Annotated in this window: 55 protein-coding genes, 1 tRNA gene and 1 riboswitch (2 of these 57 cut by a window edge); of the genes, 31 read left to right on the forward strand and 25 right to left on the reverse strand. The window is 46.4% G+C overall.

Annotated elements, in window-relative coordinates; translation table 11 throughout:
- Positions 1-511, reverse strand: the 5' portion of a protein-coding gene (gene hisC, locus DBY97_RS02145) for a histidinol-phosphate transaminase (RefSeq protein WP_107857273.1). Its footprint begins 575 nt before the window's first position; only the first 511 of its 1,086 coding nucleotides appear in the window; the start codon lies at positions 509-511; the stop codon falls past the left edge of the window.
- A 215-nt stretch (positions 512-726) separates the two neighbouring features.
- Between hisC and DBY97_RS02150 the strand changes: the two genes are divergently transcribed.
- The 9 genes from DBY97_RS02150 to rplS all read left to right on the forward strand — a co-directional run bounded on the left by DBY97_RS02150 (position 727) and on the right by rplS (position 9,633).
- Positions 727-1,083: a DUF2069 domain-containing protein gene (locus tag DBY97_RS02150; RefSeq protein WP_107857274.1), complete on the forward strand. Its 357-nt coding sequence runs from the start codon at positions 727-729 to the stop codon at positions 1,081-1,083.
- A complete protein-coding gene (locus tag DBY97_RS02155) occupies positions 1,080-2,912 on the forward strand; it encodes a PglL family O-oligosaccharyltransferase (RefSeq protein WP_107857275.1) in 1,833 nt (610 codons plus the stop codon). Before DBY97_RS02150 ends, DBY97_RS02155 begins: the two co-directional genes overlap by 4 nt.
- A gap of 206 nt (positions 2,913-3,118) precedes the next feature.
- Positions 3,119-3,796 (forward strand): two-component system response regulator MisR, encoded by a 678-nt coding sequence (gene misR, locus DBY97_RS02160; RefSeq protein WP_070632537.1) that lies wholly within the window; start codon positions 3,119-3,121, stop codon positions 3,794-3,796.
- Positions 3,797-3,811: 15 nt separating this feature from the next.
- Positions 3,812-5,209 (forward strand): HAMP domain-containing sensor histidine kinase, encoded by a 1,398-nt coding sequence (locus DBY97_RS02165; RefSeq protein WP_070850102.1) that lies wholly within the window; start codon positions 3,812-3,814, stop codon positions 5,207-5,209.
- Positions 5,210-5,264: 55 nt separating this feature from the next.
- A complete protein-coding gene (locus DBY97_RS02170) occupies positions 5,265-7,655 on the forward strand; it encodes a bifunctional acetate--CoA ligase family protein/GNAT family N-acetyltransferase (protein WP_107857276.1) in 2,391 nt (796 codons plus the stop codon).
- Positions 7,656-7,730: 75 nt separating this feature from the next.
- Complete coding sequence (gene rpsP / locus DBY97_RS02175) at positions 7,731-7,979, forward strand: 30S ribosomal protein S16 (protein ID WP_003684452.1); 249 nt, start codon at positions 7,731-7,733, stop codon at positions 7,977-7,979.
- A 15-nt stretch (positions 7,980-7,994) separates the two neighbouring features.
- Positions 7,995-8,504, forward strand: coding sequence for a ribosome maturation factor RimM (gene rimM, locus DBY97_RS02180; protein WP_049329569.1), 510 nt, complete (start codon positions 7,995-7,997; stop codon positions 8,502-8,504).
- Positions 8,504-9,253 (forward strand): tRNA (guanosine(37)-N1)-methyltransferase TrmD, encoded by a 750-nt coding sequence (gene trmD / locus DBY97_RS02185; protein ID WP_107857277.1) that lies wholly within the window; start codon positions 8,504-8,506, stop codon positions 9,251-9,253. Before rimM ends, trmD begins: the two co-directional genes overlap by 1 nt.
- A gap of 14 nt (positions 9,254-9,267) precedes the next feature.
- Positions 9,268-9,633 carry a 50S ribosomal protein L19 gene (gene rplS, locus DBY97_RS02190; RefSeq protein ID WP_003679470.1) on the forward strand — a complete coding sequence of 122 codons (366 nt, stop codon included), beginning with the start codon at positions 9,268-9,270 and terminating at the stop codon, positions 9,631-9,633.
- A gap of 211 nt (positions 9,634-9,844) precedes the next feature.
- Here rplS and DBY97_RS02195 read toward each other — a convergent pair whose 3' ends face one another.
- Entirely contained in the window at positions 9,845-11,254 is a 1,410-nt protein-coding gene (locus DBY97_RS02195; RefSeq protein ID WP_107857278.1) for a PepSY-associated TM helix domain-containing protein, read from the reverse strand.
- Positions 11,255-11,598: 344 nt separating this feature from the next.
- On the opposite strand from DBY97_RS02195, the gene greA reads away from it, so the two are divergent.
- Both greA and DBY97_RS02205 read left to right on the forward strand, forming a co-directional pair.
- Positions 11,599-12,075 carry a transcription elongation factor GreA gene (gene greA / locus DBY97_RS02200; RefSeq protein ID WP_003684304.1) on the forward strand — a complete coding sequence of 159 codons (477 nt, stop codon included), beginning with the start codon at positions 11,599-11,601 and terminating at the stop codon, positions 12,073-12,075.
- Positions 12,076-12,173: 98 nt separating this feature from the next.
- Positions 12,174-12,602, forward strand: coding sequence for a DUF4149 domain-containing protein (locus tag DBY97_RS02205; RefSeq protein ID WP_107857279.1), 429 nt, complete (start codon positions 12,174-12,176; stop codon positions 12,600-12,602).
- Positions 12,603-12,737: 135 nt separating this feature from the next.
- On the opposite strand, the gene DBY97_RS02210 is transcribed toward DBY97_RS02205, so the two are convergent.
- Positions 12,738-13,499, reverse strand: coding sequence for an OmpA family protein (locus DBY97_RS02210; protein WP_107857280.1), 762 nt, complete (start codon positions 13,497-13,499; stop codon positions 12,738-12,740).
- 442 nt (positions 13,500-13,941) lie between these two features.
- On the opposite strand from DBY97_RS02210, the gene DBY97_RS02220 reads away from it, so the two are divergent.
- Positions 13,942-14,892 (forward strand): CysB family HTH-type transcriptional regulator, encoded by a 951-nt coding sequence (locus DBY97_RS02220; RefSeq protein ID WP_070607370.1) that lies wholly within the window; start codon positions 13,942-13,944, stop codon positions 14,890-14,892.
- Positions 14,893-14,978: 86 nt separating this feature from the next.
- Here DBY97_RS02220 and fnr read toward each other — a convergent pair whose 3' ends face one another.
- Positions 14,979-15,713, reverse strand: a complete 735-nt coding sequence (fnr, locus tag DBY97_RS02225) for a fumarate/nitrate reduction transcriptional regulator Fnr (protein WP_039862092.1) — start codon at positions 15,711-15,713, stop codon at positions 14,979-14,981.
- 162 nt (positions 15,714-15,875) lie between these two features.
- Here fnr and hemN point away from each other — a divergent pair, with 162 nt between their 5' ends.
- The 4 genes from hemN (at position 15,876) to DBY97_RS02245 (ending at position 19,394) form a co-directional block, all read left to right on the forward strand.
- The gene (hemN, locus tag DBY97_RS02230) at positions 15,876-17,297 is read left to right on the forward strand and encodes an oxygen-independent coproporphyrinogen III oxidase (protein ID WP_107857281.1); all 1,422 of its coding nucleotides are present in this window, start codon (positions 15,876-15,878) and stop codon (positions 17,295-17,297) included.
- A 131-nt stretch (positions 17,298-17,428) separates the two neighbouring features.
- Positions 17,429-17,761: a hypothetical protein gene (locus tag DBY97_RS02235; protein WP_049331146.1), complete on the forward strand. Its 333-nt coding sequence runs from the start codon at positions 17,429-17,431 to the stop codon at positions 17,759-17,761.
- Between the two features lie 362 nt (positions 17,762-18,123).
- Positions 18,124-18,369: a DUF1289 domain-containing protein gene (locus DBY97_RS02240; protein WP_107857282.1), complete on the forward strand. Its 246-nt coding sequence runs from the start codon at positions 18,124-18,126 to the stop codon at positions 18,367-18,369.
- 38 nt (positions 18,370-18,407) lie between these two features.
- Positions 18,408-19,394, forward strand: a complete 987-nt coding sequence (locus DBY97_RS02245; RefSeq protein ID WP_107857283.1) for a TraB/GumN family protein — start codon at positions 18,408-18,410, stop codon at positions 19,392-19,394.
- 98 nt (positions 19,395-19,492) lie between these two features.
- Here DBY97_RS02245 and argF read toward each other — a convergent pair whose 3' ends face one another.
- The 8 genes from argF to DBY97_RS02285 form a co-directional block, all read right to left on the reverse strand.
- Positions 19,493-20,488, reverse strand: a complete 996-nt coding sequence (argF, locus tag DBY97_RS02250; RefSeq protein WP_107857284.1) for an ornithine carbamoyltransferase — start codon at positions 20,486-20,488, stop codon at positions 19,493-19,495.
- A gap of 146 nt (positions 20,489-20,634) precedes the next feature.
- On the reverse strand, positions 20,635-21,390 hold the full coding sequence (locus tag DBY97_RS02255; RefSeq protein WP_107857462.1) for a methylated-DNA--[protein]-cysteine S-methyltransferase: 756 nt from the start codon (positions 21,388-21,390) through the stop codon (positions 20,635-20,637).
- A gap of 169 nt (positions 21,391-21,559) precedes the next feature.
- Positions 21,560-22,045: a hypothetical protein gene (locus DBY97_RS02260; protein WP_107857285.1), complete on the reverse strand. Its 486-nt coding sequence runs from the start codon at positions 22,043-22,045 to the stop codon at positions 21,560-21,562.
- A gap of 93 nt (positions 22,046-22,138) precedes the next feature.
- The gene (gene dapE, locus DBY97_RS02265; protein WP_107857286.1) at positions 22,139-23,284 is read right to left on the reverse strand and encodes a succinyl-diaminopimelate desuccinylase; all 1,146 of its coding nucleotides are present in this window, start codon (positions 23,282-23,284) and stop codon (positions 22,139-22,141) included.
- Positions 23,285-23,396: 112 nt separating this feature from the next.
- Positions 23,397-24,017 carry an HI_0552 family protein gene (locus tag DBY97_RS02270; RefSeq protein WP_107857287.1) on the reverse strand — a complete coding sequence of 207 codons (621 nt, stop codon included), beginning with the start codon at positions 24,015-24,017 and terminating at the stop codon, positions 23,397-23,399.
- Positions 24,018-24,051: 34 nt separating this feature from the next.
- Positions 24,052-24,561, reverse strand: coding sequence for a hemerythrin domain-containing protein (locus DBY97_RS02275; protein ID WP_036493113.1), 510 nt, complete (start codon positions 24,559-24,561; stop codon positions 24,052-24,054).
- Between the two features lie 92 nt (positions 24,562-24,653).
- Positions 24,654-25,232, reverse strand: a complete 579-nt coding sequence (azu, locus tag DBY97_RS02280) for an azurin (RefSeq protein WP_003748712.1) — start codon at positions 25,230-25,232, stop codon at positions 24,654-24,656.
- Positions 25,233-25,523: 291 nt separating this feature from the next.
- Positions 25,524-25,946 (reverse strand): DciA family protein, encoded by a 423-nt coding sequence (locus DBY97_RS02285; protein WP_199900726.1) that lies wholly within the window; start codon positions 25,944-25,946, stop codon positions 25,524-25,526.
- Between the two features lie 154 nt (positions 25,947-26,100).
- Here DBY97_RS02285 and secA point away from each other — a divergent pair, with 154 nt between their 5' ends.
- The 3 genes from secA to DBY97_RS02300 all read left to right on the forward strand — a co-directional run bounded on the left by secA (position 26,101) and on the right by DBY97_RS02300 (position 30,642).
- On the forward strand, positions 26,101-28,854 hold the full coding sequence (gene secA / locus DBY97_RS02290; protein WP_107857289.1) for a preprotein translocase subunit SecA: 2,754 nt from the start codon (positions 26,101-26,103) through the stop codon (positions 28,852-28,854).
- Between the two features lie 132 nt (positions 28,855-28,986).
- Positions 28,987-30,087: a chorismate synthase gene (gene aroC / locus DBY97_RS02295; RefSeq protein WP_107857290.1), complete on the forward strand. Its 1,101-nt coding sequence runs from the start codon at positions 28,987-28,989 to the stop codon at positions 30,085-30,087.
- A 117-nt stretch (positions 30,088-30,204) separates the two neighbouring features.
- On the forward strand, positions 30,205-30,642 hold the full coding sequence (locus tag DBY97_RS02300; protein WP_070825960.1) for a ProQ/FINO family protein: 438 nt from the start codon (positions 30,205-30,207) through the stop codon (positions 30,640-30,642).
- A gap of 225 nt (positions 30,643-30,867) precedes the next feature.
- Here the strand turns inward: DBY97_RS02300 and DBY97_RS02305 are convergent, their stop codons facing one another.
- Positions 30,868-32,442 carry an inorganic phosphate transporter gene (locus DBY97_RS02305; RefSeq protein WP_070584891.1) on the reverse strand — a complete coding sequence of 525 codons (1,575 nt, stop codon included), beginning with the start codon at positions 32,440-32,442 and terminating at the stop codon, positions 30,868-30,870.
- A gap of 153 nt (positions 32,443-32,595) precedes the next feature.
- On the opposite strand from DBY97_RS02305, the gene DBY97_RS02310 reads away from it, so the two are divergent.
- A complete protein-coding gene (locus DBY97_RS02310) occupies positions 32,596-33,699 on the forward strand; it encodes an anhydro-N-acetylmuramic acid kinase (RefSeq protein WP_107857291.1) in 1,104 nt (367 codons plus the stop codon).
- Positions 33,700-33,763: 64 nt separating this feature from the next.
- Here the strand turns inward: DBY97_RS02310 and DBY97_RS02315 are convergent, their stop codons facing one another.
- The 9 genes from DBY97_RS02315 to rlmD all read right to left on the reverse strand — a co-directional run bounded on the left by DBY97_RS02315 (position 33,764) and on the right by rlmD (position 42,387).
- Positions 33,764-35,323: a TerC family protein gene (locus DBY97_RS02315; protein ID WP_107857292.1), complete on the reverse strand. Its 1,560-nt coding sequence runs from the start codon at positions 35,321-35,323 to the stop codon at positions 33,764-33,766.
- Between the two features lie 260 nt (positions 35,324-35,583).
- Entirely contained in the window at positions 35,584-36,375 is a 792-nt protein-coding gene (locus tag DBY97_RS02320; RefSeq protein WP_107857293.1) for a fimb protein, read from the reverse strand.
- A gap of 198 nt (positions 36,376-36,573) precedes the next feature.
- Positions 36,574-36,649 (reverse strand) — tRNA-Asn (locus DBY97_RS02325).
- A 96-nt stretch (positions 36,650-36,745) separates the two neighbouring features.
- On the reverse strand, positions 36,746-37,105 hold the full coding sequence (locus tag DBY97_RS02330) for a roadblock/LC7 domain-containing protein (RefSeq protein ID WP_070460119.1): 360 nt from the start codon (positions 37,103-37,105) through the stop codon (positions 36,746-36,748).
- A 39-nt stretch (positions 37,106-37,144) separates the two neighbouring features.
- The gene (locus DBY97_RS02335; protein WP_003748732.1) at positions 37,145-37,786 is read right to left on the reverse strand and encodes a hypothetical protein; all 642 of its coding nucleotides are present in this window, start codon (positions 37,784-37,786) and stop codon (positions 37,145-37,147) included.
- A 1-nt stretch (position 37,787) separates the two neighbouring features.
- Positions 37,788-38,324, reverse strand: a complete 537-nt coding sequence (locus DBY97_RS02340) for a GTP-binding protein (protein ID WP_003748733.1) — start codon at positions 38,322-38,324, stop codon at positions 37,788-37,790.
- Between the two features lie 10 nt (positions 38,325-38,334).
- Positions 38,335-39,438, reverse strand: a complete 1,104-nt coding sequence (locus DBY97_RS02345; protein ID WP_049330701.1) for a response regulator transcription factor — start codon at positions 39,436-39,438, stop codon at positions 38,335-38,337.
- A 23-nt stretch (positions 39,439-39,461) separates the two neighbouring features.
- Positions 39,462-40,937, reverse strand: a complete 1,476-nt coding sequence (locus tag DBY97_RS02350; RefSeq protein WP_107857294.1) for a 23S rRNA methyltransferase — start codon at positions 40,935-40,937, stop codon at positions 39,462-39,464.
- Positions 40,938-41,061: 124 nt separating this feature from the next.
- The gene (gene rlmD / locus DBY97_RS02355) at positions 41,062-42,387 is read right to left on the reverse strand and encodes a 23S rRNA (uracil(1939)-C(5))-methyltransferase RlmD (protein WP_107857295.1); all 1,326 of its coding nucleotides are present in this window, start codon (positions 42,385-42,387) and stop codon (positions 41,062-41,064) included.
- 139 nt (positions 42,388-42,526) lie between these two features.
- On the opposite strand from rlmD, the gene DBY97_RS02360 reads away from it, so the two are divergent.
- On the forward strand, positions 42,527-43,588 hold the full coding sequence (locus DBY97_RS02360) for a L,D-transpeptidase (RefSeq protein WP_107857296.1): 1,062 nt from the start codon (positions 42,527-42,529) through the stop codon (positions 43,586-43,588).
- Between the two features lie 95 nt (positions 43,589-43,683).
- Here the strand turns inward: DBY97_RS02360 and queC are convergent, their stop codons facing one another.
- A complete protein-coding gene (gene queC / locus DBY97_RS02365) occupies positions 43,684-44,343 on the reverse strand; it encodes a 7-cyano-7-deazaguanine synthase QueC (protein ID WP_107857297.1) in 660 nt (219 codons plus the stop codon).
- A 3-nt stretch (positions 44,344-44,346) separates the two neighbouring features.
- A riboswitch (PreQ1 riboswitch) is annotated at positions 44,347-44,392 on the reverse strand.
- 71 nt (positions 44,393-44,463) lie between these two features.
- On the opposite strand from queC, the gene DBY97_RS02370 reads away from it, so the two are divergent.
- Positions 44,464-45,063: a CDP-alcohol phosphatidyltransferase family protein gene (locus DBY97_RS02370; protein WP_107857298.1), complete on the forward strand. Its 600-nt coding sequence runs from the start codon at positions 44,464-44,466 to the stop codon at positions 45,061-45,063.
- Positions 45,064-45,204: 141 nt separating this feature from the next.
- On the opposite strand, the gene DBY97_RS02375 is transcribed toward DBY97_RS02370, so the two are convergent.
- Together DBY97_RS02375 and DBY97_RS02380 are read right to left on the reverse strand one after the other, a co-directional pair.
- Entirely contained in the window at positions 45,205-47,007 is a 1,803-nt protein-coding gene (locus tag DBY97_RS02375) for a Pycsar system effector family protein (protein ID WP_432760702.1), read from the reverse strand.
- 196 nt (positions 47,008-47,203) lie between these two features.
- Positions 47,204-47,488: a PepSY domain-containing protein gene (locus tag DBY97_RS02380; RefSeq protein WP_107857300.1), complete on the reverse strand. Its 285-nt coding sequence runs from the start codon at positions 47,486-47,488 to the stop codon at positions 47,204-47,206.
- A 231-nt stretch (positions 47,489-47,719) separates the two neighbouring features.
- Here DBY97_RS02380 and DBY97_RS02385 point away from each other — a divergent pair, with 231 nt between their 5' ends.
- From DBY97_RS02385 to DBY97_RS02425, 9 genes are all read left to right on the forward strand, one after another.
- A complete protein-coding gene (locus DBY97_RS02385) occupies positions 47,720-48,472 on the forward strand; it encodes a PP2C family protein-serine/threonine phosphatase (protein ID WP_107857301.1) in 753 nt (250 codons plus the stop codon).
- Between the two features lie 41 nt (positions 48,473-48,513).
- Entirely contained in the window at positions 48,514-49,872 is a 1,359-nt protein-coding gene (locus DBY97_RS02390; RefSeq protein ID WP_107857302.1) for a DUF262 domain-containing protein, read from the forward strand.
- A complete protein-coding gene (locus DBY97_RS02395; RefSeq protein WP_107857303.1) occupies positions 49,859-51,811 on the forward strand; it encodes a DUF262 domain-containing protein in 1,953 nt (650 codons plus the stop codon). The genes DBY97_RS02390 and DBY97_RS02395 overlap by 14 nt, the downstream gene beginning before the upstream one ends.
- A gap of 113 nt (positions 51,812-51,924) precedes the next feature.
- A complete protein-coding gene (locus DBY97_RS02400; protein WP_107857304.1) occupies positions 51,925-53,667 on the forward strand; it encodes a bifunctional alpha/beta hydrolase/class I SAM-dependent methyltransferase in 1,743 nt (580 codons plus the stop codon).
- A gap of 64 nt (positions 53,668-53,731) precedes the next feature.
- Positions 53,732-55,018 (forward strand): phosphatase PAP2/dual specificity phosphatase family protein, encoded by a 1,287-nt coding sequence (locus tag DBY97_RS02405; RefSeq protein WP_199900727.1) that lies wholly within the window; start codon positions 53,732-53,734, stop codon positions 55,016-55,018.
- Between the two features lie 2 nt (positions 55,019-55,020).
- Entirely contained in the window at positions 55,021-55,395 is a 375-nt protein-coding gene (locus DBY97_RS02410) for a hypothetical protein (protein WP_107857306.1), read from the forward strand.
- A 63-nt stretch (positions 55,396-55,458) separates the two neighbouring features.
- Positions 55,459-56,166 (forward strand): lysophospholipid acyltransferase family protein, encoded by a 708-nt coding sequence (locus DBY97_RS02415; protein ID WP_107857307.1) that lies wholly within the window; start codon positions 55,459-55,461, stop codon positions 56,164-56,166.
- Positions 56,163-57,152, forward strand: a complete 990-nt coding sequence (locus DBY97_RS02420) for a phosphatidate cytidylyltransferase (RefSeq protein WP_107857308.1) — start codon at positions 56,163-56,165, stop codon at positions 57,150-57,152. The genes DBY97_RS02415 and DBY97_RS02420 overlap by 4 nt, the downstream gene beginning before the upstream one ends.
- A gap of 106 nt (positions 57,153-57,258) precedes the next feature.
- Positions 57,259-57,671, forward strand: partial view of a DUF2238 domain-containing protein gene (locus tag DBY97_RS02425; RefSeq protein WP_107857463.1) — the 5' portion only. It continues 208 nt past the right edge of the window; the window shows 413 of its 621 coding nt (coding positions 1-413); it begins with the start codon at positions 57,259-57,261; its stop codon lies beyond the right edge, outside the window.

Genomic DNA, 57,671 nt, shown 5'->3' on the forward strand with positions numbered 1-57,671 from the left:
ACACGCCGGTAGGATTATTGGGATAGGCAATAAAAATTAATGACGGCTGATGTTGCTCGATGGCGGACAAAACGGCAGGGAGATTTAAAGAAAAATCCGGATTTAAGGGAACGCCGACATATTCCATGCCATAAAGCGCGGCATTATGACGATACATAACAAAACTTGGCTCAATACCCAATACACGCGCATTTGGTTTGGCAACCAGCATAGTCAAAAATTGGATAAGCTCGTCGGAGCCGTTACCCAACGCGATTTCCGCTTTATCGGGAATACCGAAAACTTCCCTTAATTCTTCATAAATCCCGCTCTTGGCAGTATGAGGATACAAATGAATCGGTGCCTGTTTTGCCAAGTCCGCCCATTCTGACAACAAAGATTCATATCCGGCGAAAGGATGATGCGGACACTCCATGGCGTCCAACTTAATAAAACCTTCTGGTAAATCGGCAACCTGATAAGCTGTCATTACTTTAATATCATCACGGATAACATCAGCAACGCGATTCATGGTTTTCTATCCTCCTCAGATAAAGTATTTATAATAGTAGCACAATCTTTATTAGATATATATATTAATAAGACTATAAAACAAGATAAAGTTTCATTAATTTAAAGAAAAACAATAAATTCTTTCTTGAGTATCCTTAGCAATATTCTTAGCTTCTCCTGCATTTTTAGCGGTATAATTTCGAGTTTTCCAGTACGGCTTACGCCCTCAATATTGTGAACAATACACGCTCCCCATTACCTTATCTTGCAACGTCCATAAGCCTTATCCTGCTGATTCTGATTTCCTTATCATGGGAATTATGGATCGCGCCATTGCGCGAAGGCGGCTCATGGTTGGCACTGAAAGCCCTGCCTCTGTGCCTGCCGTTGACCGGTATTTTGAAAAAACGCATCTACACTTATCAATACAGCTCCATGCTGATTCTAATTTACTTTGCCGAAGCCTGTATGCGCCTGGCTGACACAGCCGTCGCCAGCCGGATTTGCGCCGCCGTTTCCGTATTATTGTGCATTGCCTTTTTCCTCAGCTGCCTTGCATTTATCAAACAACAAAAACACACATCAAAATGACCTACCACACACTTTCAGACGGCCTGACTGAATCTTCAGTGAAAACCTTTTGGCCTTTATGGCTCAGTTTTCTTTGGGTTTGCGCCGTCCCTTTTCTTTCACTCTACCGAGTCGGTCCACTGCCCAGCTTTTATTTAGAAGCCATCTCACTGAGCGGCTCATTGGTACTGACATTGATTAGCGCACACAAAGGCCTGCTGAACATCCGCCTTCCCGCACTCAGTATCGGCCTGTTTGCCATGGCTGCATTTTGGTCGCTCCAAGCGCGCCTCATGCATTCGACCTACCCCGGCATGAGCGATATTACTGCCTGGACCTTTGTCATTTTGGCACTGGGCGCATGGTCGGTTCGCGGCTGGGTAACGGCCTACGGGCAAGAACGCATCGTCAGCATCTTTGCTTGGTCTTTATTGATAGGGGCAACCATACAGGCCGTCATCGTCTGGCTGCAATTTAAAGGCTGGTCCAACGTAGAGTGGTTGAACGGCATCATTGCCCGAAGCAGCGGCACCGTAAACGGTCAACTCGGCCAGCGCAATCATTTGGGACATTATTTAATGTGGGGTATTTTGGCGGCATCCTATTTATGGACGACGCGCAAAATGTCGAATGCAGCAGGTTTTCTGTTCGTATTGGCTTTGACTGCGACCCTCGGCCTTGTCAACTCGCGCACCATCTTAGGCTACATTGCCGCCCTATTCCTGATTACGCCGTTATGGTTTTGGCGTACCCATTTCCAACACAAACGCGCACTGTGCATTTTCCTTCTGACCGCAATCCTGGCCGCCGCTTTCCAATTCGGCATGGGCAGCCTGTTGGATTTGTTTGGCAACATCAAATACGAAACTGCTGTCGAACGCGCAGGCACCAGCGGTTTTGAAGGCTCCATGCGCCAAATCGAATGGAGCAAGGCATGGATTGCCTTTCAATCCGCACCTTGGTTCGGCCATGGCTGGAACAGCTTTGCCCAGCAAACCTTCCTGATTAATGCACAACAACAATACTTCCCCAACAATATCCTCGGCGTACTGTTTACCCATTCGCACAATATCGTCATGCAGTTATTGTCCGAAATGGGCATTACCGGCACTTTGCTCGCAACCTTAACCCTGCTTGCAGCCGTATGGCGGCTATCGGGACGCAACCAAACGCCAGCCTCCCTGTTTTTACTGACTACCGCCGCCGTCAGCCTTTGCCACAGCATGCTTGAATATCCACTTTGGTATATCTACTTCCTCACCGTATTTAGCCTGATTCTGTCGTTGACACCCTCTTATCCGAAAGATGTTTCAGACGGCCTTTTATCTACCCGAATCAGACAATGGGCAGGCGGTATAGCTGCTTTATCGATTTTAATCGGCATGGCAAACCTCAGCTGGGAATATCAAAATCTGACCCAATATAGCCGTGTAGGGAAAACCGATGATCAGCAAACGGTTCAAAACAAAATCGACGGCTTGCAACGACTTTCCAAAGAAAGCCCCATGCTTGCCTATTACGCCGATTTGAGCTTGAGCAAACGTGCCGACCCGACCGATGCCTACATCCGTCCGTGGGCGGAAGAAGCCGCACTCAAAGCCCTGACCTACCGCCCCTACTCCAGCGCCTACCAAGTCGGCCTTTACCTCTACCGACAAGGCAAAAAAGAAGAAGGTGCGCAATGGATGCAGGCAGTGCAATATTATTACCCGTATATGATGTATTTCTACGCCGACAAAATACGCAGCCATCCGGTATTCGCCCCACTACTACCCAAACTTTTGTCCGATTGCAAAGATTTCATCAACGCACCGAAACACCAAACTGCCCAATCATGCGACAAACCCTGAACAAAACACGCTCAATTGTCAGTTTGTCCTTACAGGCCGTCTGAAAATGTAAAGAGCAGCGAGTTTCTATGCAAAAAAGCGCAAAAGCACAGAAAATTACGCTATCAACAAAAGCAGATTGCATGTTAAGATTGAATACAACTCTATTTTAAGCGCCGTACTGCCATTTAGTACCGCGGCGCATACAATCACGAAAAGGAAATTCCATGAGTCGCGTATTACTCGTAGATGACGATGCCCTCTTGACCGAATTGCTGACCGAATACCTGACTGCCGAAGGCCTCAACGTCCACAGCGTTCCTGACGGCGAAGCCGGCGTTCAAGAAATTCTGACCGGACAATACGATGTCATCGTATTAGACTCCATGATGCCTAAAATGAACGGTTTGGACGTACTGAAAAACGTACGTACCCAAAGCACTGTACCCATCATCATGCTGACCGCAAAAGGTGACGACATCGACCGCATTATCGGTTTGGAAATGGGTGCGGACGATTATGTACCGAAACCATGCACACCGCGCGAACTCTTGGCGCGTATCAACGCCATCTTGCGCCGTGCGCAACACAGCAACGAACAAAACAACGCGCCTAACAGCATTTCTGTCAGCGACGTCGTTTTGTACCCGGCCAAACGCCAAGCCAGCATCAAAGACACTCCGCTCGAGTTGACCAGCACCGAATTCAACCTGCTCGAAGTTTTGATGCGCCACGCCGGACAAGTCGTCAGCAAAGAGACCTTGTCTATCGAGGCACTCGACCGCAAACTGGCTAAATTTGACCGCAGCATCGACGTACACATCTCCAGCATCCGCCACAAATTGGGCGATGCCTCCTTGATTCAAACCGTACGCGGCTTAGGCTACCTGTTTGTTAAAAACTAAAGATTAAACAGATCAATGAAACTGTTTCAACGCATCTTCGCTACATTTTGCGCAGTCATCGTCTGCGCAATCTTTGTGGCGAGTTTTTCATTTTGGCTGGTACAAAACACCCTCGCCGAAAACCAATTCAACCAACGCCGCACCATCGAAACCACATTGATGAGCAGCATCATCTCCGCGTTTAACTCGCGCGGAGACAGCGGTGCGCGCGAAATTCTTTCGGAATGGAAAAACAATCCGGTTTCCAATGCCGTTTATGTGATTACCGGCGACGATAAAAAAGATATTTTAGGCCGCAACATCGACAGCCTGTCCATCGAACGCGCCCGCATCTTTGCCATCAACAACCCCGAATCCGATTTAGCCCACATCGAATACGACCGTTTCGGCGAAGAATACCTCTTCTTCATTAAAGGCTGGGACAACCATCAAGCCCAACGCCTGCCCAGCCCGCTTTTCATTCCCGGCCTGCCGCTCTCGCCGATTTGGCACGAATTTATCATTCTGTCTTTCATCATCATCGTCGGCCTCTTGATGGCATATATCCTTGCCAACAACATTACCAAGCCCATTAAAATTCTTGGCGGCGGCATGGACAGAGTAGCCAACGGTGAACTTGAAACCCGTATTTCCCAACAAGTTGACGACCGTGACGACGAATTGTCCCATCTTGCCGTGCAGTTCGACAAAATGGCCGAGAAACTTGAAAAACTTGTTGCCAAAGAGCGCCACCTGCTTCACCACGTTTCTCATGAAATGCGTTCGCCGCTGGCACGTATGCAAGCGATTGTCGGCCTGATTCAATCTCAGCCGCAAAAACAAGAGCAATACCTCAAGCGGCTTGAAGGCGAATTGGTGCGCATGGATACTTTGGTAGGTGAATTATTGACCCTCTCCCGCCTAGAGACTTCCAATATTCCTTTGGAAAAAGAAAACCTCAAACTCGTTCCGTTCCTAACCAACTTGATTGAGGACAACCAAAGTATTGCCCACCAAAACAATCAAAGCGTTACCCTGAGCATTGACCCTAAAATCCCTGAAAATGCCGTAATCAGCGCCAACGAAGGCTATCTATACCGCGCCTTCGACAACGTTATCCGCAACGCCATCAACTACAGTCCGGAAGGCAGCACCATTCAAGCCCATATCGGACAAGACGGCAAACACTGGATTATCGATGTTACCGACAACGGGCCTGGCGTGGACGAAATGCAGCTTCCGCACATTTTCACTGCCTTTTATCGCGCCGACTCCAGCGCGCACAAACCCGGTACAGGTTTAGGACTTGCCTTGACGCAGCACATTATGGAACAGCACTGCGGTAAAATCATTGCTGAAAATGTCAAACCCAACGGCCTGAGGATGCGTTTTATCCTTCCCAAAAAGAAAGCCGGAGACAAAAAAGAAGTCTAAAAATAAGGCCGTCTGAAACTTTTCAGACGGCCCAAAACACAAATAAGGAACCATCATGAGTGCAACCGTCCAAACCAGCTACTTCTTCATGCCTGAACACATCATCCTCGTCGGCGCCAGCGAACGTCCGCACAGCCTTGGCGAACGCATTTTCAGCCACCTGCTCGGTTCCTCATATCAAGGCAAAATCACCCCCGTCAATCTTCGACACAGCAGTGTCGCAGGCATTCCCTCCTACTCCAGCCTGAGCAAAATTCCGGGCCAAGCCGATTTGGTTGTTGCCGTTATCCCGCCCGACCATTACGACTCGCTGTTCAAAGCCTGCCGTAAAAAAGACCTGCGCCACATTATCCTGATTCAAGATTGGGAAAACCTACCGCCCGAATCCTGCAAAAATGCCCATTCCATCATTCAAAAACATCACGGCGACGAATTGAACATTACCGTGTGCAACAGCGCAGGCATCCAACTCCCCTCGCTCAACCTCAATATCGGCACCCAAACCGACTATCCCGCCGGCCATATCGCGTTACTGACCGGCCACAGCACCGTCAGCCGCAACATCAACCACCTGCTGAACACACTGCACCAAGGCGTATCGCGCCACATCAGCCTCAACTATGATCTAAGCCCTACTACATCGGCCGACTGGCTCAACCGCTTCGGCCACAACCGCCATACCAAAGTTGCCGTTATCCACTACAATCCGGCCGAAAACCAACGCGAGCTGTTCAGTGCCATCCGCCACTTCACACGCCATACCCCACTTATCCTGTTGTCCACACACCATACCGACGACACAGACAAAGCCATCCTGCGCAGCCTCAGCCGCCATTGCAATTTCCAACCGGTATTCAATACCGCCGAACTAGAAGCAGCCCTAAAAGCCCACCTTTCCGGCATTCCCGTCATTACCCATCCCACCATTCTGTCCGACACGCCGATAGAATGGCTGCGCACTACCGCCAATGCCTGCGAATTGACCCTCGACCTCCCAACCGATATACCATCCATCCGACAAGGCTGCATCGGCAGCAACCCCACGCCTGCACGCATCCACCGTCTGGCGCTCGAACAATTACAAAATCCGCATACTCAAGCCCTGCTCGGCATTATTTCGCCAGATACGCCGGATGCGTACAGCATTCATCAAACTCTGGATAATTTGGCACAAAAAACCAGCAAGCCCATTCTCGTCAGCTATCGTTTTTCAGACGGCCTGACTCGGTTTAACACACCGGAAGAAGCCTTACTGACACTTTATTTCCGCAATCAAACAGCCTATTTGCAACAAGTACAAAATACCCCTGCCCCTGCCAAAACAGACCGTCTGAAAACACCTAAAAGCAAAAGTATCGATAAAGCCATTGCATCCGGCCAAACCGAACTGATGGCGGAAGCCCTATACTTGCCTCCGTGCCAAACCCAAAAACACAATGCCGTCCAATTCCGGTTCAGCCGCCATGCCATTTACGGCAACATCCTTACCGCCCATTACAACGGCAAAACCGAAGCCACATTACCTCCCTTTACCACGCTCGATATCCAGCATTTAAGCCAATTTGCAGAACTCGACAACACGTCCGTTCTCAATCAATTCCTGCATTCCCTAAACACGCTTATCCACAACAACCAGCATATCGGCGACATTATCCTCAACTACAACGGCAGCCAATACAGCAGCACCATCATTCCCGAAATCGTGGAAAAACCTGTTGCACCAACAACCAAAATCCCAAAAAAAGCCGTCCAAACCTTGGAACAGGCCGCCGCCAAAATGCAAAGCGCCGCCGCCTATCTCCAACAAAAAAATCCGGCAGCGGCCGAATTCCTACGCAACACCGGCGAAGCTGCATCCGAACTGCTGTACCCTAAAACCGAAACGCCCGAGATACAAGACGTACTTGCACCCTATCCGAGCCAAACCGATACCTTTACCCTGCCCGACGGCAACACACTGCACATCCGCGCACTAGAGCCTGAAGATGCCGAAGCCAAACAAAAATTTGTCCGCCAATTACCCGCGGCCGACCGCTATACGCGCTTCATGACCCATACCAACGAGTTGCCGCTGCCCACACTCGCACGGCTGACCCGTCCCGATTTCCATACCGAATGCGCGTGGGCAGCCTTCACTTCAGACGGCCGTATCGTCGCAGTCAGCCGTTACAGCCGCATCAATCGTAATGAGTGCGAGTTCGGCATTACTTTGGCACCTGAAACACGCAAAACCGGCTTGGCCGGCAAAATGATGAGCCTGATTATCCAAACTGCCACACAGCAAGGTTACCAAACCATGAATGCGGAAATCCTCAAAGAAAACACACCGATGCTCAAACTCGCTGAAAAATCAGGATTTACCGTTACCCCATCGGAGATCGACCGCGGCCTGTATCAAGCAAGCCTCGATTTGCACGAATGGCAAAACAGCAACAAAAACAAATAAAAACTTGCATAACCCGTGTGAAATATCCTAAAATTAGCGGTTTCTATATATCCGCATTTTTCAAAAGGACTCAAAATGGTAGTTATCCGTTTGGCTCGCGGCGGCTCAAAACACCGCCCTTTCTTCAACGTAGTCGTAACTGACTCTCGCAACCGTCGTGACGGCCGCTTCATCGAGCGCGTAGGTTTCTACAACCCCGTTGCCAACGAAAAACAAGAACGCGTACGTTTTGACGCAGACCGCATCAACCACTGGGTTGCTCAAGGCGCGAAAGTTAGCGACGCAGTTGCCAAACTGATTAAAGAGCAAAAAATCGCTGCTTAATCAGCTAAAACGACCATGACAGACACTCAAAAACGGGTAGCCATGGGCTACATCAAAGGCGTATTCGGCATTAAAGGCTGGCTTAAAATTGCCGCCAATACCGAATATACCGACAGCCTGCTGGACTACCCCGAGTGGCAGTTGTGCAAGGATGGCAAAACCCTGAATGTTGTGCTTGAGGCAGGTAAAATTGTCAATGGCGAACTTCAGGTCAAATTTGAAGGCATAGACGATCGCGATCAAGCATTTGCCTTGCGCGGCTATACCATCGAAATTCCCAGAGAGTCATTCGCCCCTACTGAGGAAGACGAATACTACTGGGCAGATTTAGTCGGGATGACCGTCATCAACAAAGAAAACATCGTTCTTGGCAAAGTCAGCAACCTGATGGAAACTGGTGCAAATGATGTTTTGATGATTAAAGGCGAACACGGACAAATCCTGATTCCCTTTGTCTCCAACTATATCGAATCTGTCGATACCGACAGCAAAACCATTATCGCCGACTGGGGTTTGGACTACTGATGCTGATTCAAGCCATCACCATTTTCCCGGAGATGTTCGACAGCATTGTCGAATATGGCGTTACAGGCAGAGCAAGAAAACAAAATCTTTGGCAGTTTCAAACCATCAATCCCCGAAAATTTGCCGACAACAAACTTGGCTATATTGATGATCGCCCCTTCGGAGGTGGTCCGGGAATGATTATGATGGCGCCGCCGCTTCAAGCAGCAATTGAAGAAGCCAAAGCAAACTCGCAAAAACCTGCCAAAGTAATTTATCTCAGTCCGCAAGGTCAGCCGCTTACGCATAAAAAGGCCGCAGAACTTGCCAAACTGCCCCATCTTATTCTTCTATGCGGACGCTATGAAGGCATAGATGAAAGACTGCTGCAAAGCAGTATAGACGAAGAAATCAGCATTGGCGACTTTGTCGTCTCGGGTGGCGAATTACCCGCCATGATGTTGATGGATGCCGTCTTAAGATTGGTTCCGGGCGTATTAGGCGATATACAGTCAGCCGAACAAGACTCATTTTCAAACGGCCTTTTAGACTGTCCTCATTACACCAAACCCGTAGAATTCCAAGGCATGATGGTTCCTGATGTCTTACGCTCAGGAAATCATGGCTTGATTGCCGAGTGGCGATTGAAACAATCGCTGCAACGCACTTTAGAGCGCCGACCTGATTTATTGGAAAAGCGCAGTTTAATCCCAAAGGAATCCCGCCTCTTAAAAGAAATCTTGCAAGAGCAACAGGAAATCCAATCATAACTTAGGAAAAACAAATGAACTTGATTCAACAATTAGAGCAAGAAGAAATCGCTCGCTTGAACAAAGAAATCCCTGAATTCGCTCCAGGCGACACCGTTGTCGTATCTGTACGCGTGGTTGAGGGTTCTCGCAGCCGTCTGCAAGCATACGAAGGTGTTGTTATCGCTCGCCGCAACCGTGGCCTGAACAGCAACTTCATCGTTCGCAAAATCTCTAGCGGCGAAGGTGTAGAACGTACTTTCCAACTGTACTCTCCTACCGTAGAAAAAATTGAAGTTAAACGCCGTGGTGACGTACGTCGCGCCAAACTGTACTACTTGCGTGGCCTGACCGGTAAAGCAGCTCGCATTAAAGAAAAATTGCCTGCTCGCAAAGGTTAATAGCCTTCATCAAAAACCCACTTCAATGAAGTGGGTTTTTTGTTTTTATACAAAAACTCCTTGTCTTTCTTACACAATCCTGCAAGCTAATTACAATACACATCTCACGTACAAACTTAAACAGAATCGTAACTTCCCTACCTCTTTTAACCTTTATACAAAAGGCCGTCTGAAACAAAAGATTCAGACGGCCTTTAATCACATCGGACGGTTATTTAAACCATCTTGCCAATGCCGGGATACGCGACAACAACAATGTATCCAAAATCCAAATAACAGCAATTGCGGCAATGGCTGTTGGGAAAATCACGGCCAAAATCAGAAGTGGCGCAGCCATTGCCCACCATACCGGCAATTTGATTTTCTGTGCAGGAGGAACCAAACCACGTGCTTCCGAAGGACGGCGTTTCCACCACATTACACAGCCGCTGACACAGATAAAAATAATTGCTAGACAGAACAAGACATTTGCCAATACGCTCCACCAGCCCAGTGTACCCATATGCAAAGCAATGCTTGCCGCCATGAATTTACCAAACCAGTTGTAATCATCGAAATGAATATCAGCCAGGATTTTGCCACTGTATTGATCAATGTGTACCGTACGATCCGCAGTCGGACTAATCATATCGTAGCTCATTGAGTCTTGCGACAGCGTCCATACACCGGTTTCACCCTTAGGCAAATTAAGCTGATAGCGACCTTTAAAGCCAATTTCGCGTGCAAAGCGGTCAACCGTCTCCAACGTCATCGGTTCGCTTGGATTAATACCATTTTCGCCCATTGTCGTACCAGAAACCGGCATAGGCGTCAGCTCCAAAATCCACGGCACTTCTTTGGATTTACCGTCGTTCAGCACATCACCATGGGTTGGTACGGAAGATACCGGATTAGGCTCCATGCCCCATTTACCCGCAGGAAATTGGCTCCACGCCTGAACCACTTTACCACCCCAAATACCTGCCCAAGCAATACCTGACAGACAGAACAGCAATAAAATCAAAGAAACCCAAGAGCCGAATGCGCCGTGCATGCTACGCCACCATGTACGTCCTTTGCCTGCTTTCGGCACAAGCATGGATTTCAGGCTGCGCTGTTTCGCCCACCACAAATAAATACCGGTCACAATCATGATGATGGTTAGCGATGCAGCGGTTTCCAACAGGTAGTCACCTGTCGCCCCCATCATAATATCGCCGTGGATTTCATCCATCGTGTGATACCAGCCTTGACCGCGCGGCATCGTGTTCACGACTTTTGCTGTATAGGGATCAACAGCAACCATAGTGGCTTTATCGTCATTGTTTACGCGGAATACGGCAACCATATCATCTGCGCGCGGAGCAATATATTGCACCACAGAGGCAGTTTCCGGATTCACAAACTGTCTGGCAGCTTCTGCCTGAGCCGACAAAGGCTGAACCACTGCCTGCAGCGTAACATGTATGCGTTCGCCTTCTTTACCGGTGCTATTGGCAAATAGCAGCATTCCCAACCCTGTAACAGCCAGCAAGGTTAAAAACGGCGCAACCAAAAGTCCGACATAAAAATGCCATCGCCAAACAGTCAAATAACGGCGGTTAGCCTGTTGTTCATTTTGGGGAGTTGGTTTTGTTTCCATATATTCTCTTCATATAGTTAAAGCAGACTAATTATTACGAATTAGCATCGGACATTTTAATCAAAAACATTCATTTAAGAAACCGTTTTTCCCATGCAGCTTTGAAATACTTCAATATTTAGTTTTCAGGCCGTCTGAAAAAACAAAATAGACAGAAAACAACACTTTACTGAAAATCCGTTTTAATCATTGCGGTTTCGGCAGAATTTGGTAGAATACAGGCATTACTTATTTATTCATCAAGCCGCCAAGCTTTGGCGGCTTGTATTTTTATTTCCAATCCGGCTACCGCGCGTGGCCGGATAAAATTTTAAAAGCATCATCATGTTTTCATGGAGAACCCAATGCAAAAAATCCCTTTGACCGTCCGTGGTGCAGAATTGTTGAAACAAGAGCTTCAACACCTCAAAAGCGTAGCACGTCCAGAAGTCATTGAAGCCATCGCCGAAGCACGTTCGCACGGCGACTTGTCTGAAAACGCAGAATACGAAGCCGCCAAAGAGCGTCAAGGCTTTATCGAAGGCCGCATCGCCGAGTTGGAACACAAACTCTCTATGGCGCACATCATCAACCCTGCCGAAATCCATGCAGAAGGCAAAATCGTGTTCGGCACAACTGTGACACTGGAAGATTTGGAAACCGAAGAACAAGTTACCTACCAAATCGTCGGTGAAGATGAAGCAGACATCAAAGAACGCAAAATCTACGTTGGCTCCCCCATTGCCCGAGCCCTGATCGGCAAAGAAGAAGGCGACGTTGCAGAAGTTCAGGCACCCGGTGGCGTGCGTGAATATGACATTATTGCCGTACAATATATCTAAATAAGTTCAAGGCCGTCTGAAAACATTTTCAGACGGCCTTTTGTTATACCTAAAAACACCATAATCAAAGAAAACGAAATCTTCCCAGGAGAAGCATAATGAATCTACTATACAAAATTATCCAAACCGCTGCCGCCATGTGGCTTGGTATGCAGCTGACAGCAGGCTATGTTACTGCCCCTATCCTGTTCCGCATCCTGCCCAAAATGCTGGCAGGAGAAATCGCCGGCATTTTATTTGCCATCACAGCAATATGCGGCTTAGCCATTTTTGGCGCAGCCTATGCCTTTTTCAGACGGCAACTTGTCTCCCTCTCTTGGTGGGTTTTGGTACTTTGGCTACTCTTAGCCTGTAATCATCTTTTGGTTACGCCGGTTATCGAGGCACACAAGTACGGGCTGGATAACTGGCTGCTGTCCCTAGTAGGTGGAACATTCGGCGTTTGGCACGGCTTATCCAGTATCATCTTTTTGATTTGTACAATACTCGCCGCTGTTTGCGTATGGAAATGGCCCAAGTCAAACTAATCTGTCTTAATAAAAGGCCGTCTGAAAATAAGTCTTTCAGACGGCCTTTTATTTTGAATCATGAATTCCCCGACTCTTCAAATATAAACCATAAAAAAATGCCCTGCAATATGCAGGGCATTTTTCAAAAACCGATTAAGGTTTAGCGTAACCGTGAACGCCATTGTAAGGAGCTGGGATCCAACCTTCATCAGTAGCAGGCAATTCGCCTTGACCTTCGATAGTTTGACCTGGAGCAACTTGACGAGTAACAACGCTGCGGATTTTAACATCAACGCGACGGTCAGGTTCGATACAAGCGATAAGAGCAGCACGTTTCTTAGCTTTAGAAACTTTTTTGCCCAGTTTAGCAACTTCAGCTTCACAAGTAGCAGTCATGCGAGCTTGAGATTCGCCCAGACCTACTGCAGAGATTTTGCTAGAAGCAACGCCACGACCTACCAAGTAGTTAGCAACCACGTTAGCACGACGCTCAGACAGAGCTTGGTTGTATTGCTCAGAACCCATGAAGTCAGTGTGACCTTCAACACGTACAGTTTGTACGCTTTCATTGCTCAGACGTTGAGCCAAAGAGTTCAGGTTTTCTTGAGCTTCAGGACGTAGGTTGTCTTTGTCGAAGCCGAACAGAGTTTTAGTAGACAGGGAAACAGTTTCATCAACATACTCAGGAGCTTGTTGTACAGGAGCAACTGCTTCGCGGTCACCACATTCAACACGGCCTTGGGTAGCTTTGTCGAAGTAGCTGTTTTTCCAGCATTCGCCGTAGTTGTTACGGACGATTTCTTGAGATTGGCTGCTTACGGTGTAACCGTGTTTGGTATGCGCTTCGCTGGCCATTGCGGTGCCAGAGGCAACCAAGGCAACGAACAATGCGCTTAATTTCAGCTGTTTGGTCATTTTATTCCCTCATCAAATTGTTATGCGGCGGACTAGGAAAGCAACCGCTGCAAAGTACCAATATACAGGCCGCAGTATCAAAACAGCGGCAAATCGGATATATCAGGTTGCACTATAAAGAAGCGCAAGGCAAACTGTCAATACTCGATGCCTTCAAACAATCATGAAGTGCCTGCTTCCTAGTAGTTAATCATGCCGAAAAATCAATCTTGTGTCATTAATTTAGGGTAAAATCAGACAATTCACCTACCTAAAGTTGTACAAAAACAACAAAACCCCTTTCCCTCTTCTTTCCTGAATTTCCTGTTTTCATATCATTAAAAGATATTTTCATTAAAAACAACCATTTTCAAAACTCGGGGCAAAACTGGACAAAATATGTTAAATTACATGCCGTTTGTCGCACAAAATCCACAATAACAACGTATTCGGTACTGCTACCATGAAACTGCAACAATTACGTTACGCCCTTGAAGTTTACCGGCACAATCTGAATGTCTCCGAGGCTGCCGATGCGCTTTTTACATCCCAGCCCGGCATTTCCAAACAAATCCGCCTGCTTGAAGAAGAATTGGGTATCCAAATTTTTATCCGCAGCGGCAAGCGTGTGGTTTCCGTTTCACAACCGGGCAAAGCCGTGTTAGAGATTTCGGAACGAATTTTGCGTGATGTACAAAACATTAAAAATATCGGCAGCGAGTTTACCGATCACGACAGCGGCTCGCTGACCATCGCGACAACGCATACCCAAGCGCGTTATGCATTACCTAAAATCGTTGCGGAATTTGTGAAAAACTACCCCAAGGTCAATTTGACCATCAAACAAGGCAGCCCTTCTGCCATTGCGCAAATGGTCAGCAGCGGCGAAGCGGATTTAGCAATTATTACTGAACGCATTGACGATCATCCTGAGTTGGGCAAACTGCCCTGCTATGAATGGAACCATGCCGTCATTGTTCCGCACGACCACCCTCTTTTGGACTGCCGCAATCCTTTAAGCCTTGAAGATTTAGCTTCTTTTCCGCTGGTTACTTACGAATTTGCTTTTAATTCCGGCAGCAGCATTGCACGTACATTTAATAAAGCGCATATTGAGCAACCTGATGTTGCCTTATCGGCTGCCGATACGGATGTATTGAAAACGTATGTACGCTTAGGCTTAGGCGTAGGTTTGATGGCCAAAATGGCGTACGATCCCGCGGTCGATCAAGATTTACAGCTTATTGATGCGGCACACTTATTTGAACCGTCGCCCACTTGGATAGCCTTACGCTCGGATACCTACCTGCGCGGTTACGCGTATGACTTTATCCAGATGTTTGCACCGAAACTGACCAGAGAAGTAGTCGACCGCATTCTGTACACGCCGGTTGTGGAAGATTTTTCAATTTAATATCTGACTATCACTTGCGTAACTTAACAATTATTCTTTAATTCTTGTTAAAAAGGCCGTCTGAAATATTTCAGACGGCCTAAGATTCAGATAGCGTGCGAACAACCGGAAACCATTTTCTTCAAGGTTGTCGCATCTAAGATTTTGATATGCTTGTGTTCAACCGAAATCAAGCCTTCATGATGGAATTTAGACAAGGTGCGGCTGACTGTTTCCAGCTTTAGCCCCAAATAGCTGCCGATTTCCTCACGTGACATCCTCAAGATAAAATCATTGGCGGCGAAGCCTCGTGAATAGAGTCGCTGAGACAGGTTGAGCAAGAATGCTGCCAATCGCTCTTCAGCGCGCATATTGCCCAAAAGCAGCATAACGCCCTGATCTCGAACAATTTCGCGACTCATTAAGCGGAAAAAGTGAGAACGAAGACTGGGAATATCCTGTCCAAGTTCTTCAATATGTGTAAACGGAAGCTCGCATACCTCGCTGTCTTCCAAAGCCACAGCATCACAGCTGTGAATATGGGAACAAATCCCATCCATACCGATCAGCTCGCCCGACATAAAAAAGCCGGTTACCTGATCTCGTCCATCTTGGCTGGCGACTGTTGTCTTAAAGAAGCCCGCACGGATGGCAAACAAAGAGGTAAACGGCTCGCCGGCACGGAACAGGTATTCACCTTTTTTCAGACGGCGGCTTTGACGAATAACCGCGTCTAATTGTGAAAATTCGTTAGGCATCAGTCCGACAGGCAAACACAGCTCGCGTAAAGAACATGTGGAACACAAGGTTTTCATTTGATGTGTTGCATTGTGTGTAGCCATAACGCACCTTTAATTTGCTTAATTCTCTCAACCCCTGATTAAGCCGAATAACTATTGACCCATGTCAAAGTCGGCATATCATTATGAGGCATTCTACCAAACTATCGAAATTTTGACTAAAATTTTCCCTAATTTCCTCACTTTATACTACAAGCCCCGACCATGAAAATCATCCCCATCTCCAATAACACCAACACAAACAATGAATTACCGGAATTTGACCGTGAATTGATTGCCAGTTTGCCATCAAGCGGTCCTCGTTATACCTCCTATCCGACTGCCGACCGCTTCCATGAAAGCTTTAAAGAAGCCGAATATATCCAAGCTTTAAGCCTGCGCAACATGGGCGCGCTCAACAAACCCCTTTCGCTCTATATTCACATTCCTTTCTGCAATACCATCTGCTACTACTGCGGCTGCAACAAAATCATTACCAAAGACAAAAGCCGTGCCGATGCCTATATCCAGTATCTGGAAAAAGAAATGGAATTGCTGGCACCGCATTTGGGAGGAAGATACCAGCTCGCGCAGCTCCACTTCGGTGGCGGCACGCCCACATTCCTGAGCGATGACCAACTCGAACGCGTCTTCGACATGATTCGTAAATACTTTCAGCTGATTCCAAACGGCGAATACTCCATCGAAATCGACCCGCGCAAAGTCAGCCGCGAAACCGTCCTCAAACTGGGCAAACTCGGTTTCAACCGCATGAGTGTCGGCATTCAAGACTTTGACCCTAAAGTACAGGAAGCCGTCAACCGCATTCAAAGTTATGAAGAAACCAAAGAAGTGATTGATGCCGCGCATGAAGCCGGGTTTAAATCGGTCAGCGTCGATTTGATTTACGGCTTGCCGCACCAAAACACCGAAAGCATCAAAACCACCATCGATACAGTCTTATCCCTCGATCCCGACCGCCTTGCCCTCTACCACTACGCCCACCTGCCGCATATCTTCAAACCGCAACGCCGTATCGACACCAATGTCGTCCCCGGCAGCGAAGAAAAACTCGATATGCTGCAATATTGCGTTCAAACCCTGACCGAGCGTGGCTATGTTTTCATCGGTATGGATCACTTTGCCAAACCTGACGACGAACTCTCCATCGCCCTCAAAGAAGGCTTCCTGCAACGCAACTTCCAAGGCTACTCGACCTATGCCGACTGCGATTTGGTGGCGATCGGCGTATCCTCTATCGGCAAAATCGGCAGCACCTACTCCCAAAACGAGCGCGACATCGATGCCTATTACGCCGCACTCAATGCCGGACATCTACCGATTATGCGCGGCTACCAGCTCAATCAAGACGACATTTTGCGCCGCAACATCATTCAGGATTTGATGTGCCGTTTCTCACTCGATTATCGGATTTACGAAAGCGTGTTCGGCATTCCGTTTAGCCGTTATTTCGCGGTCGAACTGGAGGATATGAAGCAACTGGAAACCCTCGGTCTGATCCGCATCAAACCGCACGGCCTGACCGTTACGCCGAAGGGCCGTTTCTTGATCCGCAACATCGCCATGGTGTTCGACTACCATTTGCGCCATAAAGAAACCAAAGCCAAATACTCGCAAACCGTATAAACAGAAATGGAAAAGGTCGTCTGAAAATTTTCAGACGACCTTTGTTTTTATTTTCAATACTTTCGGGTAACATAAAACCATATTTTCCGCTTTATCAGAATTCAAAGTTAATTTGTATAGGCGCGTATCCTATGGTTACCGAACAGCAAAACGATATCCTCAGCATCAATCAAGTACAGCTTCTCCTTGCTGAAAAACGCACGGCACTTGCTATCATGCGTACAGGTATTGCCGTTTTCGCACTCCCTTTGTCTATTTTCAGTGCGCTGATTGCGACATCGAAATGGTACGAGGCCGTTGATGTTTGGCCTTTGCTCGTACTGGTCAGTCTGATGAACATCAGCTTGATTATTTTCTCGGTCTATCTGATTACCCGCTCGCTCCGTAGAATGCACCAATATGACCGGCTGATTGCCGATATCAAATACAACAATCAGTCTTTGCGTAAACTGATTAAGTCATAAAGTGCAAATAGTTGGAGCTGGGCATAAGGTCGTCTGAAAATCAAAATATAGAGGAACTCTAGATTTGTATTAAAACATGATTCTGCCAAACATATCGTAATTGATCTTGGAGACCTTACTGTACACTTTGCTCCCCCATTTGGAATCGATACGATACCATTGCAGTACAAGATATAATCTGCAATATATTTATGGTTTCTCTTAGGTTTTTATGCCTAGGGTGGCAGATATAAACTTATTGAAATGATCAACTCAATTGGATATTAGGAACCCTGCTGGATACACCGATCGTGTTTAGACAAATACGAGTGCAGTCTACAATTTTGGTTTGTCCGGTCTCTTTTCTCAAACGCTTTTAAAATATGGAACAACCTGATTTTTTCCCCATCCCCAGTCCCTGTATAGGTGTCTGTGAAGCCAATGCCAAAGGTTATTGCAGAGGCTGCCTGCGCAGCCGGGAAGAGCGCTTGTACTGGCTCCAGATGACCGACAGCCAAAAGCATCAAGTCATGCACCTTCTATCCCTCAGGAAAGCCAAAATCCGCAATCGCAAAATGGAAAAACCCGAAACGGGCGAACATCCGGTTCAAAACCTACTCGATTTCTAACTTGCCCTTGCCTACCGCACACCACAATAAGGAAAAACATGAAAAAACTGCTTGCCTGCCTGCTGATACCATTTACCGCCCTTGCCTTGGGCGCCTGCAAACCCGCTGCAACTTTACCCGAAAGCAAACCTGCCGAACTTAACTGGCAGCAGCCTAAACTGACCAGCAATGTCTGGAAAATCAGCAAAGAAGGCCAACCTGATTCCTATCTGCTCGGCACCATTCACATGGGACGAACCAATCAAACCTTGTCTTCCGATGCAGTCAAACTGTTGCAATCCACCGACCAACTGACCACAGAAGTTGACGCATTGCCGGACAGCAGTCCGGAAACAAAAAGAATGTATCAAAAATACTTCAAAGAAGTCATGAGTACCGAACCGCTTAGCCGCAAGCTTGGCAAAACAGATTTCCGTCTTTTACAAGAAATCTATTCAAAAAATGAAGAAAGCCGACCCATTGCCCAAATTGCCGACAAACTCCATCCGTGGGCAGCATTGGTTTTTGCCGGCAGCGCATTTTCCCAAGGATATAGCTCAGAAACCGGTGCAGATATGTTGCTGACCAACGCAGCAGTCAATATCAACAAACCGCGTGGTTCATTAGAAAGCTTGGACGATGTTACCGCGATCTTCAAAGCACAGCCTGAAGAGACCATGCTCAACTTTCTGAAAGCCAGCATTAAAACCAATAAAGAAGAAACCGAAGATATCAAAAAACTCCATCAAGCCTATTCAGACGGCCGCTTTGAAGAACTCATCCCACTTTTGGAAGAAACCGAACAGCGCACCCTCAAACTTGTTGATACCAAATACGCCAAAGCCATGTCCGATTGGCTGAAAAACGACCTCCTGATCCGCCGCAACTTGGCATGGTTGCCTGAAATCCGCAAGCAATCGTCCAAACAAAGCACCCTCTTTGCTGTCGGCATTGCCCATTTACCCAGCGAAAAAGGCCTAATCGAACTATTGCGTCAAGAAGGCTATCAAGTAACACCCGAACCCAAAGTCCTGATTTGGCAATAAACCCAATCAAACAACAAGGCCGTCTGAAAGTCTTTCTTTCAGACGGCCTTTATTTAATCTCTATTAAATGAAGCAGTAAGCAATGTTGAGCGTAACAATCAATCGCCCAATGCCGCTACCATCACCGCTTTAATCGTGTACATCCTGTTTTCAGCCTGATCAAACACAATGCTGGCTTCGCTTTCAAAAACTTCTTCCGTTACTTCCACACCATTCAGGCCGAATGTCTCATAAATCCATTCGCCGACTTTGGTTTCGCGATTATGGAAAGCAGGTAGGCAATGCATAAACTTGACTTGCGGATTTTCCGCCGCAGCCAGCAACTCGGGGGTAACGCGGTAATTTTTCAGCAAATCGATACGTTCCTGCCAAGCCTCTTTAGGTTCGCCCATGCTGACCCACACATCGGTATGGATAAAATCCACGCCTTTTACGGCTTCCTGCACATTCTCCGTCAACAGAATCCGTCCGCCGGTCTCTTTGGCAACAGCCTGCACCGTCTCGATAATGTTTTCAGACGGCCACAAACTTTTCGGCGCACCGATACGCACATCCATGCCCAGTTTCGCAGCCAACACCAGCAACGAATTAGCCATGTTGTAACGCGCATCGCCGACATAGGCAAACGCAATTTGGTTCAAAGGCTTATCGCTATGCTCGCGCATCGTCAGCGCATCAGCAAGCATTTGGGTCGGGTGGAACTCGTTGGTCAAACCATTGAACACAGGCACGCCTGCATACTTGGCCAGCTCTTCCACCACATCCTGTCCAAAACCGCGATATTCGATACCGTCAAACATCCGCCCCAAAACCCGCGCCGTATCCTTAATACTTTCCTTATGCCCGATTTGGCTGGCAGACGGCTCCAGATAAGTTACCCCTGCCCCTTGATCACGCGCAGCCACTTCAAACGCGCAACGGGTGCGGGTCGATGTTTTCTCGAAAATCAGGGCAATGTTTTTCCCCTTCATCCGCTGCACCTCGCGCCCTGCTTTTTTAGCGGCTTTCAATTCGGCGGCAAGATCGAGATAGGCAGTAATTTCTTCCGGCGTGAAATCCAAAAGTTTTAAAAAATGGCGGTTTTTCAGGCTCATGTCTTATTTCTCTTTTTTCTAGCGTGGGCGTTGCCCAACATTTTTCTCCATGCAGATTTCGTCGGGCTTCCACCGACCTTCTGCTGCTCAATTTTTTTAACGTGCGAAGCCTGCCCGAAGCATGGCCCCTTATCCTCTATCAAAACTCAAAACAAGGCCGTCTGAACCTCGCCTCTCTCCAAGGCAAGCAACGATTGTTTGCGGTTCAAACCGCCTGCGTAGCCGGTCAGCTTACCGTCGCTACCGATAACGCGGTGGCAGGGAATCAAGATAGACACCTTGTTCTGCCCGTTTGCAGCGGCAACGGCGCGAATGGCTTTAGGATTGCCCAACTGTTGCGCCTGCTCCTTGTAGCTGCGCGTTTCGCCGTAAGGAATAGTCAGCAGCGCATTCCACACCTGCTGCTGAAAGGCTGTACCTATCGTTTCCAAAGGCGTCGCAAAAACTTTCAGACGGCCTTGAAAGTATAAATCCAATTCTTGGCGCAAAAGTTGCGTTTGCTCATTTTCTTGGAAAATAAACTGCCCGCGCAAAGCTTTTTGGACAGCCATGATTTCCTGTTCCATATGTTTTTGCCCGACAAATTCCAGCAGACACAAACCCTTGCTGCCGAACACCGCCAACATCTCGCCCAACGGCGTGGCAACCGCGGCCGCAGTCAGTTCGTTCGGACTATCAGGATAACGCGTTTCCAACAGTCGGATAGCTCGGCGGATACGGACATATTCTTCAGGCGCACAACCGATACAGTCAATAAAATCCTGCTCAAACTGCTTGGCTTCGTGTTCGGTAAGACGCTCGTGCAGTAAGGCTTCGAGAGTAGCGGGAAAGTCAGTTTCCAACTGCTCTCGGATTTCATTCCACTTTGATGGAAGCTCGTTTAAAGAAGGCAGAGTAATCATCTGCATTTACTCCCGATAATCAACAAACCCCCAAACTATTACCCGACGGATCATAAATTCCACCATCCGGTACGGCGGCTTTAAAACTTATATGTAGGTTGGCTGGAAGTTTCCGCCTACCCTATCAATGAAACTCGCCCAAAAATTTTATAAAATCCCAAAATGGGAATTATAGAATTTTCTTTAAAACAACAAATTCTTTGTCTTTTTCTATCTTAAATTTTCCCAAGACCCACTCGCCACTCTTTTTAAACTCTCCGTTTTCTCCACAATAGCCTCTTTTCTCAACCTTGGTCGCTTGCAGAATCACTTCGTCATCACTTACAAATCGATAAAGACCTTCTGAATGCGGAAAACATTCATTACCGCATTCTGCTGAATAACTGCTGCTAAACCTGCCATCTTTATCAAACTCAATGTGCTTTCCATAAATGTGATTGTCAGAGCCGGCTGGTTCTACCCGACTGAGAGAATATGCGTTTTGGGGCGCATCCATGGGTAACTCGTCAATATGCCACAATCCCACCAGTACATTTTTTTCTAAAATTTTTCCTTGATTGATTGAAACTGCTTGAGGCTTTGGCTCGGATTCAAGACAACCTGTCAAAGATAATGACAATCCGAATACAACAAGGGCTGAGATAAATTTCTGCATAGGAAACCTTTAGTGAAGAAATCGATTAATGACAGTCAAAGCATTGCCACAATATATGCCAGTTTTGATGGGGCAATACCCTTTCTGTCGTTTTCAGACGGCCTTTTCAGCCAACAATCGCGTCAACATACCCTCATACACTGCCGACAGCTTCGGAATATCTTCCAAACGTACGTTTTCGTTGATTTGGTGGATGGTCGCGTTGGACGGGCCTAATTCGATGAGTTCTTTGGCAATGGCCTTGATGAAGCGTCCGTCCGAAGTGCCGCCGGTGGTGGACAATTCGGCCTCAACACCACAAATCTCGGTAATGGCTTCGCGCGCCACATCGGTCAGTTTGCCCGCGTGGGTTAGGAAAGGTTGGCCTGAACAAGACCACTGCAAATCGTATTGCACACCGTGTTTGTCCAAAATGGCGTGAACGCGTTGTTTCAGCCCATCTTCGGTGGACTCGGTAGAGAAACGGAAATTGAATTTGACGTTCAGCTCACCAGGAATAACGTTGGTCGCGCCTGTACCACCGTTGATATTGGAAATTTGGAAACTGGTCGGCGGAAAGTATTCGTTGCCCTCGTCCCAGGCTTCCTGTATCAACTCCAGCAAGACCGGGGCAAAAGTGTGGACGGGATTGATTGCCAAATGCGGATAGGCAATATGGCCTTGCTTGCCTTTGACGGTCAGATTACCCGACAACGAGCCGCGCCGGCCGTTTTTCAACATATCGCCTAATTTATCCACGGCAGTCGGTTCACCGACGATACAGTAATCAATCAACTCCCCGCGCGCTTTCAACACATCGACAACTTTGGTCGTACCGTCCAACGCATCACCCTCTTCGTCCGAAGTAATCAGGAGCGCGATACTGCCTTGATGATTAGGATTTTCGGCAACAAAACGCTCACAGGCGGTAACGAAGCAGGCAATGCTGGTTTTCATGTCCGCCGCGCCGCGACCATACAGACGGCCTTCACGCTCGGTCGGTTCAAACGGAGGCGAATCCCATTTTTCAACAGGGCCTGTCGACACAACGTCGGTATGTCCGGCAAAGCAGAACACCGGAGCCTGCGTACCGCGGCGCAACCAAATGTTTTTGGTGTCGCCGAAATGAAGCTCTTCTACGGCAAAACCGATTTTTTGCAGGCGTTCGGCCAGCAGTTGTTGGCAGTTTTGGTCATCCGGCGTAATAGACGGGCGGGAAATCAGCTCTTTGGCAAGCTCTAGGGATTGAGTTTCGGTCATATTTGTTCACTTTGAGAAACAGGCCGTCTGAAACATTCTGAATATGATTTTCAGACGGCCTTGAGTTTATTTGAAGATACTGAATGGGCAGTTTCCCTTTCGGTATTCTGAGTTATTTTCCATGACAAGCTTCATACAGCGGCAGTAAATCTTCCACTGTTTCCGCTATCCATTTCACGACATCCTGCTTGCCTAAATCATCGCGTTCGATGTGTTTCCCGATACAGAAGAAATCTTTGTCGTCTCGAAGCTTTCTATCGCCGTCGCTTTGTTGGGCGACGGTACGATAATCGTCATATTCGCTTTCCGCACCATGCCACATATCGAAGGAAGCGTATTTTTCAGTATCAAAATTATCCAGCCAGCGGTTGTAATCAGGCAGCGCAATAGGGGAAATATCGGCTTTATAGCAATGCCAGTCCAAGCTGACGCTCAAACGGCGGCGGTTGAGCAAAATCGATAAAATCGCTGCGGAATTTTTATATTGTTCGTATTTGAAATACGCAAAGAAATGAGCGCGAACCTGCCAGCCGTTACACCAGCGTTCGATATGCGGCGGCGCAAACGGTGCACCCAATTCAGCAGCAACCTGCTGGACCAGCTGCTGCCATACCTGCCAGTTTTCTTTATAGTCTGCCTTGATTTGCGGAATGCTTTCAGGCTGGTATTTTTTAAGCTGGGAAAACTGGAAAAAAGGGATATTGAATAAATCGCAACTTTTTGGGGTCAGCATAGTGTATTCCTTGAGACGATTGTTTCAGACGGCCTTATTTGCGGCGGCGTGCGGCCATAATTTCGCCGATTTCGGTCAGTTTTTCTTTGGGGATAAAGGTTTTGCCCATATCAAACAGCGGCTCTTCAATCGCCAAATGAACATCATATCCTGCGACAAAGCGTTTGAACGTTTCTGCATCGGGGACATAGGCGTTGTCTGCTTCGAGTTTGGCGAATTCGGCAGATACCGCCGCCCAGTTGTTGTGCAGGCTGATATGTTGGCGCAAAAGCTCGTCAACGCTTTCTTGAGCTTGCGGCGCATATTGCAATAGAAGCGGGAAGAAATTTTCTTCTTCGTCTTCATGGTGCAACGGCGCAGCAACATTAAAATATTGGGCAATCTGGCGGATGGTTTGCAAAACGATTTGATTGCAGCCGTTTTCGGCAATATAGTCCGACAACATGGCAACCTGGCTGCAGAAACGGCGCACTTTGCCATGACAGGCGTACAGCATTTCAATGGGTTCGGCAAAAGTAACGCTTTTGGTTTCAAACGGATTCATGGTTTTGAGGTTTTATTCTTAAATTAATGTTTCCAGATTATAACAAAACAGCCTGCACAAGGCAGGCTGTCTGTTTTCGAGCTTGAGGCGGATTAGTCAACCAAAGTAACTTTACCGTTCATCAAAGCGCCGTGACCTGGGAAGGTACAAGCGAATTTGTATTCGCCGCCGGCCAATTTAGCAGGATCCAGAGTCAGGGAAGCTTCTTCGCCGCCGCCAACCAGTTTGGTGTGGGCAACAACGCGTGCGTCGTCAGGTTTAACGTAGTCAGTTGCAGCAGCACCGGCACCGTCTTTGAAAATACCGTCCATGTCTTCGGCTTTACCGATGACGATGTTGTGACCCATGCTTTCTTTAGGTTGGGTACCAGTGTGTTTCAAAGTGATGGTGAATTCTTTACAAGCTTTGCTTACTTGGATTTCTTTAGTGTTGAACTGCATAGCGTCGTTGGCTTCAACAGTAGTTGCGCAGTTGCCGGCAGCAGGAGCGGCGGCAGCATCGGCTGGAGCAGCTTCAGAGGCAGGAGCAGCATCGGCAGGTGCAGTAGTTTCTGCAGGAGCAGCTTCAGAAGCAGCGGAAGCAGCAGGTGCTTCAGCAGGTTTTGCAGCTTCTTGAGAGCATGCAGCCAAGCCGATAACGGCAGCGGAAATCAGAGCCAGATAAGCTTTCATTGATGTATCTCCTAATGATGAGAGTCTTGTTAAGTTCTATTAATAGAACCCGCGCAAATATATTAACAAAGGCAAATGTCAAACTTAAACTTATTCACGCAGAGTGATAAGAAATTCAGGCGTTATTTTGCTACAAACTTCACACGAAATCAAAATTTCAGGCCAAGTTTACATCAGTTTACCTAAAAGAAAACAGTTACTGTTTAGGTCGTATTTCTTTAGTATTAGATGCTATCGGTCAAATGAAATAAGTTTTAACATTTATTAACCATAATCTCATTCGGCATGATTTTAGCGGCTGTGCTTGCGTACCAATTCTGCCAATGCCGCTGCCAATTCGGGATGCTTGCCTTCCAATTTGGCCGCCGCTTCATCGAAACTGTCTAAAGCTGCCTCGCTCAATCGCAAACTATTGGTTTTCGGTTGAGCAGGTGGCTTGGGGACTACCCTGACCACCACTTCCCTCACGCCTGCATGCAATGCTTGCAACTTGGGCAACATGGCAGGCAGGATCATTTTCAAACGCGAAGCAGCCATATTATTGGCGGCCAGCAAAACCAGTCTTCCGTCTTCAATACAGGCCGTCTGAAAATGCGGATGCAGGTTGACCGGCAAAACCGTTTTGACTTTTGCATCCAATTTCCGCCATTGTTGCGATTGTCGCAACAAGCCCGCCAGTAAATGATCGCGCTTGCCTAATTGTGCTAAATCCATATATTTCAGACGGCCTCTCAGTAAATTAACCAAACAATTACAATTGAAATACAGCAAAACCGCCTTTATTTCAAACAGCATTACCGCGTTATACAAGCGCTTGTGTTAAAATCCCAGTTTCGCCCACTATTATATCAAGGCGCAGGAATTATTCATGCTGACAAACATTGCTAAGAAAATCTTCGGCAGCCGCAACGACCGCCTGCTGAAACAATATCGTAAATCCGTTGCTAAAATCAATGCACTCGAAGAACAGATGAAAGCGTTGAGCGACGCAGATTTACAGGCCAAAACCGCCGAATTCAAACAACGCCTCGCTGACGGACAAACGCTAGATGATATTTTGGTTGAAGCCTTTGCCGTCTGCCGCGAGGCATCCCGCCGCGTATTGGGCATGCGCCACTTCGATGTACAGCTGATCGGCGGTATGGTCCTGCACAACGGCAAAATCGCCGAAATGCGTACCGGTGAAGGTAAAACTCTGGTAGCCACCCTTGCCGTTTACCTGAATGCATTGTCAGGAAAAGGTGTACACGTCGTTACCGTCAACGACTACCTCGCCTCCCGTGACGCAGGCATTATGGAGCCGTTGTACAATTTCTTAGGCTTGAGCGTCGGCGTGATCGTAACCGATTTGCAACCTTTCGAACGCCAAACCGCTTACGGCGCCGACATTACTTACGGTACCAACAACGAATTCGGCTTCGACTACCTGCGCGACAATATGGTTACCGACCAATACGACAAAGTTCAGCGCGAATTGAACTTTGCCGTTGTCGACGAAGTGGACTCCATTCTGATCGACGAAGCGCGTACGCCGCTGATTATTTCCGGCCAGGCAGATGACAACATCCAGCTCTACCGCGTGATGGATGCCGTTCCGGCCCACCTTATCCGCCAAGAAACCGAAGAAGGCGAAGGCGATTACTGGGTAGATGAAAAAGCACACCAAGTTATTCTGAGCGAAGCCGGTCACGAACACGCCGAGCAAATCCTGACACAAATGGGCTTATTACAGGAAAACGACTCGCTCTACTCTGCCGCCAATATTTCCCTGATGCACCACCTCATGGCGGCATTACGTGCGCACACTCTGTTCCACAAAGACCAACACTACGTCATTCAAGACGGTGAAATCGTGATTGTGGACGAATTCACAGGCCGTCTGATGGCCGGCCGCCGTTGGTCCGAAGGCTTGCACCAAGCCGTTGAAGCCAAAGAAGGCGTAGAAATCAAACGCGAAAACCAAACGCTTGCCTCTATTACTTTCCAAAACTACTTCCGCCTGTACAGCAAACTGTCTGGCATGACCGGTACGGCCGACACCGAAGCCTTCGAGTTCCAAAGCATTTACAACCTCGAAACCGTCATCATCCCGACCAACCGTCCTGTACAACGTAAAGACTTCAACGACCAAATCTTCCGCTCAGCCGAAGAAAAATTTGAAGCTGTTGTCAAAGATATCGCCGAATGCCATAAAAACGGCCAACCGGTTTTGGTCGGTACAACCAGCATCGAAAACTCCGAACTGGTTTCTGACTTGTTACGCAAAGCAGGTCTGCCGCATAACGTTCTGAACGCAAAAGAACACGAGCGCGAGGCATTGATTGTGGCCCAAGCCGGTAAAGTCGGCGCAATTACCGTTGCCACCAACATGGCCGGCCGCGGTACCGATATTGTCTTGGGCGGCAACCTCAAACATCAAATCGAAGCCATCCATGCCGATGAAACCCTGAGCGAACAGCAAAAACAAGCGCAAATTTCTGCCCTTGAAAGCGGTTGGCAAGCTGAACACGACCAAGTTGTGGCCGCAGGCGGTTTGCATATTATCGGTACAGAACGCCATGAAAGCCGCCGTATCGACAACCAGTTACGCGGTCGTGCCGGCCGTCAGGGCGACCCCGGCTCCAGCCGTTTCTATCTGTCGTTTGAAGACCCATTGCTACGCCTCTTTGCACTCGACCGTGCCGCCGCCATCCTCAACCGCTTGGCACCTGAGCGCGGCGTTGCCATCGAACATGGCCTGCTGACCCGTCAAATCGAAGGCGCGCAACGTAAAGTCGAAGGCCGCAACTTCGATATGCGTAAACAGGTTTTGGAATACGATGACGTTGCCAATGACCAACGTAAAGTGATTTACCATCAACGTAACGAAATCCTGACGACTAAAGACGTCAGCGATTTGACCCGCGAAATCCGCGCCGACGTTGTCAGCGACTTGGTTGACTACCACATCCCGCCTGACAGCATGGAAGAGCAATGGGACATTCCGGCACTGGAGCACCAACTTGCCGCCGATTTCCGCCTGCATGTCGATATCAAAGGCTGGTTGAAAGAAGACAGCACTTTGGACAACCAAGACATTAAAGAACGCCTCATCAAGCGCATCGAAGACGAGTATGCCGAAAAAGTTGAATTGGTCGGCAAACAGGCCATGTCAGACTTCGAACGCAATGTTATGCTGCAAGTTATCGACAATCAATGGCGCGAGCACCTTGCCGCCATGGACTACTTGCGCCAAGGCATCCATCTGCGCAGCTATGCTCAGAAAAATCCGAAACAGGAATACAAACGCGAAGCTTTCGCCATGTTTGAAAACCTGTGGCGCGGTATCAAACAAAACATTGCCGCTTTGCTGACTGCCGTTCAAATCGAGCGCAACAGCGAATACGACCACACTGCCGCACAAAGCGTCAGCGATGTTCAAACCGTCCACTCCGATGCGCCTGATATGGAAGAATTGCTCGGTCAATCGCAAACCGATTTGGTTACCGAAGCGTTCGATCCTGACGGCACAGACTTCAGCCCTGAAGCGCTTGCACAAAACGGCCTGATTGTTCACCGCAACGATCCTTGCCCTTGCGGCAGCGGCCTGAAATACAAACAGTGCCACGGTAAATTGAACTAAGCAGTCATCTCAAAAGGCCGTCTGAACAGATGTGATAACGAAATCAAAGATTCTCGTTTCCCTGTTCAGACGGCCTGAGAATTATCCAAACAAGTAAAAAATTTCCAAACCCAATTTCAAAAGAGTATCCCTATGGCAGGCAATACCTTCGGACAAATATTTACCGTTACCACTTTCGGCGAAAGCCACGGCGCAGGCTTGGGCTGCATTATCGACGGCTGCCCGCCCGGATTAGAATTGAGCGAAGCGGATATCCAATATGACCTTGACCGTCGCAAACCCGGCACCAGCCGCCACGTTACCCAACGTCGCGAAGCCGACCAAGTCGAAATCCTCTCCGGCGTATTCGAAGGCAAAACTACCGGTACACCCATTGCCCTCCTAATCCGCAATACCGACCAACGCAGCAAAGACTATGGCAATATCGCCACCAGCTTCCGTCCCGGACATGCCGATTACACCTACTGGCACAAATACGGCACACGCGACTATCGTGGCGGCGGTAGAAGTTCCGCCCGCGAAACTGCTGCACGTGTTGCTGCCGGAGCAGTCGCTAAAAAATGGCTAAAAGAAAAATTCGGTACTGAAATTACCGCCTACGTTACCCAAGTAGGCGAAAAAGAAATCCAGTTTGAAGGCTACGAACATATTTCCCAAAATCCTTTTTTTGCCGCAAACCAAAGCCAAATTGAGGACTTGGAAAACTATATGGACAGCGTGCGCAAATCATTGGATTCTGTCGGCACAAAACTTCATATCGAAGCGGTTAACGTCCCCGTCGGCTTGGGTGAACCAGTTTTTGACCGCCTCGATGCAGAAATTGCCTATGCCATGATGGGCATCAATGCTGTCAAAGGTGTAGAAATCGGTGCAGGTTTTAATAGCGTAACGCAACGCGGCAGCGAGCATGGCGACGAGCTCACGCCACAAGGCTTTCTATCCAACCACTCAGGCGGCATCTTGGGCGGCATCAGCACCGGACAAGACATTCATGTGAATATTGCCATCAAACCGACCAGCTCCATCGCCACACCGCGCCGCAGCATTGATATAGAGGGCAACCCTGTCGAACTTGCCACACACGGCCGCCACGACCCCTGCGTCGGTTTACGCGCTGCTCCGATTGCAGAAGCCATGCTGGCATTGGTATTGATTGACCACGCCTTACGCCATTGTGCGCAAAATGCCGATGTTCAGGTTAATACACCGGACATTGCCAAATTGGAAAAATAACCGTTTATTTCTGAATATTCTCAGAAAAATTTAGCCAAATCACAGTCTTTATACTACAATAGCACCTTATTGCCGTATGACGAAAATACGGATTTATATTAGAGGAATACAACCGCAATGGCACAAGAAACCGCTTTGGGCGCTGCGCTGAAATCTGCCGTCCAAACCATGAGCAAGAAAAAACAGACAGACATGATTGCCGACCACATTTACGGCAAATATGATGTTTTCAAACGATTCAAACCGTTGGCTGTCGGTATCGACCAAGACTTGGTTGCCGCCCTGCCCCAATACGACCCTGCACTGATTGCACGCGTACTGGCCAACCACTGCCGCCGTCCGCGCTATCTGAAAGCCCTGGCTCGCGGCGGCAAACGTTTTGACTTGAACAACCGCTTCAAAGGCGAAGTCAGCGCAGAAGAACAAACCATCGCCCAACAGCACCCAGCCGTTCAACAGGCATTGGCTGCACAAGCCGAACGCCAAGCTGCTAAGGCTACTGCAGAAGCAGAAGCGGCTCCTGTACAAGCTGAGACCAACGAAGCTGCCGAATAATGTTCAGACGGCCTGATAAGGCTTGCACTAAATAAATAAAGACCCCAATTCAATACGACATCTTTAGCGTCGATGAATTGGGGCTTTTTTACTGTCTTAACCTTATAGTGGGCTGATTAAAAATAGCTTTGCTTGTTCATAACAAACTAAAATCTACTCTTAATGAACATAAGAAAAGGCCGTCTGAAATATCTTTCAGACGGCCTTTTGAAATCAAATAGTCATTTAAAACACGGCTTGCAAAACCAAATAGCTGACAACAGACAAAACGGCAGCGGCAGGCAAGGTAATTACCCAAGCAAGGCCGATCGGTTTCATCAATTTCCAGTTAGCATTGCGGTTAACCAAGCCGATACCCAAAACTGCACCCACCAAGATATGGGTACTGGAAACAGGCAAGCCCATAAATGATGCGGCCATCACAACAGCGGCAGCAGAAAGCTCTGCAGAAAAACCTGACGCGGGGTGCATTTCTGCCAAGCTGGTGCCTACGGTTTTAATCACTTCTTTGCCGACAAACCATAAGCCGACGATCAAAGCGATACCGAAAGTCAACATGGCAATTGGCGGCACGGCGTTTTGAGCGGTAATGCTGTTGGTACGCAACACATCCATAATCGCGGCAAACGGACCAATCGCATTGGCAATATCGTTCGCACCATGGCTGAATGCGAAACCGCAAGCGGTAAATACCTGCATCCATGAGAACATTTGGAAAGTCGATTTATCCAAATCTTTGCGTTTCAAACTTTTGGCAAATACAAACGTACCCATCCAAATAGCCGCGCCGATCATGAAAATGGTCAGGAAGCTGTTGACGTTGCTCATGCCCAAATGCAGATTTTTCAGACCTTTGAAAATCAACATGGCCGCAATCATCATACCGCCGACAGAAGCAATAAACGGTACCCAGGAATGCAGGGCTTTGTAAGAATCTACTTCGCCCTTACGGCTGTCAAAGCGGTGCAGACCGCGATAATACTCAGACTGCAATTCTTCAGGATCAAAGTCCGGCTCATCATAGATTTGGGCATCGTGCGCCATTTTGGTGGCGTATTCGACTTTTTCAGATTCACTCAAGGCTTCAAAAAACAGGCGGTGCTCTTCTTTATAGGCTTTCTTCTCCAACTTGATGCCTTTGAGCGTATTATCGGCCCAAGAGTTGTAGTCCAAAACGTTTTTCTTAATTCGTGAAAACAACAGATAGGAAACGATGCCGCCCAATACCGGAGACAAAATCCAAGACAAGGCAATTTCGCCCAACTTGTCCCATTGAATCAGCGCAACGGAATCCACACCGTTCAATGCCGCCATACACAAGGCACTACCGACGATACCGCCGATAATGGCATGTGTCGTGGAAACCGGCAGGCCTTTGCGTGATGCGAAAAGCAGCCACAATGCCGCAGCCAAAAGCGCAGACATCATAATAAAGACAAACTGCATCGGATCCAGATGCATGCCATTCAAATCGACAATACCCTTACGGATGGTATCTGTTACCTCGCCACCGGCAATCACTGCGCCGCTGACTTCAAATACTGCCGCAATCAGCAAGGCTTGCGGAATGGTCAATGTGCCGGAGCCGACACTTGTACCGAAAGAGTTGGCAATATCGTTACCACCCACATTAAACGCCATGAAGACGCCGAAAAAGGTAGCAAGGATAAACAGGCCGGAGTGGTTGTAGTGGGTATAACCCAGGCCCCAATAAATAAAATAGCCGACCATGCTCACAAGCATAGCGGCAAAAACCGTATTAATCAGCTTCAAGTTCGCACTCGACTGAGTTTGAGCCATGGAAAGTTTCCTTTTGGAAAACATGTTGAGTCACGTTATTTTAACCTCTTTGTAATCTTTCTTGCACCAACTATTTACATTAAATGCCGAAATTCCCGTAAAAACGTCAAAAGGCGTTAAAATGTCGTTTTACCTTCTCTTTCTGTAACCGAAATGCAACCCCAATACTATATCGGCATCATGTCCGGAACCAGCATGGACGGTGCCGATGCCGTACTGATTCAAATGCAGGGCAAGCAATGGCAACGAGCCGTTGCCCACAGCTTTCTACCCTATTCAGACGGCCTGCGCCAAGAATTGTTGGCACTGCAAGACATAGGCGAAAATGAATTGCACAGAAGCAATATCCTGGCGCAAACACTCAGCCGCCTATACGCCCAAACCATCCAGCAACTATTGGCAGAACAAAACCTGTCGGCCAAAGACATTGCCGCAATCGGCTGCCACGGACAAACCATCCGCCATGCGCCTGAACACGGTTACAGCATTCAACTGGTTAACCTCTCCCTGTTAGCTGAACTGACCGGCATTTTCACTGTCGGCGACTTTCGCAGCCGCGACCTTGCCTGCAACGGTCAAGGTGCACCCCTCGTCCCAGCCTTTCACGAAGCGCTGTTTCGAGATGCGAATGAAACCCGAGCCGTACTCAACATTGGAGGCATTTCCAATATCAGCATCCTCCCGCCCGACAGCCCTTCTTTCGGCTTCGATACCGGCCCCGGCAATATGCTGATGGATGCATGGATGCAACATATCTGGCAGCAGCCTTACGACAAAAACGGGGAAAAAGCCGCACAAGGCAAAATCCTCCCCGACCTGCTCGCTAACCTGCTCGACCATCCTTACTTCAGCCGCCCTTATCCCAAAAGTACAGGCCGAGAGTTGTTTTCCCTAAGCTGGCTTCAAGGCCATCTGAAAGGTAATGAAAAGCCGGAAGATGTGATACGCACATTGGTCTTTTATACCGCACAAACCATTTTTGATGCGACCAAACAAGCTGCTCCGGAGATTCATCATCTTTATATCTGCGGCGGTGGCATTCGCAATCCGGTTTTAATGCAAGACTTGGAAACCCTGTTTTCTCCCGACACCAAATTGCACAGCACAGCCAAGCTCCATCTTGACCCGCAATGGGTCGAAGCCGCCGCTTTTGCCTGGCTTGCCGCCTGTTGGTGCAATCAAGTTCCAAGCAATCCCCTCCATGCAACCGGCGCACATTCACACCGAATTTTAGGCTCTGGACATTACGGCAACTAAAGTCGGATAAATAAAAAGGCCGTCTGAACATTTTCAGACGGCCTTTACCATACTAACTCTTCACTTATTCCTCTTCTGGCAAACGGTTGATTTTCACACGGGCAATCCGTTGTCCGTCTTTTTCAACCACTTCAAAACGCCAGCCGTGATAATCGATGAAATCTCCTACATCAGGAATACTTTGCAACTCTTCCATAATCAAGCCGGCAACGGTATGAAAATCCGCATCTTCCTCTTGAGTAGGCAGATTTAACTGAGAAGCCAATTCCACATACTCCAATGCACCATCCACAGACAGCGTTTCATCCTGACTGGCTGGAACAGCCTCCTCTTCCTCACGCTCGAATTCCTCGGGGAATTCCCCGGCAATGGTTTCCAACAAATCTTTCATGGTTACCATGCCTAACACCGCACCAAACTCATCCACCACCAAGGCATAATCCGCGCTGCTTTGACGGAATAATTCAATCGCATTCAATGCCGTCGTACTGTCTGGCAAAATCAATGGTTGACGCAAGGCCGTCTGAATATTGATTTCTCCCGATTCAAGCAGCTGATTCAGCAAATCTTTTTTACTGATATAGCCCAAAGGCTCATCTACACCTGCCTTACCGACAACCAACAAACGGCTATACGGCGTATTTTTCAGCTGAGTATTTTGCTCTTCCCGACTTTGGGAAATATCCAATTTCTCGATTTCCCGACGCGGAATCATCACGCCCATAATCGGACGCTCCGCCAAAGTCAGCACGCTGCGAATCATGGATTTTTCGTTTTCTTCAAAATGCTCGTCATCGCCGCCATTATCGCCTGCTTTTGCCAAAATGCTTTCGCGGATACCCATCATACCCAACACATTTTCAGCGGTACGCTTACGCCAAGAAGTGCTGATATAGTCATTTTTGCGGGCATTCTTTTGCGAAACCTGATTAAACAGTTCGATCAAAATTGAGAAGCCGATCGCCGCATACAAATAGCCTTTCGGAATATGGAAATGGAAGGCTTCCGCAATCAGGCTGAAACCAATCATCAACAAGAAACCCAAACACAACATTACAACGGTCGGATGCTTGTCCACAAATGCAGTCAACGGTTTGCTGGCAGAAATCATCACCGTCATCGCCACAACAACCGCACCCATTGCCACCACAATATGATCCACCATCGCCACTGCCGTAATAACAGAATCGATAGAGAAAACCGCATCCAAAATCAAGATTTGCGCCACAACGCCCCAAAAAGAAGAATGCTTCTTCTGTCCTTCAGCAACCGCAAATTGATTGTGGCCCTCAAGGCGTTCGTGCAGCTCAGTAGTCGCTTTATAAAGCAGGAAAATACCGCCGGCAAACATAATCATGTCTTTGCCGGAAATCTCCAAGCCGCCCAACTCAAACAAAGGTCGAGTCAGCGTCATGATGTGCGCCATGAAGCCCAACATGAAAATCCGAATAACGACAGCCAAACCCAAGCCCGTTATCCGCGCCCTATCCCGTTGCGACGGTTTGACCTTGTTTGCCAAAATTGCTACGAAAACAAGGTTATCAATACCTAAAACAACTTCCAAAACCAGAAGCGTGGCAAAGCCTATCCAAGTATGCGGCTCGGCCAACCAACTGAAATCCATAATGATTGCGTTCCTTTAAAATACAAAAAGGCAGCCGTTCCGCTTAAAACGGACAGACTGCCAAATTTCGGGCATAGATAAAGGGAAAGAAGCGGTATAACAACTACTCTGCTCTGCGTCTTTCATGAAAAATTTATGCCTCGATCAACAATAATGGCAATCAGTTTATCAGTTTGACGAAAGAAAGGCAAAATCTGACAGCATATTTTCTTTTAAAAACAGCCTATACCAGCACTTACCAGCTTTCAGACGGCCTTTTCTTACTTGATAAAACCATCAATCGGCGCATAACCCAAGAAATCTGCCTGTTCATTCAATATCACAACCCATTCTTTACTTCGCGCACTGGTAAACGGCAAGAAATACAACTCTTTCCCATCATTTCTCAGCGAAGCCTGTTCCAAAATTGACTCCTCATTCATGCCACGGGCTTTTGCCAAGACAGACAACGGTTTCATTGCTTTACGAATTTTCTCACGTTCCTGCTGCGAATCTGGCAACCACCAAGAAGGCCTCATACTCGGTTCAACACCTTTCAAAGACAAATCAAGACCTTGGTTAGCTTCGTCCGGGCTCATCGCTTCACGCAACCCAACACGGCGTACGCCAAACCAAGATAAATCCTGCAAATCCTTCGGAGCATGGCTCAAATCATTTACATCAATTTCTGCAGCAGTTACCACATTTATCCTATCGGTTTCGAATGCGGAAACCACTGGACGCGCCAAAGATACGTTGTACAAACCATAAATTAAAGCAACCAGCTGAATCATGCCGATTAAGGAAAAATCAATAATCCTCTCTTTAAGTTTCTTGCTCGGGCTGGCAAGAATCAAAGTCAGCAACGGGCCGCAAACAATATCTACTGAAATGACCAGTTTATATAAAGCCAATCCGCCTGTCAGTTCGGCATACGGATAAGGATACCAAACTCCAAATACCAACAAAGCGGCCAATCCTGCCAAAATCAGACTAATCAACAAATGCCATGCCGCATTTTTTAATGCGAACCGAAAGCGTGGTGAAGAATGTAATGTATGTGCGTTTTCCATAGATAACAATAAGATATTATTTCTTCTATAAATATTATGTATAGCTTAAAAAATAAATGAGATATTTAAATATGCTGGTAGGCCGTCTGAAAATTGAAGCATTAACTGCAACCATCTCACCACGCATTATTAATATGTTTAAAATACCAATAAATAGATAAAATAAAAACCACCATACAAGATGGTGGTTTTAAAATTTGGCTCCCCGACCTGGGCTCGAACCAGGGACCTGCGGATTAACAGTCCGTCGCTCTACCGACTGAGCTATCGGGGAATCAAAGATGGAATTATATAGAAAATATCAGAAACTTGTCAAGCAACAATCTATATAAAAACAAAAATATTTTATATCTTTTTAATTTATAAAACTTTATAAGATTTCAGCAATTTGTTTGGCCGCACGTTTCGCATCCAACAAAATCAAGCCCAATTTACCGCTTTCTTTTGCCATCAATACCAACACTGCATTTTCACCTGCTTGACTCAACAGAATATAGCCATTTTTACCTTTAACCATTACCTGATCCAACTCACCGCAAGCCAACTCATGTACGGAACGATTGCCCAATGCCAAAAGCGTTGCCGACATCGCACCTACACGGTCTGCATTCAAGTGGGAAGGCAGCATGGTTGCGATCGGCAGGCCGTCTGTAGAAATAACTGCAGAAGCAGTGATATCCGCAGAGGTATTGTTCAAATCGCTTAATACAGAGATTAATAGTTGTTGCATAGTCGCTCCATTCTAGAATAAATATCGGTCAGGCAAAAATCAACGGCTGCCGTATCGGTGGTACAGCACTTTAACCAAAGTAACAAAAGCCTCTTTATTTAAGTCAGGCATTCCGCCAATTACCAAAATCAGCTTGGTCATACCAATATACAGAGGGAAAAAAGTCAATTCACTTTGGCCTGAAGGATCACAAATACCCCATGCGCTATTATTGATATGCAGGTTATTGCGAATCAAAAGACGGTGATTGTCTTCCATTTTAGCCACTTCGCTCGCCAAAAGACCCAATTCTTCTGCTGCCTCATGATGGAAATTAGCATTGGCAAAATACAAACCGTTTTCATCAGCCAACAAAGCTTTGCCAGAATTAGACAACTGTTCCAATAATGTCGGTAATTGTTCGTCAGTCAGATGGATGTCCTCTGTGCTGATTTCCTCATCACCGTACAAAAACTCCAAGCGTTGGAGACGATACAACAGGTTTAAAGCGGTATTGATATCGCTGGTGTCTGCCCACGCCAAAAGTTTTTCACTGCTGATGGTTTCAGACGGCTCTGCACGCAACAGACCATACAATAAAGTTCTGCTGGCACTAGGCGTATCGCTTGAAACGGCATAATACGCACCTGCCGGTGTAATCTTAGGATATAAATTTGATTGTAAAGAGAGTGTCGCTTCCATCTTATACCTCTAATCCGGGGTCAATTGAGAACAACATGGCAGTAACCAATTGTTTTACATCGTCTTCTCGACGCGCATCAATCTCAAAAACCGGTACATTAAAATTATTCTGTGCTAAATATTTTTGATATACATCTACGCTTGGCAAGGAGCGGATATCCATCTTCGTTACCCCTACAACCAGAGGCGCTTTTTTCAGCAACTCCCGGAACGCATCCAAGAAGAATTGCAAGTCTTTCAATGGGTTGCTTCTTGTATTATCTAAAAGAAGTACCAAGCCCATGCTGCCTTGGCTCAGAATTTCCCACATAAAATTAAAACGCTCCTGACCAGGCGTACCATAAAGGTGAACCTTGGTTTCCTCATCCAAATGAATGACACCGTAGTCCATTGCCACAGTCGTGTACCCCTTACGAACAAGTGTCATATCAGATGCGGATGCATCGGTTTGAACCGGCGGTTCATCAGATAAAGCTGAAATTGCAGTGGTTTTACCTACGCCAACAGGACCGGTAAAGATAATTTTATTTTCTTTCATGACGTGTCCTTTACGATTTGCCCAGCAACTTACGCATCAGGCGTTGCAACAGGCCGCGAGGTTGTTCTTTCGACGGACCGGCAATTTTTTGAGCCTCTTTGCTCATTGCTGTTTCAGGTACGTCTTTGCTATTCACATCAATCTGTTCGTTCAACGAAGGCGTATTGTTCGCATCAGTTGCAAACTCTGTATCTGTCGCCAAAAAGCCCGTCATATATGTTGCCGATAAATAGTTCAAAATATCAGGCATTTCTAAAGGCATGACTTTATAGAGGATGTTCAAATTAACAGACGTTTTTGTCAGAAATGCCGACAAACGCATAGATTCCGGAACATGTGCCAAACGGGTTAAGTTTGGCCAACGCTTGAGTGTAAAGACAGTTTGCGGCGTCATCGGATAAATCAGACGGCCTGATGCAGTCCAAATAGCCATTTGCCACAAGCATGACATAATGGTGACTTTGGCTTTTTCTTTCCATTGAGGATTATCAGGAACAGCCTTACACACAACAGCCAAGTTATCGTTCTTACACAATTTCTCCAACTCATTGGCACTGACTGTCAGCAGTACTCGCTGGATACTAGGAAACACGATTAATATCGGCTTACCTTCATGCAAGACGGCAATATCTTGGTGTCCTTGACTGGCAAATTTCAGCGCGCCCAACAAGCCTTTATTTGGATTAAATCGGCGAATGGTTGCTTTTCTTGTGCCATCGGAATTAGATTGTCTTTTATTCTCTTCAGCCGCTTGTTGCTCAGACGGCTCAAAAACATTGCCGCCTTGAGCCAGGCTGCGCAAAACAGGAAACAAGGTATCGAATTTGACCGGCTTAGCCAAATAAGGAGTCGTTACTGTCGGCAACTCGGAAGAAAACATAGCCACAGGTACTTCCGGATAAGTTTTCTTCGACTCTTTCCAAGCTTCTACACCTGCCGGAGTATCGGTATCAACCAATACCAAATCCGGTTTTTCATCAGAATCAGGGGAAACGATGACGTAATTCGTCGTATTGTGCATTTTAAATGCCATACGGAATACCGCCTGCTGTTGCTCACCCATCTCCTGTAACATAACCCGTATGGTTTTAATTTTTGGTAAATGATTATTCATCACTCGTACTTTCTACGATTATCTTATTTTTTTGAATATTGGTTCATTCGTTGCAAGAGACGGCTCATTGCCAAGACAACCTCTTCAGGCAGGCTGACAACACGTTCACGCAACAAGCGCAGAAATTGTTCCAAACGTCCCCAATCTTCAACGCGTTCGTACAAATCAAACAAGATAATGTACAACTGCGATTCTTGAGGATACTGCAAAACAGCCTGTTCCAAAGTACCGATGGCCAAATCCAACTGACCGTAGGCCAACAAAGATTCCACTTCTTTCAGAGCTTCATCAGCAGGTGAAGAGCTGGCACTGATAACTGAAGAGTCTTTTTGAACCAACTCACGATATTTGGCTTTCATCTGCAATGAACTTGGCTGAATATAGCCGCGCTTTAAGCCAATCTCTTTAATTTGCTGTTCAGACGGACCTTTTTCCAAATCATCAAAAATTTCGTGATAACCGAGGCTATAACCCCAGCCAAGCATACGTTCTTTTACTTGACGGCCATATTGACCCAAAGAGTGGTAAAGCTTCCACAGATGCTTGGCAAACTGCCCTACTTCTTCATTCTGATAATCCAGACGCAAGGCATCGATAATGAGACCAGCAGGCTTCGCAGAAGTTTGGATTGCTTTGTTGTATTGATGCAAAGCAGTCTCGTAGCTAATCTTGTCTTTCAGGATTTTTGCACTGCGCTCCGGTTTGGCAAAACCAATAACCGCACCCATTTCTTCAGGGCTGATTTCGCCAAAATCTTTCTTGCCTAATACGATAGGCGCACGTTTGCCCATACCTGGAACGACAATGCGTTCAACCGAATCGTTCTCAAAGGCAATATGCTCGTCGGAAGCAACTTCCAAACCACTTTGTTCGCCAATTTGACGGTCCACTTCCTGCATATTCCAACCGAGATGATGCTCGGCGAAAACACGCAGGCGCAGGTTAGTAGAATCCAAAGCCAAACCGGCTTTCAGGTATTCGGCTACGCTGTCTTCAGAAAGGGAAGCACTATGGCGCTCAAGCGTATCCGCCAGCATGTCGATATTACCGACTCGCAGATTCAAACCAATTAATTCATGAACCAGCTTTTCCGGAGCGCCGTCTTCCAAAGTATTGAGATAACCGGCCAAAGACTCTGCAGCCTTACTCTCATAGCCGAACTGTTTATAAACCTGATATTCGGTCAACGGATCAACTTCTTGCGCGGAGACAGAAGCTGTTGCATCGTTTGAGCCGCTTCCGCCCCATTCCCAGTCTTGATTATCCGCATTGGAAACTGTCTGGTTGACCTTCTCAATCCAGTCGTTTCCATCCTCAGAGGAGGCTGTATGAGCAGCAGATGTACGGCCGCTTTTTGATGCATGTGCGCTTTGTTTGTCTGAATTGTTACTTTGTTTATGACGAACAAAAAACAACACCAGCAAAAAAAGCACCAGCAAAAAAATAGTTAAAAGTTGATAGTTCAAGAACACCTCCCGGTCTTGTGCTGCAAACTGCATTTATTAACATCTGTTGCTTTACACGCAACTTCAACGTTATTAATTCCCCAAACGAATGATGATAACATGAATGCACTCATTTTTACATTAAAAACCCTACTCACATAAAGGACTTGATACCAATTTACAACTCAAACACACCGATGGATTCAACATGCGAGGTTTGTGCAAACATATTCATGATTCCCGCCGCCTTAAACTTATAGCCCTTATCAACCAAGACACCGGCATCTCGTGCAAATGTTGATGGATTACACGAAACATACACTATCTTCTGAGGCAAAAACGGCTTGTGTAGCGATTTGACAACAGCATAAGCCCCGTTTCTCGGCGGATCCAGCAACATCTTGTCAAATTGCCCCCACGACTCAACAGTCTTTTCATCGGTATCGAATAAGTCTGCAACAGAAAACGTCATATTCCCGGCACAACGATTCAGGCGGGCATTTTCCCTTGCCCTATCGACCAAATAATCAGCGCCTTCAATACCGACAACCGATGCGCCACTTTTTACCAGCGGCAAACTGAAATTGCCCAAACCGCAAAACAGATCAGCAATCCGCTCCCCTTTTTGAGGATTTAAAAGCCTGACAGCCCTTGCCACCATCACTTCGTTCAGCTGCGCATTAATCTGCGTAAAATCACCGGGTTTGTAAGGCATTTCCACATCAAATTGAGCAAAAGTATAGTTCAGGGCAGGCACGTTCTCAGGGTAAAACGGCAAGGACTCGGAATGATCTTGCAACCATATTTGCCATGCCTTTTCAGCACCCGACAATATCTTATCAAACCAATTACGCAATTCGCTTAATATTTGTCCAAACGGTTGATTTACGAAACGAATGTTGAATACGGTCACATTTTTTCCGCAATAAAACTCAACAAATTTTACTTTCACACCATCATCATGCAGCTTTTGCAGCAAATTGCGGACATCAGGCAATCTATCGGACACATGCTTAGGCAAAATCTGGCAATGGCGGATATTGACGACATCATGGCTTTTTTTGGCCTGAAAACCGAGTTTCAGACGGCCTTGTTTATCCACCGAAACACTCAAACGCGCCCTATCGCGATAATACCAGGAGTAACCATATAAAGGAGGCAAAATTATCTCTGGCTTGACCTTACCTATCCGTTCCAACTGCTCTTCCAAAATCCGTTGCTTTAACGCAACTTGCGCTCCGAAAGAAACATGTTGAAGCGAACAGCCGCCACATGTATCAAAATAGCAACAGGCTGGTTCGACACGTTCGGAAGAAGCCTTCAAAACCTTTTCAACTTGAGCCTCGGCAAACTGCTTTTTCTCTTTATGTATGGTAAACGTTACACGCTCTCCAGGCAGCGCACCGCCGATAAATACGGTCTTCCCATCGACTTTGGCAACACCCCTGCCCTCATAATCCAAAGAAAAAACTTCCGCCTCTTGATACTGTTCTTTCACACCCATACCGTTTCCGTCACTCAGCAGTTGCCCGACCGTTTGACTGTCTTCTAATACCGAAAGCGCATATTTTCTCACAAAAACACAGAGTTTCAGGTATCATGCGCCAAAAACTTTCATTTCAAACCCTACAAAAAAAGACGACATGAAAAAAATACTGTTCGGCCTGACAGCCGCCCTTTTAACTTCAGCCGCTGCTGCAAACACACTTATTCCAGACGTCTCCCCCGCTTCTTCCGGACAACACGTCGTTATCAATATTACGCAACAGCGTTTGTTCCTCTACGACAACGGTAAACTGAGCAAAATTTATCCTGTTGCCGTTGGTAAAGCCATGACCCAAACCAATCTGGGCGAACATAAAATCGGCGCAAAAGCCTACAACCCGGTTTGGCACATCCCTAAATCTATTCAAAAAGAACGCAATGACGGCGTAAAAAGCGTACCGGCCGGCCCAAACAATCCGCTGGGCCCGGTATTTGTCCGTCTTGGCGACCCTAAATTAAGCCTTGGCATCCACGGTACCAATGCCCCTGCCAGCGTACCCGGCGTCCGCAGCCATGGTTGCGTGCGCATGAAATCGCCTGATGCATTGGAATTCGCCAAAACCATCGCAACAGGTTCCCCTGCCTCCGTTATCTACCAAATGGCAAGCCTGAACGAAGATGCCAACCAGAACTTGTGGCTGGCTGCATATCGTGACCCATACGACAAGAAAAACCTTGATACGGCTGCCCTGAAAAAAAGCATTGCCGCCTGGGCAAAAGCGCACGGTAAAACCATCCCTGCCGCACGTGTAGATGCAATCCTGAAAGGTCGCACCGGCGCGGCAAACTGTCTGACCTGCGCCAAAGGCGTGAAACTCAAATCGCCTTTGAAATCTTTGGCATGGACCAGCGGCACGGATGCTTACAGCAAACCTAAAGTCATGCTGAAACCGGCTCCTGCTAAAGATGTAGTATTGCCTCAAGGAACTGAAATCGAAGTCGATGCTACCGACGATACAAATAAGGCAGCATCCGAACCGAAACAAAGCGTTCATCCGACTCCGGTGAAACCGGCAAAACCTGCTGCCAAACCGGCAACCACTCCGGCCGATACTCCTGCTTCTGCGCCTAAAGCCGCTTCCGAACCGGCTACTGCCCCTGCCTCTGCTCCTGTGAAAGATGCTCCGGCAAGCAGCGAACCGGAAGATTTGCTGTTCTAAGCAGAACAAAATACATAGCCAAAGGCCGTCTGAAATGAATTTTTCAGACGGCCTTTTCGTACAACTGGATATTGGAAATATAGGCCTCTCTTGATTCAGACGGCCTTTTTACTTTCCAAATATTCTGACAAGCCGCGCTCGCGCAAAATACAGCTCGGGCATTCATGGCAACCACCGACCACGCCGTTATAGCAAGTGTGCGTGTGCTCGCGAATATAATCCAACACACCCATTTCATCCGCCAATGCCCAAGTTTGCGCTTTGGTTAAATACATCAAGGGCGTGTGGATTTGAAAAGCGTAATCCATAGCCAGATTCAGCGTAACATTCATCGACTTGACGAACACATCGCGGCAGTCGGGATAACCGGAAAAATCGGTTTCGCACACTCCGGCAATGATATGGCGTATTCCCTGCCCTTTGGCATAAATGGCGGCATAAAGCAAAAACAAAGCATTGCGTCCATCTACAAATGTATTAGGCAGGCCGTCTGAAGCTGTTTCAATGAATGCCGTATCATCCATCAAGGCATTATGCGTAATCTGTTGCATCAGGCTCAAATCGAGTACGGTCTGCTTCACGCCTAAATCTTGGGCAATCCAACGCGCGCGCTCCAATTCGATGGCGTGGCGTTGTCCATATTGAAAAGTGATGGCCTGCACATTCTCACGGCCATATGTTTGAATTGCCTGAATCAGGCAGGTTGTTGAATCCTGCCCACCCGAAAAAATAACGAGGGCCTGCTGTTTTTCCATAGTAAATTCCTAGTTTTGTTAACGCGGGAGGTTTGCGAACCGCGTGATTCGAAGATTGACGGATTATAACGGATTTCGTCTATAATCACGGCACTTCATTTTCTTTTATATAGCATAATCATGAGCATCTACGCCCTGAAACCAAAATTCCAAAACCTGTTACGCCCCATTGTTAAGCGACTGTATCAAAAAGGTATTACTGCCAATCAGGTTACCCTGTTTGCCTGCGCCGTTTCCATTTTGATCGGTTTGCTTTTAGCATTGTTTGCAGGTGTATCCACATTATTCTGGCTTTTACCGATCTGGTTGTTTGTCCGTATGGCACTGAATGCGATGGACGGTATGTTGGCACGGGAGTTCGGCCAACAATCGGCATTAGGCGGTTATTTGAATGAAATCACTGATATTGTCGCCGATGCTGCTTTGTATTTGCCTTTTGCCTTTATCGCCCCCTTCGGCGGCGTACAAATTGCCCTGTTTATTTGGCTGGCGGGAATGACCGAGTTTTGCGGCGTTTTGGGACAAGTCCACGGCAACAGCCGTCGTTATGACGGGCCATTCGGCAAAAGCGACCGCGCATTCTTTATCGGCGCATTGGCAGTATGGTATGCAATCGCCGGCAGCTTCCATGCGACTTTCTACATCCTTATGTGGCTGGCCTGCGCGGCATTGCTTTATACCTGCTACAAACGTGTCATCAATGGCTTAAAGGCCGTCTGAAACTTGTCCACGTTCTTGGGTTAATCACCGTTGATTAGAGTATTCAAACCCATCAACCTGTTTTACTGAAAACAAAAAAGGCCGTCTGAAACCATAAAGTTTATGGTTTCAGACGGCCTTTTATTCAGTAGCCAAGATAACTTACTGTTTACCCAGTTGGCTGTAATCTACCAACATATACTTGGCAGTAATTTTCTGCGAAGCATTACCTTCGTCACCCATCAGAATCATTTGAGGCTTGCCGTTAACGGTAATCGAATCGACGGCTTCAACGTTGGTGATGTGTTGCAGATTAGGCAGGGAGATTTTTTGCGGTTCATCGGTCGGATTACCGCTCCAAGTCCACAGTTGTGAGAATTTCTGTCCATTCTCATCCTTCACTTCATTGGCGATCACGTAGGTTTTCAACACAGGATCATAGTTGAGGGAACGGATACCGCCGCCATCAATATCAATCACGGCCACTTCATCAAACTCAGGTTTGGCATTGCGCTCGAACACATCTTTCGGATTGCTGATAAACGCAACTAAAGCCATGTTGTTGAACTCAGGATCACGAAAGCCCAAAACAAGACGTTTTTTCACCGGATCAAACGCCATGCCCTCAATATTGATTTCTTCAAAAGAAACTTCTGCCTTAGTTCGCTCACGAATCAAATCATGCAGCTTATGATCGGTTTCCAAAACTTGCGTCAGATTGTCGTAGCTAGTCAGCCCCAACACATTGCCGTCTTGGATTTTAAAGCGCATCAGGTGTTCGCGGTCAGGCGAGCGGTTGCCTTTACGGGTACGCGAATGTGAAGTCAGCGCGTAGATAAAGCCTTCATCGTCGCGCGCCAAAGCCTCCAAGTCGCTGAGACGGCGTTTAAAACCGGTAATCACGCGCGTATCCAATGCTTCGTCTTCCACAAACCTGCCGGTTTTATCAATGCTGATGATACTGAACGCATGGTTGGGTTCGTCTTCCGCAATCAACAAATTGCCGTCCGGAAGCTGTTGTACGGCGGAAGGCTCGTACACACCGTTAAACATATTGATCCCCAGCGAACGCAGCTCTGCCGCGTTGTTGGCCGGAGGCATCAGCAATGACGGCAATGTTTTCACGCCGATAAACGCCACCAGTGAAGCCAGCAAGCCCCAGCGGAATACTGCATAAGATAAGTTAATGTATTTAAATTGTTTATCCGCCAACAGACCAAGCCAGTAAAGATGGTCGCTCATCTTTTCATAGATTTGTTTACGGTCGCCCATAATTTCCTGCATCATTTCCCAATATTGATCTTTTTGCAGTTTCACACGGTCTTCATAAATCAAAATATTGGGTTGGCTGCCGCCAAAAAAGCGCGTTTCGGTACTACTGAGGCGGGTTTTCAAATCCTTCAGCTTAGAACGGCCGCGGATAAAATCCTTAAACCATGTACGCGCTGCCTGCATTTTACCGATACGTTCCGGCGAAGCAGAAAGCAATGCAAACACGATAGATGCTGCAGCAGTAATCATAAACGTACTGGCCGGAATCAAAAACTCGGGCGACGATGAAAAAATAAACGCCCCCGAAATCATCAGTGCAGAAACAATAAAACCATTCAGCGAAATCATAATGTTCGCTTTAGTTGCCGCCAGCGCCAACAATTCCATCTCCGAGCGTACGGCGTTGCGGAACATGGTTTCCACGCCCTTATTCGTACCCAACAGATCAGACGCATTCAAATCCTCGGCTTTATTTTTTTTCTTTTTCGCCTTGTCTTTTTTACGTTTGGCTTTCTTCTCGTTTTTTTCAGACGGCATCTCAGGATGTTCAACCACTTCCTGAATTTCTACCGCGTCAGCCACAGTCTCAACTTCGTTTTCAGCAACACCGTTTTGATTGTGATCCCAAAAATCAACATCCTGTTGGGATTCGGCAGCTGCGCCGTCGTTTAAAGGTTTTTCTTGGTCACCCATCTGCTTCGGCCGACCATCTTCCTTCCAATCATTCAAACTCATATCATGACTCCCAACATCAAACGCTTTGAATTAAATGGAAAATAAAAAGCATATTTAGTTCATTTATTTTAGATAATTTACATTCTTTAAATGCCTAAATAGCAAACTGTCGCAGAACTAAAAGCCCTGCGACAATCCACTTTATATCGAAATATTAATAATCGATGCGTTCTTTAATAATTTTCAAATCAGGGTAAGACAAAACAATGTCGTACTCACGACCATCTTTAAAAGCCTCGATATCCAATACAGGCTGGCCGCGACGGCTATCGGCTTCAACATCGTGAACTTGATAGCCGCGTTGTTCCAACATTTTTACGGCTTTAGCACGATTTTGCTCGAAGTTTTTGTCGCCGTAGATTTTGTGTTCGATATAATCGCTGGCACCGGCAGTAGCGGCAGACAAAGCAACGATGGCGGTCAATAAGAATTTTTTCATGTTTGATTTCCTTTTTAAATGTGTATTCGGGTTTCGATGGATGTATTAAAACATGACAAAATTAGCAGTTAATTAGTACTTGGTTAAACGCAGTAAAGGCCGTCTGAAAACTGTTCAGACGTCCTTTAACCTTAATCATCAAATTTCAAACGTATTACCCAAGTGTAAATCCGGAGGGTTAGAAACGATGAAAAGCCTGCAGCGAATATTCACCCAACAAATGGATAAATCATGAACAAATTTTGCGAAATTACCTTTTGCCAACAAATCGGCAGCAACAAACAACACAACCAAGATGCCCTTTTTAACGGCGAACAAGTGTTTCAATATAAACTCAAAACCGCTGAAACACGTCTTGAAACCCGTCCATACTTTATCATCGGGATAGCTGACGGCATTTCCAATAGCAACCATCCTGAAAAAGCCAGCAAATTAGCCATGCACCTATTAAGCCGTACAGCCAAACTCAGCCGTCAAACCATCAATCATATACAAGCCGCTTTATCTAAAGAGTTGGCGGAAGATTATTTTGGTTCCTCAACCACTTTTGTTGCCGCCGAAATCGACCAAACCACCGGCAAAACCAAAATCATCAGCGTAGGCGACAGTCGCGCCTATTTGATTGATACACAAGGAAAATGGAAGCAACTGACCCAAGATCACTCGATACTCTCCGAATTGCTGGATGATTTGTCGGATAAAAAAGAAGAAGAGTTCGCCACCATATATGGCGGCGTTTCTTCTTATCTAGCAGCAGATTATTCCGAATTCCAAGATAAAATGTGTCATATCGAACTTACGCTTAAAGCAGGAGAAAGCCTGCTACTTTGTTCAGACGGCCTAAGCGACGCTCTTTCAGAAGAAATAAGAGAAAAAATTTGGCAACAATATGATAACGATAAGTCCCGTCTGACTGTATTTCGTAAATTAATTGCGAAACAAAGAGTTTATGATGATATGTCGGTAGTAGTTTGCCGATTGTAGTCTATAATGTTTACCTATTTTTCATACTAAGGGGTATCTATATGAGCATAGAAAAAGCAGAAATACTCAAGATTGATGACATATTTAAATTAAATTTGAGTATCCCTAATTATCAAAGACCATACAAATGGACAATTAAAAATGTACAACAATTAATCGATGACCTGCTCCAAAATTTTAGGGAGGGGAAAAAAATATACCGCATCGGAACAATTGTTTTAAATAAAAATAAAGATAAAGACTGTTCTGAAATAGTAGATGGCCAACAGCGGCTTATTACACTCTCGTTATTGCTTCATAAGCTGGGGAAGGATGTGTCTCTTTTAAAGGAAAAACCGAATCATAGCATCAGCAAAAAGAATATTACAACGAACTATAATTTTCTTAAAAACTATAATTTCACAAATGAATTTAAGGATTACCTCCTTAACAGGTGTGAAATGGTTTGTATTGAATTAAATGACTTAGATGAGGCTTTTCAATTTTTTGATTCACAAAATGCCAGAGGCAAACCTTTAGAATCTTATGACCTCTTAAAAGCCTATCATTTAAGAGACATGAGAGATAAAGACAAGCGGATTATTCACCAATGTGTCGAACGCTGGGAAAAATCTGCAATGTCTAATGATATAAATAATTTAGATAAAATTATCAACTATATCTTATTTAGACTTCGCCGCTGGCATTACAAAGAGGATGCAGAAATATTTACATCAGATGAATTAGATACATTTAAAGGCGTTCATGAAAAAGTTAATTATCCTTACTTACACGGAATATTAGCTACTCATGCCATACAAAAATTATCACATGAAAATCCATTTTTATATCGATCGATATCAGCATTTCAAGCCACACAAGTGCTAATTAATGGAAAATATTTCTTTGATTACATTGAACATTATACGGTCATCTATGAAAAACTATTTAAAGAAAAGGATGGATTGTTAGATAAAATTCATTCTATTAATGGAATTGATTTAGAAAAAGGAGTAATGGCTTTTTTAAACAATCATAAATACAGCTATCGAACTGGTGATAAATACATTAGAAATTTATTTGAATGTACCGTATTGTTCTACTTTGATAAATTTGGAGAAAGCCATTTTGAAGAATTTATAACCAAAGCTTTTCTATGGGCTTACCGTACTCGGGTAGAATATCGGCGTATTACCTTTAAGACCATTGAAAATAAAGTTCATGATAAAGTTCATGATAAAGTTCATGATAAAGTTCATGATAAAGTTCATGATAAAGCTGGATTAATTTCTTATATTGAAAGATCCATCACACCCGAACAAGTCATGCGTTTTATTCAACAAACCGGAAAAGTCAATTTTTCAAAACATGTAGACCCTAAAATAAAAGAGATTTTGGAAATTAAAGATGAAAACAAATAATGATTACGTAAAAACATTAACCATAAATGAATTATTAAATTTAAATAAAGACAAATATATTATTCCTATTTATCAACGTAATTACGCATGGGGAGATAATGAAATTAGCCTTCTTATCCAAGACCTATGGAATGCATATGAGAAAAATAAGAATAATTATTATATTGGCAGCTTAGTCATTTACAAAAGAGAAAATGGAGATTTAGAAGTCATAGACGGGCAACAACGATTGACCACACTGACTTTAATCATGCACTACTTAAAATCAGATACCTTTGTTAGTAATGTATCCTTTGAGCATAGAAATGACTCCGACGATGCCTTAAGACATCTTGACTCTGACTCCATACCTGATGTTTTTAAAAATGCTTTAAAATCAATAAAAAAATATTGGGAAACTGAGAGAACAGAAAAAGAAGGAAGGGGTTTGGCAGAGTTCTTACAAGAAAACGTTAAAATTATTAGAACCGAAGTACCCAAAGACACCGACCTCAATCATTACTTTGAAATTATGAATACGCGGGGAGAGCAATTAGAAAAACATGAGATTATCAAGGCTGCTTTGATGGAGGTTTTAGACACAGATAGTGAACGCTCTATTTTTGCCAAAATTTGGGATGCGTGTTCTGACATGAGCCGATATGTTGTAATGGGAATTGAAACCACACTTAGAGAAAATATTTTTGGCAAGAATTGGGAAAATACTATTCCAAAAAAATTTAATGAAATTATTGGGAATATTGCTGATGCAAAAAAAACTCAACATTCAGATAACGGCTCCGCAAATGAAGAACAATCGATTCTTCAATTAATAACCGCCGATAATGGGGATATCCACTCCTTCCAAGAAAAAACAAACGAGCAGACAGATGGGCGTTTTAATTCCGTTATTGATTTCCCTAACTTCTTAATGCATATCTTGAAAATTTATCTAGAAAAATTTCCTACTGGCATTAACGAAACTACCTTTAAAGAGATTCCTCTGGATGAAAAAGAACTTTTGCATGCTTTTAACAATGAAGACTGGAACAAAGAAAAGATCGTAAATTTTATAGATATATTGCTATCTTGTCGGCATTTATTTGATAAATATATTATTAAATCAAATTCACTACGTTCAGAAAATGAGCATTGGTCTTTATGGGAAATTAAAAAAGGAGAATCAAAGAATTATTACTATAAAAATGTTTTTGGTATCGACAATGGCAATTCCACTGATACTGAAGAAACTGATGATAAAACTAAGAACGCAATAATGTTGCTTTCTATGTTTCATGTTTCTAATCCATCCCGAATCTATAAAAACTGGCTATATGCTACATTGCGTTGGTTATTCGAGAATAAGAAAAGTATTACTCAAGAAACATATATTCAGTTTCTTGAAAATCTTTGTGATAAATTTTATTTTGAAAACAACTGCAATGGAAACAGGGATTTTATGAGAATTATCTTAAATGATAACTACACCACCCCTTCAGTACATAAGTCTTGGAATGATGGAGTAAACGTCCCAAATTTTGTATTTAATCGATTGGATTATCAATTATGGAAATATCAAGACAAGGTAGAGGTCTTTTCAGCTATTGACCAATCTAAACAATCTATCTGGAAAAATTTTAGATTTAGTTTTAGAAGCTCGGTTGAGCACCATTACCCACAAAATCCCTCTCAAGATTTTGGCCTAGATAAATTAGATACAAATGTCTTAGATAATTTTGGCAATCTATATTTGTTATCTCAAAGTAAAAATTCCAGTTTCAGTAATAAACTTCCAGATTGGAAACGGCAGTATTACAAAGGAAAGGATACTTATGATAGCTTAAAACAAGCTATTATGATGAGTTACACAAACTGGACAGAAAGCGAGATAAAAGATCATGAGAAAAAAATGCTAAAAATCTTAAATGAACCACTGACTGACTCATCGTATCGACCATAATCGGCACTTAACATATCTCCCCATCATTGCATTCGTCCGTCTATCGGATAATCATTGCATTTATTCGATATGTCATGATACTGTTCAAAAAATATGACTATTAGGAGTTTCTCATGTCCGAACAGCAAAAATACTTTTCTACCCAAGACGGTACTTCGCTTTTCTACCGCTATCGCCCTGCTGCCGATGGTTCTTCCGACAAAGCCATTGTGCTGTTCCATCGCGGACATGAGCACTCCGGCCGGATGATGTTTGTGGCAGATGAACTGGGGTTTGATGATTTTGCCTATTTTGCTTGGGACGCACGCGGTCATGGTTACAGCCCCGGTGAGCGCGGCGATAGTCCGAGTATCGGCACTTCGGTTGCAGATGTGGATGATTTTATCCGACACATTCAAAGCGAATACGGCATCAAACCTGAAAACATTTGTGTGATTGCGCAAAGTGTCGGTGCGGTATTGGTTTCTACTTGGTTGCACGATTACGCGCCGAAAATCCGTTGCGCCGTATTGGCTTCGCCTGCGTTCAAAGTCAAACTCTATGTGCCGTTTGCCCGTACCGGTTTAAAAATCATGCAAAAATGGCGTGGCAATTTCTTTGTCAACAGCTACGTCAAAGCCCACTATCTGACCCACAACGTCGAACGTCAAAAAAGCTACGACAATGATCCGCTTATTGCCCGCGCTATTTCCGTTCGTATCCTGCTGGGTTTATATGAAGCTGCCGAGCGCGTCGTTGCCGATGCACAAGCGATTACTACGCCTGTACAACTGTTGATTTCTGGCAGCGATTGGGTCGTTCATCACAAACCGCAACACGATTTCTACAACCGCTTAGGCAGCCATATTAAAGAGCGCCATATCCTGCCCGGTTTCTACCACGATACGTTAGGCGAGCAAGACCGTGAAATCGCGTTTGTCGAAATGCGCCGTTTTATCCGCAATCGTTTCAATCAGCCTTTGCAACAAGTCGATCTGACTCAAGCGCACTTGTTTGGAGACAGCCGTCGCGAAGCTGACGAACTGGCTACGCCTTTGCCTGTTTGTACGCCTCGCGGCGCATTTTGGGCGACATATCGCGCCTCGCTCAAACTGGGTTCGCGCTGGAGTGAAGGTTTGAGAATCGGTCAAGAAACAGGTTTTGATTCGGGTAGCACACTGGATTACGTTTACCGCAATCAACCGCAAGGCAGCAACACTTTTGGTGTATGGGTGGACAAATACTATCTCAACGCCATCGGCTGGCGCGGTATCCGCCAACGCAAAGTCAATATTGGCAAAGCCATTCAGACGGCCTCAGCCAAACTGCGTGAAGCTGGGAAACCTGTACACGTTTTGGATATTGCGTCCGGTCATGGCCGCTATGTATTGGATGCCCTAACTGCCGACACATTGCCTGATTCCGTACGCTTGCGCGATTACAGCCCGATTAATGTCGAAGCCGGTCGCAAGCTGATTGCCGAGCGTGGCTTGCAAAATACGGTTACCTTTAACGAGGTCAATGCCTACGACCGCGCCAATTATCACAATTTACAGCCACGCCCAACGCTTGGCATCGTCTCCGGCCTGCACGAATTGTTTGCCGACAACGATTTGATTTTGAACTCACTCTACGGCTTCGGCGAAGCTATTGAAACCGGCGGCTACCTGATTTACACCGGACAGCCATGGCATCCGCAACTGGAAATGATTGCCCGCGCCCTGACCAGCCACAAAGCAGGCAGCCCAAACTGGGTAATGCGCCGCCGTAGCCAGCAGGAAATGGATCAGTTAGTTGAAAAAGCCGGTTTTGAAAAAATCCATCAATGGATAGACGAAGACGGTATTTTCACCGTGAGCTTGGCAGTGAAGAAATAAAAATAAAGGCCGTCTGAACAATTTTTAACTTTCAGACGGCCTTATTTAAACCATATACCTATCCATGAAACCCTCTCTCAAAACTTCCCTACTCAAGCTGATTTCAGTCGGTATCTTGTTCTACACCAGCTACGGCTTCTCCAACCATTACGCGGCATCGCTGGACTATGTGCCTGAAATCGCTTTTGCATGGGAGAGCAATATTCCGTTTTGGGCATGGACGATTGTGCCTTATTGGTCGCTAAACCTGATGTATGCAGCGGCATTTTTTCTTTGCCGTGATACACATGAACAAAACCGATATGTAGCGCACCTTGTAGCCGCCCAACTGATTGCGACTGTTTGCTTTGTGCTGTTTCCGCTGCGTTTCGGGTGGCCTAAACCGCCTGCTGATGGGCTGTCAGGCTGGCTGTTTGATTCATTGGCTGCATTTGATTTGCCATACAACCAAGCACCATCTTTGCATATTGCGTTGGCGGTTATCGTGGGTGCATTTTATTGGACGCGCTTTCCCAAAATCCGCCTGCCGCTTTTCGTATGGCAAAGCCTGATTGCCTTGTCGGTACTGACGACTTATCAACATCATTTTATTGACGTGCCGACCGGAGCATTGCTCGGCTGGCTGGTGTTGTGGGCTTTCCCGCGTCAGATGACTTCGCCGTTAAAACTGGGCTCAAGTGATGTACGCTCAAGAAAGATTGTGCTGCTGTATTTGCTTGGCGCGTGTTTGACGGCGTTGCCTGCGCTGCTAGGTGGCGCGTGGCTGTGGTTGATATGGATGAGCGTGTCTTTGCTGATGGTGGCCTTTGCCTATTTGACTGGAAATGCAAACGTATTCCAAAAACAGGCTAACGGTAAATTATCGGCGGCAGCTACGGTTTTGCTGTTGCCTTATCTGGTGGGCGTGCGGCTAAACATGGCGTATTGGTTACGAGGTAAGGCGAAAACGGCACAAGTCCGCCATGATGTATTGATTGGCAGCATTTTGGGAATTTCAAATCATCTGCCTGCCGTATTGGATGTATGCGCCGAATATCCCTGCCGTAGCTATCCAGGAGAATATCGCGTCCTGCCTTTACTGGATATGGTAACGCCGTCTGAAAACGATTTGGTTCAGACGGCCTTGATATTGGAAACCTTGCGCCAAAAACACGGCAAAGCGCTGGTATGTTGCGCTTTGGGTTATGGAAGAAGTGCCGCAGTGGTGCTGACGTGGCTGCTGGTCTATGGTGGCTGCAAAAACTTGGCGCAAGCGAAGGCCGAACTCAAACAGGCTCGGCCGCAAATGGTATTATCGCCGGCCACCGCCCAAGCAGTCGAAGCTGCAGCAAACCGTTTGAAACAAGGATAATGATGGACAACGCAACCGACAGCCGTATTACTGCCCACCTGCTCTCTACCGCACATTATGTTGCCGCCTGCAACGCTCTGCTGCTCGCCTTGTCGGCAAAATATGGCGGCGCATGGTTTGCGGTACAACTTGTCTTGGCAGCGGTTTTGTTGTACTGCTATATCCGCGTTCACTTCGATCGCCGCGTGTTCCAAGACTTTGCCGACAACCGCTACTCTCCTGAAGACTTCGACCACGCCTTACAGCAAAACGGTTTGCGTCAAATTTCAGGCAGCCGTACTTTGATCCAACGGATAAACGGCGCACTTTCCCTATGGCGCAAATGCTTATACCTGACCGTCGCACAATTTTTAATTTTGCTTATCCAAAGCATTTGATTATTTTGGCTGATTTACCCAAACCAGATCTAGAGCGGTATCTCACTTCAAAAGGCAGAAACAATGAAAAACTTCCTCAAAAAACAACTTGCCTGGCTGACCGACCAAGCCTTGTGTCTGTCGGTCTCTTTTCTTACGGGCGTACGCCCTAAAAGCCCGCGCGAGCTGACATTCAATCAGCACCAAAAAGTCTATTACGCCAATCACGGCAGCCATGGCGATTTTGTATTGGTGTGGATTTCCCTGCCCCGCCGCTGGCGCTTGTCCACGCGCCCTGTCGCCGGTTCGGATTACTGGCTGACGAGCAAACTCAAACGCTTCATCATTCAAAATGTTTTCAACGCCTTGCTGATTCCGCGCCATAGCGATAATCCGCAAGCGATTACCGAACAGATGAAAGACGCGCTGAACGCAGGCGACTCCTTGATTATTTTCCCTGAAGGCACGCGTAATACTGACGACAACACCATCCTGCTGCCGTTCAAGTCCGGCATTTATCATCTGGCGAAAAGCAAACCCAATACCGAATTTGTGCCGATTTGGATAGACAACATCAGCCGCGTACTGCCCAAAGGCAAAATCCTGCCTATACCGCTTTTGTGTGAAGTCCATATCGGACAGCCGCTTACCTTAAAGGAAAACGAAGACAAAGACAGCTTTTTGACACGTAGCCGTGAAGCGCTGCTGGCACTCAGGCCGTCTGAAAACGACCGCAGCGAGCTTTGCCAAAATGAATCTGAAGTTCAGCAAAACAAAGGAGGACAAGCATGAGCCTTTCTACGACTTCCCAACAAATCATTGTCGAACAAGCCGCCGCTCATCTGACTCCGCAAGCCAGCTATATTTTTGTCGGCGTATTTGCCGTATTGTGTTTTGCCAGCATCATCGGACAATGGCTCAAGCGTAAAAACGGCGCAGATAATGCCACCATCGCCAACCTCAACGCCCGTATTTACGCATGGTGGCTGATGACGTTGGTGTTACTGGGCGCGTTTTGGTTCGGCAAAATCGGGACGGTTGTACTGTTTTTCCTGATTTCATTTGCCGCACTACGCGAGTTTATGACCCTCGTCTATCGCCGCCGCAGCGACTATTACAGCATGGTGGTCTGCTTTTACCTGCTACTGCCGGTGCAATACTATTTTGTCTATGACGGCTGGTATGGCATGTTCAGCATTTTTATTCCGGTTTATGGCTTTTTGATACTGCCGATTATTGCCAGCCTCAGCGGCCAAACCGCGCATTTTTTGGAACGCGCCGCCAAAACGCAATGGATGGCGATGATTTGCATCTTCTGCCTGTCCCATGTTCCGGCGCTGATGTTTCTAGACTTGGACGGCTTCGATAATAGCAACAATATCCTGTTGCTGATCTTCCTTATTGGCGTGGTGCAAGTATCGGATGTGTTGCAATACGTTTGGGGCAAACTGATTGGCGGTGCAAAAATCATGCCCTCACTATCCCCGTCCAAAACCATTTCCGGTACAGTCGGCGGTATTTTATCGGCCACAGCCATTTCCGCGTTGATGTCGCCGATTACACCGTTCTCCCACGGCCAAGCAGCCGTTATCGGCTTTATCGTCTGCCTGATGGGTTTCTTTGGCGGCCTGGTTATGTCTGCCATCAAACGCGATTACGGTGTCAAAGACTGGGGCAATATGATACGCGGCCACGGCGGTATGCTTGACCGTGTGGATTCGATTTGTTTTGCTGCACCTGTGTTTTTCCACATCACCCGTTATTTCTGGAACGGCTAAACTTCAGGCCGTCTGAAAGATGTTTTCAGACGGCCTTGAATGTATGAAACTGCCAGCCCTGCCAATTCGTTATACAATACGCAACCATTGTTATTACACACAAAAAATGAATAAACCCTCTCCAATCTTTCCCATTTTTCTTGCTACGATTATCTTCGCCCTTATTGTTTGGTCAGGCATTAATCCTCATGATCGCGCAGTCTGGTACGCCGAAATCATCCCCGTAGCATCCGTATTCTTCCTTCTTGTTACTACCTACCGCATTTTCCGCTTCAGCAACTTGGCCTACTTATTCATGAGTTTTTGGCTGATCATGCATTCCATCGGTGCATACTATACTTTTGCAGATGTACCGTTCGAATCCATCAACCGCTTTGTCGAGCCAATTTTGGGCGAAAACCGCAATCATTACGACCGTATTGCCCATTACATCATCGGCTTCTACGCCTATCCTATGGCTGAGTGGCTGCTGCGCCGCAAGCTGTGCAACCTGCCGTTGGCCTTATTTTTCTCCCTGTT

The sequence above is a fragment of the Neisseria subflava genome, from assembly GCF_003044645.1.
Taxonomy (GTDB): domain Bacteria; phylum Pseudomonadota; class Gammaproteobacteria; order Burkholderiales; family Neisseriaceae; genus Neisseria; species Neisseria subflava_B.

Excerpts from the sequence above, each read along its gene's own strand:
- DBY97_RS02155 (WP_107857275.1), top strand. The coding sequence starts at position 1,080 with ATGACCTACCACACACTTTCAGACGGCCTGACTGAATCTTCAGTGAAA.
- misR (WP_070632537.1), top strand. The coding sequence starts at position 3,119 with ATGAGTCGCGTATTACTCGTAGATGACGATGCCCTCTTGACCGAATTG.
- DBY97_RS02165 (WP_070850102.1), top strand. The coding sequence starts at position 3,812 with ATGAAACTGTTTCAACGCATCTTCGCTACATTTTGCGCAGTCATCGTC.
- DBY97_RS02170 (WP_107857276.1), top strand. The coding sequence starts at position 5,265 with ATGAGTGCAACCGTCCAAACCAGCTACTTCTTCATGCCTGAACACATC.
- rpsP (WP_003684452.1), top strand. The coding sequence starts at position 7,731 with ATGGTAGTTATCCGTTTGGCTCGCGGCGGCTCAAAACACCGCCCTTTC.
- rimM (WP_049329569.1), top strand. The coding sequence starts at position 7,995 with ATGACAGACACTCAAAAACGGGTAGCCATGGGCTACATCAAAGGCGTA.
- trmD (WP_107857277.1), top strand. The coding sequence starts at position 8,504 with ATGCTGATTCAAGCCATCACCATTTTCCCGGAGATGTTCGACAGCATT.
- rplS (WP_003679470.1), top strand. The coding sequence starts at position 9,268 with ATGAACTTGATTCAACAATTAGAGCAAGAAGAAATCGCTCGCTTGAAC.
- DBY97_RS02195 (WP_107857278.1), bottom strand. The coding sequence starts at position 11,254 with ATGGAAACAAAACCAACTCCCCAAAATGAACAACAGGCTAACCGCCGT.
- greA (WP_003684304.1), top strand. The coding sequence starts at position 11,599 with ATGCAAAAAATCCCTTTGACCGTCCGTGGTGCAGAATTGTTGAAACAA.
- DBY97_RS02205 (WP_107857279.1), top strand. The coding sequence starts at position 12,174 with ATGAATCTACTATACAAAATTATCCAAACCGCTGCCGCCATGTGGCTT.
- DBY97_RS02210 (WP_107857280.1), bottom strand. The coding sequence starts at position 13,499 with ATGACCAAACAGCTGAAATTAAGCGCATTGTTCGTTGCCTTGGTTGCC.
- DBY97_RS02220 (WP_070607370.1), top strand. The coding sequence starts at position 13,942 with ATGAAACTGCAACAATTACGTTACGCCCTTGAAGTTTACCGGCACAAT.
- fnr (WP_039862092.1), bottom strand. The coding sequence starts at position 15,713 with ATGGCTACACACAATGCAACACATCAAATGAAAACCTTGTGTTCCACA.
- hemN (WP_107857281.1), top strand. The coding sequence starts at position 15,876 with ATGAAAATCATCCCCATCTCCAATAACACCAACACAAACAATGAATTA.
- DBY97_RS02235 (WP_049331146.1), top strand. The coding sequence starts at position 17,429 with ATGGTTACCGAACAGCAAAACGATATCCTCAGCATCAATCAAGTACAG.
- DBY97_RS02240 (WP_107857282.1), top strand. The coding sequence starts at position 18,124 with ATGGAACAACCTGATTTTTTCCCCATCCCCAGTCCCTGTATAGGTGTC.
- DBY97_RS02245 (WP_107857283.1), top strand. The coding sequence starts at position 18,408 with ATGAAAAAACTGCTTGCCTGCCTGCTGATACCATTTACCGCCCTTGCC.
- argF (WP_107857284.1), bottom strand. The coding sequence starts at position 20,488 with ATGAGCCTGAAAAACCGCCATTTTTTAAAACTTTTGGATTTCACGCCG.
- DBY97_RS02255 (WP_107857462.1), bottom strand. The coding sequence starts at position 21,390 with ATGATTACTCTGCCTTCTTTAAACGAGCTTCCATCAAAGTGGAATGAA.
- DBY97_RS02260 (WP_107857285.1), bottom strand. The coding sequence starts at position 22,045 with ATGCAGAAATTTATCTCAGCCCTTGTTGTATTCGGATTGTCATTATCT.
- dapE (WP_107857286.1), bottom strand. The coding sequence starts at position 23,284 with ATGACCGAAACTCAATCCCTAGAGCTTGCCAAAGAGCTGATTTCCCGC.
- DBY97_RS02270 (WP_107857287.1), bottom strand. The coding sequence starts at position 24,017 with ATGCTGACCCCAAAAAGTTGCGATTTATTCAATATCCCTTTTTTCCAG.
- DBY97_RS02275 (WP_036493113.1), bottom strand. The coding sequence starts at position 24,561 with ATGAATCCGTTTGAAACCAAAAGCGTTACTTTTGCCGAACCCATTGAA.
- azu (WP_003748712.1), bottom strand. The coding sequence starts at position 25,232 with ATGAAAGCTTATCTGGCTCTGATTTCCGCTGCCGTTATCGGCTTGGCT.
- DBY97_RS02285 (WP_199900726.1), bottom strand. The coding sequence starts at position 25,946 with ATGGATTTAGCACAATTAGGCAAGCGCGATCATTTACTGGCGGGCTTG.
- secA (WP_107857289.1), top strand. The coding sequence starts at position 26,101 with ATGCTGACAAACATTGCTAAGAAAATCTTCGGCAGCCGCAACGACCGC.
- aroC (WP_107857290.1), top strand. The coding sequence starts at position 28,987 with ATGGCAGGCAATACCTTCGGACAAATATTTACCGTTACCACTTTCGGC.
- DBY97_RS02300 (WP_070825960.1), top strand. The coding sequence starts at position 30,205 with ATGGCACAAGAAACCGCTTTGGGCGCTGCGCTGAAATCTGCCGTCCAA.
- DBY97_RS02305 (WP_070584891.1), bottom strand. The coding sequence starts at position 32,442 with ATGGCTCAAACTCAGTCGAGTGCGAACTTGAAGCTGATTAATACGGTT.
- DBY97_RS02310 (WP_107857291.1), top strand. The coding sequence starts at position 32,596 with ATGCAACCCCAATACTATATCGGCATCATGTCCGGAACCAGCATGGAC.
- DBY97_RS02315 (WP_107857292.1), bottom strand. The coding sequence starts at position 35,323 with ATGGATTTCAGTTGGTTGGCCGAGCCGCATACTTGGATAGGCTTTGCC.
- DBY97_RS02320 (WP_107857293.1), bottom strand. The coding sequence starts at position 36,375 with ATGGAAAACGCACATACATTACATTCTTCACCACGCTTTCGGTTCGCA.
- DBY97_RS02330 (WP_070460119.1), bottom strand. The coding sequence starts at position 37,105 with ATGCAACAACTATTAATCTCTGTATTAAGCGATTTGAACAATACCTCT.
- DBY97_RS02335 (WP_003748732.1), bottom strand. The coding sequence starts at position 37,786 with ATGGAAGCGACACTCTCTTTACAATCAAATTTATATCCTAAGATTACA.
- DBY97_RS02340 (WP_003748733.1), bottom strand. The coding sequence starts at position 38,324 with ATGAAAGAAAATAAAATTATCTTTACCGGTCCTGTTGGCGTAGGTAAA.
- DBY97_RS02345 (WP_049330701.1), bottom strand. The coding sequence starts at position 39,438 with ATGAATAATCATTTACCAAAAATTAAAACCATACGGGTTATGTTACAG.
- DBY97_RS02350 (WP_107857294.1), bottom strand. The coding sequence starts at position 40,937 with ATGCAGTTTGCAGCACAAGACCGGGAGGTGTTCTTGAACTATCAACTT.
- rlmD (WP_107857295.1), bottom strand. The coding sequence starts at position 42,387 with ATGGGTGTGAAAGAACAGTATCAAGAGGCGGAAGTTTTTTCTTTGGAT.
- DBY97_RS02360 (WP_107857296.1), top strand. The coding sequence starts at position 42,527 with ATGAAAAAAATACTGTTCGGCCTGACAGCCGCCCTTTTAACTTCAGCC.
- queC (WP_107857297.1), bottom strand. The coding sequence starts at position 44,343 with ATGGAAAAACAGCAGGCCCTCGTTATTTTTTCGGGTGGGCAGGATTCA.
- DBY97_RS02370 (WP_107857298.1), top strand. The coding sequence starts at position 44,464 with ATGAGCATCTACGCCCTGAAACCAAAATTCCAAAACCTGTTACGCCCC.
- DBY97_RS02375 (WP_432760702.1), bottom strand. The coding sequence starts at position 47,007 with ATGGGTGACCAAGAAAAACCTTTAAACGACGGCGCAGCTGCCGAATCC.
- DBY97_RS02380 (WP_107857300.1), bottom strand. The coding sequence starts at position 47,488 with ATGAAAAAATTCTTATTGACCGCCATCGTTGCTTTGTCTGCCGCTACT.
- DBY97_RS02385 (WP_107857301.1), top strand. The coding sequence starts at position 47,720 with ATGAACAAATTTTGCGAAATTACCTTTTGCCAACAAATCGGCAGCAAC.
- DBY97_RS02390 (WP_107857302.1), top strand. The coding sequence starts at position 48,514 with ATGAGCATAGAAAAAGCAGAAATACTCAAGATTGATGACATATTTAAA.
- DBY97_RS02395 (WP_107857303.1), top strand. The coding sequence starts at position 49,859 with ATGAAAACAAATAATGATTACGTAAAAACATTAACCATAAATGAATTA.
- DBY97_RS02400 (WP_107857304.1), top strand. The coding sequence starts at position 51,925 with ATGTCCGAACAGCAAAAATACTTTTCTACCCAAGACGGTACTTCGCTT.
- DBY97_RS02405 (WP_199900727.1), top strand. The coding sequence starts at position 53,732 with ATGAAACCCTCTCTCAAAACTTCCCTACTCAAGCTGATTTCAGTCGGT.
- DBY97_RS02410 (WP_107857306.1), top strand. The coding sequence starts at position 55,021 with ATGGACAACGCAACCGACAGCCGTATTACTGCCCACCTGCTCTCTACC.
- DBY97_RS02415 (WP_107857307.1), top strand. The coding sequence starts at position 55,459 with ATGAAAAACTTCCTCAAAAAACAACTTGCCTGGCTGACCGACCAAGCC.
- DBY97_RS02420 (WP_107857308.1), top strand. The coding sequence starts at position 56,163 with ATGAGCCTTTCTACGACTTCCCAACAAATCATTGTCGAACAAGCCGCC.